The sequence below is a fragment of the Acidovorax sp. Root217 genome (assembly GCF_001428645.1).
Lineage (GTDB): Bacteria > Pseudomonadota > Gammaproteobacteria > Burkholderiales > Burkholderiaceae_C > Acidovorax.
Genome location: NZ_LMIH01000016.1, coordinates 261452 through 317301, shown reverse-complemented (window position 1 = coordinate 317301; position 55850 = coordinate 261452). Strand labels below are relative to the sequence as shown.

53 protein-coding genes, 1 pseudogene and 1 riboswitch (1 of these 55 cut by a window edge) are annotated in these 55850 nt (G+C 68.1%); of the genes and pseudogenes, 30 read left to right on the top strand and 24 right to left on the bottom strand.

Annotated elements, in window-relative coordinates; translation table 11 throughout:
• The 6 genes from ASE31_RS18295 to ASE31_RS18270 form a co-directional block, all read left to right on the top strand.
• Positions 1–524, top strand: partial view of a diguanylate cyclase gene (locus ASE31_RS18295; RefSeq protein WP_057203232.1) — the end only. It extends 544 nt beyond the left edge of the window; the window shows 524 of its 1068 coding nt (coding positions 545–1068); its start codon lies beyond the left edge, outside the window; its stop codon occupies positions 522–524.
• A 237-nt stretch (positions 525–761) separates the two neighbouring features.
• Positions 762–4286 carry a chromosome segregation protein SMC gene (gene smc / locus ASE31_RS18290; protein WP_057203231.1) on the top strand — a complete coding sequence of 1175 codons (3525 nt, stop codon included), beginning with the start codon at positions 762–764 and terminating at the stop codon, positions 4284–4286.
• A 60-nt stretch (positions 4287–4346) separates the two neighbouring features.
• Positions 4347–5459: a hypothetical protein gene (locus tag ASE31_RS18285; protein WP_057203230.1), complete on the top strand. Its 1113-nt coding sequence runs from the start codon at positions 4347–4349 to the stop codon at positions 5457–5459.
• 33 nt (positions 5460–5492) lie between these two features.
• On the top strand, positions 5493–6026 hold the full coding sequence (locus ASE31_RS18280) for a hypothetical protein (protein WP_057203229.1): 534 nt from the start codon (positions 5493–5495) through the stop codon (positions 6024–6026).
• Positions 6019–8118 (top strand): NAD-dependent DNA ligase LigA, encoded by a 2100-nt coding sequence (gene ligA / locus ASE31_RS18275; protein ID WP_057203282.1) that lies wholly within the window; start codon positions 6019–6021, stop codon positions 8116–8118. The genes ASE31_RS18280 and ligA overlap by 8 nt, the downstream gene beginning before the upstream one ends.
• Positions 8118–10520 (top strand): penicillin-binding protein 1A, encoded by a 2403-nt coding sequence (locus tag ASE31_RS18270; protein WP_057203228.1) that lies wholly within the window; start codon positions 8118–8120, stop codon positions 10518–10520. The genes ligA and ASE31_RS18270 overlap by 1 nt, the downstream gene beginning before the upstream one ends.
• Positions 10521–10526: 6 nt before the next feature.
• On the opposite strand, the gene ASE31_RS18265 is transcribed toward ASE31_RS18270, so the two are convergent.
• The 3 genes from ASE31_RS18265 to ASE31_RS18255 all read right to left on the bottom strand — a co-directional run bounded on the left by ASE31_RS18265 (position 10527) and on the right by ASE31_RS18255 (position 12092).
• On the bottom strand, positions 10527–10721 hold the full coding sequence (locus ASE31_RS18265) for a DUF1737 domain-containing protein (RefSeq protein ID WP_057203227.1): 195 nt from the start codon (positions 10719–10721) through the stop codon (positions 10527–10529).
• A gap of 17 nt (positions 10722–10738) precedes the next feature.
• Positions 10739–11290 (bottom strand): NUDIX hydrolase, encoded by a 552-nt coding sequence (locus tag ASE31_RS18260; RefSeq protein ID WP_057203226.1) that lies wholly within the window; start codon positions 11288–11290, stop codon positions 10739–10741.
• Between the two features lie 106 nt (positions 11291–11396).
• Positions 11397–12092 carry a fumarylacetoacetate hydrolase family protein gene (locus ASE31_RS18255; protein WP_057203225.1) on the bottom strand — a complete coding sequence of 232 codons (696 nt, stop codon included), beginning with the start codon at positions 12090–12092 and terminating at the stop codon, positions 11397–11399.
• A gap of 134 nt (positions 12093–12226) precedes the next feature.
• Here ASE31_RS18255 and ASE31_RS18250 point away from each other — a divergent pair, with 134 nt between their 5' ends.
• Positions 12227–12682, top strand: coding sequence for a MarR family winged helix-turn-helix transcriptional regulator (locus tag ASE31_RS18250; protein WP_057203224.1), 456 nt, complete (start codon positions 12227–12229; stop codon positions 12680–12682).
• A gap of 9 nt (positions 12683–12691) precedes the next feature.
• The gene (gene pgeF, locus ASE31_RS18245) at positions 12692–13495 is read left to right on the top strand and encodes a peptidoglycan editing factor PgeF (protein ID WP_057203223.1); all 804 of its coding nucleotides are present in this window, start codon (positions 12692–12694) and stop codon (positions 13493–13495) included.
• On the opposite strand, the gene ASE31_RS18240 is transcribed toward pgeF, so the two are convergent.
• Positions 13415–13741: a hypothetical protein gene (locus ASE31_RS18240; RefSeq protein WP_057203222.1), complete on the bottom strand. Its 327-nt coding sequence runs from the start codon at positions 13739–13741 to the stop codon at positions 13415–13417. The genes pgeF and ASE31_RS18240 overlap by 81 nt on opposite strands.
• 125 nt (positions 13742–13866) lie before the next feature.
• On the opposite strand from ASE31_RS18240, the gene ASE31_RS18235 reads away from it, so the two are divergent.
• Together ASE31_RS18235 and ASE31_RS18230 are read left to right on the top strand one after the other, a co-directional pair.
• Positions 13867–15573, top strand: a complete 1707-nt coding sequence (locus ASE31_RS18235; RefSeq protein ID WP_057203221.1) for an alpha/beta hydrolase — start codon at positions 13867–13869, stop codon at positions 15571–15573.
• Between the two features lie 98 nt (positions 15574–15671).
• On the top strand, positions 15672–16850 hold the full coding sequence (locus tag ASE31_RS18230) for an acetyl-CoA C-acetyltransferase (protein WP_057203220.1): 1179 nt from the start codon (positions 15672–15674) through the stop codon (positions 16848–16850).
• An 82-nt stretch (positions 16851–16932) separates the two neighbouring features.
• Here ASE31_RS18230 and ASE31_RS18225 read toward each other — a convergent pair whose 3' ends face one another.
• Complete coding sequence (locus tag ASE31_RS18225) at positions 16933–17286, bottom strand: DOPA 4,5-dioxygenase family protein (RefSeq protein ID WP_057203219.1); 354 nt, start codon at positions 17284–17286, stop codon at positions 16933–16935.
• A 217-nt stretch (positions 17287–17503) separates the two neighbouring features.
• Here ASE31_RS18225 and ASE31_RS18220 point away from each other — a divergent pair, with 217 nt between their 5' ends.
• A complete protein-coding gene (locus ASE31_RS18220; protein ID WP_057203218.1) occupies positions 17504–17989 on the top strand; it encodes a hypothetical protein in 486 nt (161 codons plus the stop codon).
• Between the two features lie 15 nt (positions 17990–18004).
• Here the strand turns inward: ASE31_RS18220 and ASE31_RS18215 are convergent, their stop codons facing one another.
• The 3 genes from ASE31_RS18215 to ASE31_RS18205 all read right to left on the bottom strand — a co-directional run bounded on the left by ASE31_RS18215 (position 18005) and on the right by ASE31_RS18205 (position 23231).
• Positions 18005–19468, bottom strand: a complete 1464-nt coding sequence (locus ASE31_RS18215; RefSeq protein WP_057203217.1) for a PepSY-associated TM helix domain-containing protein — start codon at positions 19466–19468, stop codon at positions 18005–18007.
• 9 nt (positions 19469–19477) lie between these two features.
• Positions 19478–21634 carry a TonB-dependent siderophore receptor gene (locus ASE31_RS18210; protein ID WP_057203216.1) on the bottom strand — a complete coding sequence of 719 codons (2157 nt, stop codon included), beginning with the start codon at positions 21632–21634 and terminating at the stop codon, positions 19478–19480.
• A 70-nt stretch (positions 21635–21704) separates the two neighbouring features.
• A riboswitch (cobalamin riboswitch) is annotated at positions 21705–21930 on the bottom strand.
• Between the two features lie 38 nt (positions 21931–21968).
• Positions 21969–23231 carry a lytic murein transglycosylase gene (locus ASE31_RS18205; RefSeq protein WP_057203281.1) on the bottom strand — a complete coding sequence of 421 codons (1263 nt, stop codon included), beginning with the start codon at positions 23229–23231 and terminating at the stop codon, positions 21969–21971.
• A 144-nt stretch (positions 23232–23375) separates the two neighbouring features.
• On the opposite strand from ASE31_RS18205, the gene sbcB reads away from it, so the two are divergent.
• From sbcB to ASE31_RS18190, 3 genes are all read left to right on the top strand, one after another.
• Positions 23376–24815: an exodeoxyribonuclease I gene (sbcB, locus tag ASE31_RS18200; protein WP_057203215.1), complete on the top strand. Its 1440-nt coding sequence runs from the start codon at positions 23376–23378 to the stop codon at positions 24813–24815.
• A 43-nt stretch (positions 24816–24858) separates the two neighbouring features.
• The gene (locus tag ASE31_RS18195) at positions 24859–26112 is read left to right on the top strand and encodes a cystathionine gamma-synthase family protein (protein ID WP_057203214.1); all 1254 of its coding nucleotides are present in this window, start codon (positions 24859–24861) and stop codon (positions 26110–26112) included.
• 106 nt (positions 26113–26218) lie between these two features.
• Positions 26219–28117 carry a sigma-54-dependent Fis family transcriptional regulator gene (locus tag ASE31_RS18190; RefSeq protein ID WP_057203213.1) on the top strand — a complete coding sequence of 633 codons (1899 nt, stop codon included), beginning with the start codon at positions 26219–26221 and terminating at the stop codon, positions 28115–28117.
• 36 nt (positions 28118–28153) lie between these two features.
• Here ASE31_RS18190 and ASE31_RS18185 read toward each other — a convergent pair whose 3' ends face one another.
• From ASE31_RS18185 to adh, 3 genes are all read right to left on the bottom strand, one after another.
• Positions 28154–28951 (bottom strand): isocitrate lyase/phosphoenolpyruvate mutase family protein, encoded by a 798-nt coding sequence (locus tag ASE31_RS18185; RefSeq protein ID WP_082604230.1) that lies wholly within the window; start codon positions 28949–28951, stop codon positions 28154–28156.
• Between the two features lie 115 nt (positions 28952–29066).
• Positions 29067–29474: a DUF779 domain-containing protein gene (locus ASE31_RS18180; protein WP_057203280.1), complete on the bottom strand. Its 408-nt coding sequence runs from the start codon at positions 29472–29474 to the stop codon at positions 29067–29069.
• An 11-nt stretch (positions 29475–29485) separates the two neighbouring features.
• Complete coding sequence (gene adh, locus ASE31_RS18175) at positions 29486–31006, bottom strand: aldehyde dehydrogenase (protein ID WP_057203211.1); 1521 nt, start codon at positions 31004–31006, stop codon at positions 29486–29488.
• 355 nt (positions 31007–31361) lie between these two features.
• Here adh and ASE31_RS18170 point away from each other — a divergent pair, with 355 nt between their 5' ends.
• Positions 31362–32705 (top strand): protein kinase, encoded by a 1344-nt coding sequence (locus ASE31_RS18170; protein WP_057203279.1) that lies wholly within the window; start codon positions 31362–31364, stop codon positions 32703–32705.
• 40 nt (positions 32706–32745) lie between these two features.
• On the opposite strand, the gene ASE31_RS18165 is transcribed toward ASE31_RS18170, so the two are convergent.
• Positions 32746–33192 carry a VOC family protein gene (locus tag ASE31_RS18165; RefSeq protein ID WP_057203210.1) on the bottom strand — a complete coding sequence of 149 codons (447 nt, stop codon included), beginning with the start codon at positions 33190–33192 and terminating at the stop codon, positions 32746–32748.
• 92 nt (positions 33193–33284) lie between these two features.
• Here ASE31_RS18165 and ASE31_RS18160 point away from each other — a divergent pair, with 92 nt between their 5' ends.
• Positions 33285–33917 carry a TetR/AcrR family transcriptional regulator gene (locus ASE31_RS18160; RefSeq protein WP_057203209.1) on the top strand — a complete coding sequence of 211 codons (633 nt, stop codon included), beginning with the start codon at positions 33285–33287 and terminating at the stop codon, positions 33915–33917.
• 27 nt (positions 33918–33944) lie between these two features.
• Here ASE31_RS18160 and ASE31_RS18155 read toward each other — a convergent pair whose 3' ends face one another.
• Complete coding sequence (locus tag ASE31_RS18155) at positions 33945–34289, bottom strand: EAL domain-containing protein (RefSeq protein WP_255357688.1); 345 nt, start codon at positions 34287–34289, stop codon at positions 33945–33947.
• Here ASE31_RS18155 and ASE31_RS33145 point away from each other — a divergent pair.
• The 5 genes and pseudogenes from ASE31_RS33145 to ASE31_RS18135 all read left to right on the top strand — a co-directional run.
• Positions 34287–34659 (top strand): annotated as a pseudogene (locus ASE31_RS33145) (DNA adenine methylase); the annotation flags it as partial. The gene ASE31_RS18155 and the pseudogene ASE31_RS33145 overlap by 3 nt on opposite strands.
• A gap of 20 nt (positions 34660–34679) precedes the next feature.
• Positions 34680–35411: a hypothetical protein gene (locus ASE31_RS31740; protein ID WP_157412543.1), complete on the top strand. Its 732-nt coding sequence runs from the start codon at positions 34680–34682 to the stop codon at positions 35409–35411.
• Positions 35412–35596: 185 nt separating this feature from the next.
• Positions 35597–36097, top strand: coding sequence for a hypothetical protein (locus ASE31_RS18145; protein WP_057203206.1), 501 nt, complete (start codon positions 35597–35599; stop codon positions 36095–36097).
• A 37-nt stretch (positions 36098–36134) separates the two neighbouring features.
• Complete coding sequence (locus ASE31_RS18140; protein ID WP_057203205.1) at positions 36135–36758, top strand: superoxide dismutase; 624 nt, start codon at positions 36135–36137, stop codon at positions 36756–36758.
• 54 nt (positions 36759–36812) lie between these two features.
• Positions 36813–37751, top strand: coding sequence for a ZIP family metal transporter (locus ASE31_RS18135; protein WP_235514593.1), 939 nt, complete (start codon positions 36813–36815; stop codon positions 37749–37751).
• 60 nt (positions 37752–37811) lie between these two features.
• Here ASE31_RS18135 and ASE31_RS18130 read toward each other — a convergent pair whose 3' ends face one another.
• Positions 37812–38708, bottom strand: coding sequence for an NmrA family NAD(P)-binding protein (locus ASE31_RS18130; protein ID WP_057203277.1), 897 nt, complete (start codon positions 38706–38708; stop codon positions 37812–37814).
• Positions 38709–38828: 120 nt separating this feature from the next.
• On the opposite strand from ASE31_RS18130, the gene ASE31_RS18125 reads away from it, so the two are divergent.
• Positions 38829–39794, top strand: coding sequence for an AraC family transcriptional regulator (locus ASE31_RS18125; protein WP_057203204.1), 966 nt, complete (start codon positions 38829–38831; stop codon positions 39792–39794).
• Here ASE31_RS18125 and ASE31_RS18120 read toward each other — a convergent pair.
• Positions 39791–41020: a nucleoside recognition domain-containing protein gene (locus tag ASE31_RS18120; RefSeq protein ID WP_057203203.1), complete on the bottom strand. Its 1230-nt coding sequence runs from the start codon at positions 41018–41020 to the stop codon at positions 39791–39793. The genes ASE31_RS18125 and ASE31_RS18120 overlap by 4 nt on opposite strands.
• Before the next feature lie 220 nt (positions 41021–41240).
• On the opposite strand from ASE31_RS18120, the gene ASE31_RS18115 reads away from it, so the two are divergent.
• From ASE31_RS18115 to ASE31_RS18095, 5 genes are all read left to right on the top strand, one after another.
• Positions 41241–41954 (top strand): YebC/PmpR family DNA-binding transcriptional regulator, encoded by a 714-nt coding sequence (locus tag ASE31_RS18115; protein WP_057203202.1) that lies wholly within the window; start codon positions 41241–41243, stop codon positions 41952–41954.
• A 216-nt stretch (positions 41955–42170) separates the two neighbouring features.
• Positions 42171–42455 carry a DnaJ domain-containing protein gene (locus ASE31_RS18110; RefSeq protein ID WP_057203201.1) on the top strand — a complete coding sequence of 95 codons (285 nt, stop codon included), beginning with the start codon at positions 42171–42173 and terminating at the stop codon, positions 42453–42455.
• A complete protein-coding gene (locus tag ASE31_RS18105) occupies positions 42452–43027 on the top strand; it encodes a hypothetical protein (protein ID WP_057203200.1) in 576 nt (191 codons plus the stop codon). The genes ASE31_RS18110 and ASE31_RS18105 overlap by 4 nt, the downstream gene beginning before the upstream one ends.
• Positions 43028–43029: 2 nt before the next feature.
• Complete coding sequence (locus tag ASE31_RS18100; RefSeq protein WP_057203199.1) at positions 43030–43785, top strand: hypothetical protein; 756 nt, start codon at positions 43030–43032, stop codon at positions 43783–43785.
• 6 nt (positions 43786–43791) lie between these two features.
• Complete coding sequence (locus ASE31_RS18095; protein ID WP_057203198.1) at positions 43792–45078, top strand: hypothetical protein; 1287 nt, start codon at positions 43792–43794, stop codon at positions 45076–45078.
• Between the two features lie 27 nt (positions 45079–45105).
• Here the strand turns inward: ASE31_RS18095 and ASE31_RS18090 are convergent, their stop codons facing one another.
• Together ASE31_RS18090 and ASE31_RS31735 are read right to left on the bottom strand one after the other, a co-directional pair.
• A complete protein-coding gene (locus ASE31_RS18090; RefSeq protein WP_057203197.1) occupies positions 45106–45891 on the bottom strand; it encodes a hypothetical protein in 786 nt (261 codons plus the stop codon).
• A gap of 26 nt (positions 45892–45917) precedes the next feature.
• Positions 45918–46094 (bottom strand): hypothetical protein, encoded by a 177-nt coding sequence (locus tag ASE31_RS31735; protein ID WP_157412542.1) that lies wholly within the window; start codon positions 46092–46094, stop codon positions 45918–45920.
• Positions 46095–46615: 521 nt separating this feature from the next.
• Between ASE31_RS31735 and ASE31_RS18085 the strand changes: the two genes are divergently transcribed.
• Positions 46616–47710, top strand: a complete 1095-nt coding sequence (locus ASE31_RS18085) for a GGDEF domain-containing protein (protein ID WP_235514591.1) — start codon at positions 46616–46618, stop codon at positions 47708–47710.
• Between the two features lie 195 nt (positions 47711–47905).
• Positions 47906–48244 carry a multidrug efflux SMR transporter gene (locus ASE31_RS18080; protein WP_057203276.1) on the top strand — a complete coding sequence of 113 codons (339 nt, stop codon included), beginning with the start codon at positions 47906–47908 and terminating at the stop codon, positions 48242–48244.
• On the opposite strand, the gene ASE31_RS18075 is transcribed toward ASE31_RS18080, so the two are convergent.
• Positions 48245–49519, bottom strand: a complete 1275-nt coding sequence (locus ASE31_RS18075; protein ID WP_057203195.1) for an amidohydrolase family protein — start codon at positions 49517–49519, stop codon at positions 48245–48247. It lies immediately after the preceding gene.
• Between the two features lie 169 nt (positions 49520–49688).
• Between ASE31_RS18075 and ASE31_RS18070 the strand changes: the two genes are divergently transcribed.
• Entirely contained in the window at positions 49689–50084 is a 396-nt protein-coding gene (locus ASE31_RS18070; RefSeq protein ID WP_057203194.1) for a VOC family protein, read from the top strand.
• Here ASE31_RS18070 and ASE31_RS18065 read toward each other — a convergent pair whose 3' ends face one another.
• Genes ASE31_RS18065 through ASE31_RS18040 form a run of 6 tightly spaced genes read right to left on the bottom strand, consistent with a single transcriptional unit; the run spans position 50085 to position 55759 of the window.
• Positions 50085–50801, bottom strand: a complete 717-nt coding sequence (locus ASE31_RS18065; protein ID WP_057203193.1) for a helix-turn-helix domain-containing protein — start codon at positions 50799–50801, stop codon at positions 50085–50087.
• Between the two features lies 1 nt (position 50802).
• On the bottom strand, positions 50803–51249 hold the full coding sequence (locus tag ASE31_RS18060; protein ID WP_057203192.1) for a hypothetical protein: 447 nt from the start codon (positions 51247–51249) through the stop codon (positions 50803–50805).
• Positions 51246–52169, bottom strand: a complete 924-nt coding sequence (locus ASE31_RS18055) for an ABC transporter permease (RefSeq protein WP_057203191.1) — start codon at positions 52167–52169, stop codon at positions 51246–51248. The genes ASE31_RS18060 and ASE31_RS18055 overlap by 4 nt, the downstream gene beginning before the upstream one ends.
• Positions 52166–53227, bottom strand: a complete 1062-nt coding sequence (locus tag ASE31_RS18050) for an ABC transporter permease (protein ID WP_057203190.1) — start codon at positions 53225–53227, stop codon at positions 52166–52168. Before ASE31_RS18050 ends, ASE31_RS18055 begins: the two co-directional genes overlap by 4 nt.
• A 16-nt stretch (positions 53228–53243) precedes the next feature.
• On the bottom strand, positions 53244–54794 hold the full coding sequence (locus ASE31_RS18045; RefSeq protein WP_057203275.1) for an ABC transporter ATP-binding protein: 1551 nt from the start codon (positions 54792–54794) through the stop codon (positions 53244–53246).
• 14 nt (positions 54795–54808) lie between these two features.
• A complete protein-coding gene (locus ASE31_RS18040) occupies positions 54809–55759 on the bottom strand; it encodes a 5'-methylthioadenosine/S-adenosylhomocysteine nucleosidase (protein ID WP_082604229.1) in 951 nt (316 codons plus the stop codon).
• Between the last annotated feature and the right edge of the window lie 91 nt (positions 55760–55850).

The window sequence follows — 55850 nt, the reverse complement described above, 5'->3', positions numbered from 1 at the left end:
TGTTCGGCTCGCTCATGACGGTGGCCGCCGAGCGTGTTGAGCTGGAACGCGCGGCCTACCACGATGCGCTCACCGGCCTGCTCAACCGGCACGCCCTGGACCTGATCGACCGGCGGCTGTACCGCACCTCGCTGTTCGAGCCGGCCTCGTCCATCCTGATGCTGGACCTGGACCACTTCAAGAGCATCAACGACCGTTTCGGCCATGATGCGGGCGACGCGGCGCTGCAGGCCGTGGCCCGGGTGCTGCGGGATGCCCTGCGCCGGGGCGACGAGATCATCCGCTGGGGCGGTGAGGAATTCCTGGTCTGCCTGCCCCAGACCCCGCTGGCCGACGCCCTCAAGGTCGCCGAGAAGCTGCGCCGCGGGGTGGAGGGGGTCACCGAGCCTGAGCCACTGAGCGTCTCCATCGGCGCCTGTGAGGTGCTTGCGATGCAGCACCTGGCGCAGGCCATCGCGCGCGCCGACCAGGCACTCTTCGACGCCAAATCGCAGGGGCGCAACCAGGTGCGCGTGGTGCAGTGAAACCCGCCTGGGAAGTGGTTCAAAATTGATAGCTGCCAGCGCTTGGCAGGCAAGCGATGGAGTTGGTATTTGTTAAATATTGCCGATGGATGCAGGGGGATTGCCTTCGAGGGGGCTCCCTGGCGCGGGAGCCGGCAGGCGGCGCGGTATCATCCCGCACTATATTTGCCGGTATTTTTCCGTCTGGCGCCTGTGCGCCCCCTTGCGCCACTCCCATTTTTGCCCGCCCCCTGACACGTGCGTCTCACCTCCATCAAGCTTTCCGGCTTCAAGTCCTTCGCTGAGCCCACCAACTTCATGCTGCCGGGGCAACTCGTGGGCGTGGTGGGCCCCAACGGCTGCGGCAAGTCCAACATCATGGATGCGGTGCGCTGGGTGCTGGGCGAGAGCAAGGCCAGCGAGCTGCGCGGCGAGTCCATGCAGGACGTGATCTTCAGCGGCACCACCACGCGCAAGCAGGCCAGCCGCGCCAGCGTGGAGCTGGTGTTCGACAACTCCGACCACCGCGCCGGTGGCCAGTGGGGCCAGTACGGCGAGGTGGCGGTGCGCCGCGTGCTCACGCGCGACGGCACCAGCAGCTACTACCTGAACAACCAGCCCGTGCGCCGGCGCGACGTGCAGGACGTGTTTCTGGGCACGGGCCTGGGGCCGCGCGCCTACGCCATCATCGGCCAGGGCACCATCAGCCGCATCATCGAGTCGCGCCCCGAAGAGCTGCGCCTGTTCCTCGAAGAGGCTGCCGGCGTCTCCAAGTACAAAGAGCGCCGCCGCGAGACGGAAAACCGCCTCTCGGACACGCGCGAGAACCTCACGCGGGTGGAAGACATCCTGCGCGAGCTCAACGCCAACCTCGAAAAGCTCGAAAAGCAGGCCGAGGTGGCCGCCAAATACAACGCGCTGAACGCCGACGCCACGCTCAAGCAGCACCAGCAGTGGTTCTTGAAGCGCGCCGATGCCGAGGCCGACCAGGCCAAGGTGCGCCTGGATGGCCTGCAGGCCGTGAACGACCTCGAATCGCGCATGGCCGACCTGCGCGCCGTCGAGTCCGACCTCGAGACCATCCGCCAGGCGCACTATGCTGCGGGGGACCACGTCAACCAGGCCCAGGGCAAGCTCTACGAGGCCACGGCCGAAGTCGGTCGCCTGGAGGCCGAGATCCGCTACGTGGTGGAAGGCCGCCTGCGCGTGGAGCAGCGCCTGGTAACCCTGGCCGAGCAGATCGCCCAGTGGTCCGCGCGCAAGGAAGAGGCCGACATCGAGCTCGAAAACCTCGCCGGTGCCGGTGTGGACGCCGAGGAGCGCGCCGAGCTGCTGGCCGCCCAGGTGGAAGAGCAGGCCATGCAGCTGCCCGACCTCGAAGACGCCCTGCGCCAGGCGCAAAGCCGCACCTCCGAGCAGCGCGCCAGCGTGGTCCAGGTGCAGCAGCAGATCGGCGTGCTGGCCGCCGAGCAGCGCAGCATCGACGAGCAAAGCCGCCAGTTCGATGGCCGCTACGAGCGCCTGCGCGCCGACCGCAATGCCCTGGCCGCGCCCGACGAGGCGCGCCTGGCCAACCTGCAGGAGCAACTGGACGAGGCCCAGGAACTGGCCGAGACCACCGAGGCCCGCCTGGCCGAGCTGCAGGAGGCCGTGCCGCAGCTGGACGACGACCGCCGCGCCCGCCAGCAGGCCGTGAACAGCGAAAGCGCGCGCCAGGCCGATCTCTCGGCCCGCATGGAAGCCTTGAAGGCCCTGCAGGAAAAGGTCAAGACCGATGGCAAGCTGCGCCCCTGGCTGGCCAAGCACGGGCTCGATAGCCTGCAAGGCCTGTGGAGCCGCATCCACATCGAACCGGGCTGGGAAAACGCGCTTGAAGCCGCGCTGCGCGAGCGCCTGGCCGCACTCGAAGTCGGGCGCCTGGACATGGTGCGCGGCTTCCTGGGCTCGGGCGGCACCGATGCGCCCCCGGCGCGCCTGGCGTTCTACAGCATGCCTTCCGCCGGCACGCCCGAAGCCGCTTCGCCGCATGCGCGCCTGTCCGACCTGCTGCGCCTGAGCGATGCCGGCCTGCGCGCCGTGCTGGTCGACTGGCTGCAGGGCTGCTATACCGCCCCCACGCTCGATGAAGCGCTGAACCGCCGCAGCACGCTGTTACCGGGCGAGGTGGTGTTCGTGCCCTCGGGCCATGCCGTCAGCGCGCACAGCGTGAGCTTCTATGCGCAGGACTCCGAGCAGTCGGGCATGCTGGCGCGCGCACAGGAGATCGAGCATCTGGAGAAGGAACTGCGCGCCCAGGCACTGATCGCCGAGGAGTCGCGCACCGCGCTGGTCCGCGCCGAGGCCGCCTATGCCGACGCCTCGCAGCGCCTGGTGGGCGCCCGCCGCGAGGCCACCGAGGCCCAGAGCCGGGCCCACGAGCTGCAGGTGGAGACCCTGCGCCTGACCCAACTGGCCGAGCAGACACGTGCGCGCAGCGCACAGATCGGCGCCGACATCGCCGAGATCGAGGCGCAATTGGCTGACCTGCAAGAGCGCCGCGTGGCGGCCGAAGCCCGCTTTGAAGAGCTGGACATGCAGCTGGCCGACAGCCAGGAGCGCGAGGCGCAGCTGGGCGACCGCGTGATCGAGGCCGAGCGCAAGCTGGCCGCCTGCCGCGAGCAGCAGCGCACGCTGGAGCGCCAGGCGCAGGAGGCCACCTTCTCGCAGCGCAGCCTGGAGGCACGCCGCGGCGAACTCAACCGCTCCATCGAGACGGCGAACCAGCAGGCCGCCTCACTCACCGACGAGCAGCAGCGCGCCCGCGACGAACTGGCCCGCCTGTCCGACGCGGCCGCCCAGGGCGGCCTGCAGGCTGCGCTGGACGTGAAGATGGAGCGCGAGAAGGCCCTGTCTGCCCAACGCGGCGAGTACGACGACCTGACCGCCAAGCTGCGCGCCAGCGACGAGCGGCGCATGCAGCTCGAGCGCGCGCTCGATCCGCTGCGCGCGCGCATCACCGAATTCCAGCTCAAGGAGCAGGCCGCGCGCCTGGGCCTGGAGCAGTACACCACCTTGCTCGCCGATGCCCAGGCCGACCTGGAGGCCGTGGCCCAGTCGATCGCCGACGGCAACGTGCGCGTCTCTGGCCTGCAGGGCGAAATCGACCGCCTGCACCGCGAGATCGCGGCCCTGGGCGCGGTGAACCTGGCGGCGCTGGACGAGCTCAAGCTGGCCAGCGAGCGCAAGATCTTCCTGGATGCGCAGACGGCCGACCTGACCGAGGCCATGAACACGCTGGAGGACGCGATCCGCAAGATCGACGGCGAAACGCGCCAGCTGCTCTCGGGCACCTTCGACACCGTCAACGGCCATTTCGGGCGCATGTTCCCCGAGCTGTTCGGTGGCGGCCAGGCCCGGCTCATCATCACCGGCGACGAAATCCTTGACTCCGGCGTGCAGGTGATGGCGCAGCCACCCGGCAAGAAGAACCAGACCATCCACCTGCTGTCGGGTGGCGAGAAGGCGCTCACGGCGATTGCGCTGGTGTTCGCCATCTTCCAGCTCAACCCCGCACCGTTCTGCCTGCTGGACGAGGTGGACGCGCCGCTGGACGACGCCAACACCGAGCGCTATGCCAAGCTGGTCTCCAGCATGAGCAAGAGCACGCAGTTCCTGTTCATCAGCCACAACAAGATCGCCATGGAAATGGCCGAGCAACTGATCGGCGTGACCATGCAGGAGCAGGGCGTCTCGCGCATCGTGGCGGTCGACATGGAGTCGGCACTTTCGATGGCCGATGCATGACATGATGACCAAGACAAGCTTCCGCAGCCTTCCCGCCGGGCACGGACCGGACCGAGATCTATGAGCACATTGCAACTGAGTCTGGCGATCATCGGCGGCCTGGTGCTGGCCCTCATCGTGGCCTACAACGCCTGGACGTCGCACCGCAACGCGCCGCGGCGCGCCTCGCCCGAGGAGCCCGAGGACGGGGCCGACCCGGCGCTGCGCCAGGAGCCCGGTTTCGATGCCGGTGCCACCCAGCTCACGGCGGCGGAACTGGACAGCCTGGACCGCGGACCCGACCCCTCGGTGCACACGGTGGACGTGCTCGATGCGCTGCAGATGCCGGTGCCGCCGATGTCGCTGGAGCGCCGGCCGGGGCTCGACCCGCTGATCGACGTGATCGCCACCTTGCAGCCTGAGCTCATCGTTTCAGGCGATGCCGCGCTGGCCGCCATGCCGCCCACCCGCCGCGCGGGCAGCAAGCCATTTGCCATCGAAGGCTACAACGAAGCCACCCAGCAGTGGGAGACGCCGTCGCCTGGCCAGCGCTACCAGAGCTTCCAGGCTGGCGTGCAGCTGGCCAACCGCATGGGCGCGCTCAACGAGATCGAATACTCCGAATTCGTGGTCAAGGCCCAGGCCTTTGCCGATGCGGTGAACGCCGCCCCCGACTTTCCCGACATGCTGCAGGAAGTGGCCCGTGCCCGCGAGCTCGACCAGTTCGCCAGCGACCACGATGCGCAACTGGCCTTCATGCTGCGCGCACGCCAGGCCGCCTGGAGCCCCGGCTACATCCACCAGAACGCCGCGCGCCTGGGCTTCGTGTCCGCTGCCATGCCAGGCCGCCTGGTGCTGCCCACTGGCAGCCCGGGCCTGCCGCCGCTGCTCACCCTGGGCTACGACACGCAGGCCGCACTGGCCGATGACCCGGACCAGTCCGCCATCCGCGACGTGACCCTGAGCCTGGATGTCTCCCAGGTGCATCGCGGCGAACAGCCGTTCACGCGCCTGCGCGAAGTGGCCGCCGCGCTGTGCGAGGCCATGGACGGCGTGCTCTGCGACCAGAACGGCCACCCGCTGCCCGCCATGGCCATGGACCCGATCGCGGCCGACCTGGAGCTGCTGTACGACCAGCTCGACGGGCGCGAGCTGTCGGCCGGCTCGGTGCTGGCGCGGCGCCTGTTCAGCTGAGTGGCCGGGCATCCCGGGCCGAAAGGAGATCCCATGCGCTGGTGGCACGTGCTGTTTCCGCAGGTGGTGGAAATGCCCCAGGGGCTGTTTCGCCCCTCGAACCGTTTCATCGACTACGGCTTGCCCGTGATCGGCTTTCTGGTCATCGTGGGCATGTTCCTCAGGGCATCCCTGGCAGGCCGGACCAATTATTTCATCCTGGGGTATCTGGGCTTCGTCATTGCACCGGTGGCCTTGGCTTGGCGCGCACGGCGCAAGTTCGGACCCATGGGGCAGCCGCTGGTGCGCATCGATGGCGCAGGGATCTACCTGAGCATGCCCCAGAATGTGCGCCCGGGCCACGTGCAGGTGCCGCTGGCGGACATCCGGGCGCTCGTGGTCAAAGGCACGCCTGGCCTGCGCAGCTATGTGTTCGAGCGCCATGCGGGCGAGCCCATCGAGGTGCGCCCGGGGTTTGGGCGCCTCGACGCCCGAGTCATCGACTTTCTGCTGCGCGCCATGCCTGCCGCCATTCCTGTAACCGTGCAGGAGCCTCCTACTTTCCTGGGTGCCATCCGTGGTGACTGATTCCAATCCCTCCGCAGCCAGTGCGCTGTCCCTGCAACCGGCCGAGGCCGTCGACGCGCTGCGCGACCAGCTCAATCGCTGGGCCCACCAGTACTACGTACTCGACGAGCCCACGGTGCCCGATGCCGAGTACGACCGGGTGTTCCGTGAGCTGCAGGCCCTGGAGGAGGCCAACCCCGACCTCATCACCCCCGATTCGCCCACGCAGCGCGTGATCGGTGGCGTGGCGGATGGCCTGGCCCCGGTGCGCCATGCCGTGCCCATGCTCAGCATCCACACCGAGACCGATACCGAGGCCACGGGCGCCCAGGCCTTCGATGCGCGCGTGCGCCGCGAGCTCGGCCTGGCCGAGTCCGACCCTGCCATCGAGTACGTGGCCGAGCCCAAGTTCGACGGCTTGGCCATGAGCCTGCGCTACCAGGGTGGCCGCCTGGTGCAGGCCGCCACGCGCGGCGACGGCGAGGTGGGCGAGGACGTGACGCACAACATCCGCCGCATCCGCCAGATCCCTTTGATCCTGCCGGCCGGCGTGCCGCCGCTGCTCGAAGTGCGCGGCGAGGTGTACATGCGCCGCGCCGATTTCGACGCCCTGAACGAGCGCCAGCGCGAGCAGGGCGGCAAGACCTTCGTGAACCCGCGCAATGCCGCTGCGGGCGCGGTGCGCCAGCTCGATTCGGGCATCTCCGCGCAGCGGCCGCTGAGCTTCTTTGCCTACGGCCTGGGCGCCACCACGCCCGTGAACGAGGGTGGCCAGGCATTCGCCACGCATTACGAGATGCTGCAGACGCTCAAGTCCTGGGGCTTCCCGGTGGCGGCCCAGGTGCAGATCGCCAAGGGCGCGGCCGAGCTCGTAGCCTTTCACCAGCAGGTGGGCGCTTCGCGCGACCAGTTGCCCTACGACATCGATGGCGTGGTCTACAAGGTCAACCGCCTTGACCTGCAGCGCGACCTGGGCTTCAAGACGCGCGAGCCGCGCTGGGCCGTGGCCCACAAGTACCCCGCGCAGGAGATGGCCACGCGCGTGGAGGGCATCGACATCCAGGTCGGTCGCACCGGCAAGCTGACCCCCGTGGCACGCCTGGCGCCGGTGTTCGTCGGCGGGGTCACGGTGACCAATGCCACGCTGCACAACCTGTTCGAGATCCGCAAGAAGCAGGTGCGCGTGGGCGACACGGTGATCGTGCGCCGCGCGGGCGACGTGATCCCGGAGGTGGTGGGCGTCATGCCTGGCCAGCGCCCGGCCTATGTGCCCAACTTCCGCATGCCGCGCCAGTGCCCCGTGTGCGGCAGCGACGTGGTGCGCGAGCCCGGCGAGGCCAACCACCGCTGCACCGGCGGCCTGTTCTGCGCCGCCCAGCGCAAAGAGGCCATCCTGCACTTTGCCGCACGCCGCGCCATGGACATCGAGGGCCTGGGCGACAAGCTGGTGGACCAACTGGTCGAGGCCAACGTGATCCGCACGCTGCCCGACCTGTACCGCCTGGGGCTCACCTCGCTGGTGGCGCTGGAGCGCATGGCCGAGAAATCGGCGCAGAACGTGCTGGTCGCGCTCGAAAAATCCAAGCAGACCACGCTGCCCCGCTTTCTGTTCGGCCTCGGTATCCGGCACGTGGGCGAATCCACCGCCCGGGACCTGGCCAAGCACTTCGGCACGCTGGACGCCATGATCGGCGCCACGGCCGAGACCGCCGCCACGGTGGAGCAACTGCTCGAAGTGCCCGACGTGGGCCCCATCGTGGCGCAAAGCTTTCACACCTTCTTCCAGCAGGCGCACAACCGCGAAGTGGTGGAGCAACTGATTGCCTGCGGCGTGAAGTGGCCGGAGCAGGCCAGGGGCGAAAAGGTGCCCCAGGTACTGGCCGGCAAGACCATCGTGCTCACCGGCACCTTGCCCACCCTGAGCCGCGATGCCGCCAAGGACATGCTCGAGGCCGCAGGCGCCAAGGTCTCGGGCTCGGTGAGCAAGAAGACCAGCTATGTGGTGGCCGGCGAAGAGGCCGGCAGCAAGCTGGCCAAAGCCGAGGAGCTGGGCGTGCCCGTGCTCGACGAGGCGGGCATGCTGGCGCTGCTGGCCGGCGGGCCCGCAGCGTGATGCCGCCCCTTTTCACCAACCTGGGCGCGCGCCTGGCCGCCGGCCTGCGTCGCGTGGTGGCCTATGCAAAGGGCTCCTCACGCCGCAAGTGGCTGCTGGCCATCCTGGCGCTGCCGTTGGCCCTGGTGCTGTTCACCGTGGCGCTGATCCCGTTCACTCCCTCCATCAGCGACATCACCAAGGCCAAGACCGAGCGGCCCGCGCAACTGATCTCGGCCGACGGCAAGGTGCTGTCTGAATACCGGTGGGCGAACCGCGAGTGGGTGGCGCTCAACCGCATCGCCCCGCACGTGATCAATGCGCTCATCGCCACCGAAGACCACCGCTTCTACGAGCACTGGGGCATGGACTGGCGGCGCACCGCCTCGTCGGTGGTGCACACGCTGCGCGGGGATCCGCAGGGCGGCTCCACCATCACCCAGCAGTTGGCGCGCAACCTGTTCCCCGAGGAGATCGGGCGCTCGCGCACCTTGACGCGCAAGCTCAAGGAGGCCATCACCGCGATCAAGATCGAGATGTCCTACTCCAAGGACGAGATCCTGGAGACCTACCTCAACACCGTGCCGTTTCTGTACAACGCCTACGGCATCGAGATGGCGGCGCGCACCTATTTCGACAAGTCGGCTGACAAGCTCAACCTGCTGGAGAGCGCCACGCTGATCGGCATGCTCAAGGGCACGGCCTACTACAACCCGGTGATGAACCCCGAGCGCGCCCAGGCGCGGCGCAACACCGTGCTGGCGCAGATGGTCAAGCGCGACAAGCTCGACAAGGCCCAGTTCGACACCCTGCAAAAACGCCCCCTGCGCGTCGATTTCGAGCGCCAGAGCGAGGCCACGGGCCTGGCCCCGCACTTTGCCCAGCAGCTGCGCAAGACCCTGATCGCCTGGGCCGATGCCAACGGCTACAGCCTGCATGCCGATGGCCTGCTGGTGCACACCACCATCGACTCGCGCCTGCAGGCCTTCGCCAACCAGGCCGTGGCGCGCCAGGGCAAGCAGCTGCAGGGCATTGCCGACACCGCCTGGGCCCAGCGCAGCGCGTGGAACCCGCAGTCCGACCTGGTGCAGGACTTCGTGCGCGACACGCCCGAGTACCGCACGGCGGTGGAGCAGGGCGCCACTCCTGAGGAGGCGCTCAAGACCCTGGTGGCCGATACCGCCTTCATGCGCACCCTGCGACAGAACAAGACCCGCGTGCAGGCCGGTTTCATGGCCATGGACCCGGTCACCGGCCACGTGCTGGCCTGGGTGGGCAGCCGCGATTTCGGCCAGGACCCGTTCGACCACGTGCAGCAGGCACGGCGCCAGCCGGGCTCCACCTTCAAGCCCTTCGTCTATGGCGCGGCCTTCGAGCAGGGCGCGCTGCCCACCGACACGCTGATGGACGAGGCCGTGGAAATCCCCCTGGGCGGCGGCCAGGTCTGGCGCCCCACCGATGGCGGCCCGCCGAGCGACGAACCCATGACCCTGGCCGACGGCCTGGCCCTGTCCAAGAACACCATCACGGCCCAGCTCATGCACAAGGTCGGCCCCGCCCACGTGGCCGAGCTGGCGCGCGCCATGGGCGTGCGCGAGAGCAAGCTCGAACTCGTGCCCTCGCTGGCGCTCGGTACCAGCCCGGTCACCCTGCGCGAGATGGTTTCGGCCTACGGCACCATCGCCAATGCCGGGCGCTACGTGTCGCCGGTGCTCATCACGCGCATCGAGGACCGCCATGGCAAGGTGCTGCAGACCTTCACCCCGCCCGCGGCCGAGAAGGTGCTGCCCGTGGGCGTGGCGCAGACGCTGCGCGCCACCATGCGCGGCGTGATCGACAAGGGCACGGGCCGCGCCATCCGCACGCGCTATGGCATCCAGGGGGACGTGGCGGGCAAGACCGGCACCACGCAGGACAACACCGATGGCTGGTTCATCCTCATGCACCCGCGCGTGGTGGCCGGCGCCTGGGTGGGCTTCAACGACGGGCGCGTGACCCTGCGCAGTGACTACTGGGGGCAGGGCGCCCACAGCGCGCTGCCCATGGTGGGCGACTTCGTGCAGCAGTCCTTCCGCTCGCAGGTGCTCGACGGCAAGGACCGCTTCATCGACGAGCAAGACCCCAGCGCCGTGGGCAATGCCATGGCCGGTATGCGCAACTGGGTGATGGACCTGTTCGGCCGCGATGCGCCCGGTCAGCCCAGTCAGCCCGGTGGCTACCCGCCACCGCTGCCCCCAGGCACCCTGCCACCGGTGATCCGCGAGCCGGACCTGCAACCCCTGCCCGATGCGTCGCCGCAGCGCGGACCTGCGCCGCCGGCCGAGCAGATGGTGCTGCCACCGCTGTCGCCTGCCATGCCCCCGCCGGTCGGCGTGCCGCCGCCCGCAGGGGGGCAGGTGCCCGGTGCCGAGGTGCCGCCCTGAGCGGGTCTATTGGGGCTTGGTGCCGGGCCAGAGGATGGCTTGCGCCACAATCACGCGCTCGCCATTGAAGGTCGCGGCCGGTGAGCCATACAGCTCATAGCCCAGCGCCAGGGCCTCGCTCACGCGTCGGCAGAAGGCCGCGTCGTCGGGGCCGGTGAGCAGGCGGTACGTGGGCAGATTGTCGGGCGGGGCGCTGTGCATGGCAGACCTCTCACGGGTCACTCGATATCGATGCAGTGCAGCCCAAAAGCGCCCGCCTTGCGGTCGGCGAAATAGCACTCCAGCGTTTCCTTCACCGTGCGGAAGGCGATCTCTTCCCACGGAATTTCGGCCTCGGTGAACAGGCGTGCCTCGATGGTCTCGTGGCCGGGGTCGAACACCTCGCTGAGCAGCGTGGCGCGGTAGAAGAAATGCACCTGGCCGACGCGGCGCACGTTGAGCAGGCTGAACAGCGGGCCCATCTCTATCTGCGCGCCGGCCTCCTCGTCGGTCTCGCGCGCGGCGCCTTGCGAAGTGGTCTCCTCCAGCTCCATGAAGCCCGCAGGCAGCGTCCACTTGCCCCAACGCGGCTCGATGTTGCGCTTGCACAGCAGTACGCGGCCATCGGCCAGCACGGGCACCGTGCCCACCACATTGAGCGGGTTCTCGTAGTGCACCGTGTGGCAGGCCGGGCACACGGCGCGCTGCTTGGTGTCGCCATCGTCGGGCAGGCGGTACACCACGGCGGTGCCACAGGCGCGGCAGTGTCGGATCGGGCTGCGGAAGGTCATGCGGGTAAAAGCGTGGGGCTGCCTGCCGTAACTGGCGCCTGCAGCTATGAAAATGATAGTGTAACGCCCACCAGGACGAGCCTGCGGCGGGCGATGGCGATGGGGATTACACCACCTTGAGCTTGATCCCCGTGAGGCCGTCCACACCGCCTTCGAGCGTGTCGCCGCGCACCACGGCGCCCACGCCTTCGGGCGTGCCCGTGTAGATCAGGTCGCCGGGCTGCAGCTCCCAGGCGGCCGACAGGTGCTCGATGGTCTCGGCGATGTTCCAGATCAGCTGGGCCACCGTGCTGCGCTGCTTGTCGGTGCCGTTGACCTGCAGCCAGATGCCGGCCTTGGCCACGTCGCCGGCCTGGGCCGCAGGCGTGATGGGGCCGATGGGGGCGCTGGCATCGAAGCCCTTGCCGATGCACCAGGGGCGGCCCTGCTTCTTCATGTCGTTCTGCAGGTCGCGGCGCGTCATGTCCAGGCCCGTGGCGTAGCCGTAGATGTGCGAGAACGCGTCGGCGGCCTTGATGTCCTTGCCGCCCTTGCCGATGGCCACCACCAGTTCGATCTCGTGGTGCAGGTTGGCGGTGAGGCTGGGGTAGGGCAACTCGCCGGTCTGGCCGGCATCGACGACGACGATGGCGTCGGCCGGCTTCATGAAGAAGAACGGCGGCTCACGGCCGGTGAAGCCCATTTCCTTCGCATGCTCTTCGTAGTTGCGGCCCACGCAGTAGATGCGGTGCACGGGAAAGCGGTCGCCGCTGCCCACCACGGGGACGCTGGCCACCGGCGCGGGGGAAAACACATAGCTCATGTCTGCCTTTCAAGGGTGTTGGGGAGTCTGCCTATGCACGTGCGCCCGTGGGCGATCGCGTACAAGGCGAGCCTGTTGCCAGTGTGCCACGCCCGCGCCGCAGTTGCTGGGGGTGGGGCGCTACACTCGCGCCCATGGCAAAGAGCTTCGATTTCCAAAACACGCCGGGCCACCTGGTGCGCCGCGCGCACCAGCGGACTGTGGCGCTTTTCATGGAAGAGACGGCCGGGTTCGACGTGACCCCGGTGCAGTTTGCCATCCTGCACGAGCTGCTGGCCCAGCCGGGCGAGGACCAGGTGACGCTGGCCTCGCGCGTGGCCTTCGATGCCGCCACCTCGGGCTCGGTCATCGGCCGGCTCGAAAAGCGCGGCTGGGTGCGCCGCGAGGCCGACACCCGCGACCGGCGCCGCAAGCTGCTGTGGATCACCCCCGAGGGCGAAACCGCCGCACTGCAGATGCGCGATGCTGCCCAGCGTGTGCAGGAGCGCCTGATGGGCCCCCTGAATGCCGAAGAGCGCGCAGTCCTGATGACCCTGCTGACCAAGGTCGTCTACCAACACCAGGACCCTGCAGGCACTTCCGGCGCCTGATTGCTTCCCATGGATGCTTCCCTGCCGGCCGACTGGCTGGTACCCGACTGGCCTGCGCCGTCCGGCGTGCATGCGCTGTGCACCACACGCGCTGGCGGCGTGAGCGCGGCCCCGTATGACCACCTGAACCTGGGCGCCCATGTCGGGGACGATGTGGCCGCTGTGCAGGCCAACCGCCAGGTGCTGCAGTCCGTGCTGCAGGCCCGTACCGCCGGGGCACGCGCCGTCTTCCTGAACCAGGTGCATGGCACCGATGTCGCCGTGATCGACCGTACCACGCCCGATGCGACGGCGGCCGATGCCTGCCTGGCCACGGCGGCCGGTGCCGTGTGCACCATCATGGTGGCAGACTGCCTGCCGGTGCTGTTGGCCCATCGCGCGGGCAGCGTGGTGGCCGCCGCCCACGCCGGCTGGCGCGGCCTGGCCGGGGCTCAAGGGCAGGGGGTGCTCGAATCCACGGTGCAGCATCTGGCGGCCCAGGGCGCGCCTGCTGCCGAGGTCATTGCCTGGCTGGGGCCCTGCATCGGGCCCACGGCTTTCGAGGTGGGGGCCGAGGTGCGCGCGGCGTTCTGCGGCCATGATGCCGCCGCCGATGCCTGTTTCGTGCCCCAGCCCGGGGGCAAGTTCCTCGCCGATCTGGCAGGCCTGGCCCGGCTGCGCCTGGCGGCCCTGGGACTCAACGCGGTTTACGGCAACGATGGCACGGCACCCTGGTGCACGGTGCGCAATGCCTCACGGTTCTTTTCGCACCGGCGCGACACCGCCGTCCTCGGCGGCAGCGGGCGTTTCGCCGCCTGCATCTGGCGCGGCTGAGTCGGCCTGCGCGGCCCGCAGTGCCGCCTGCTCGGCATCCCAGGCGGCCTGCTCTGCCTGCTCGCGCTGTTTGATGGCCCGTTTGCGCGAGGGCGTGCCCATGATGTAGACCACGATCCCCATGGGCAGCAGCCCGTACAGCACGAAGGTGACGATGGCCCCCAGCACCGTGCCGGTGGTGTTGGTGGCTTCCGCCACGGCCATCATGAGGGTGACGTAGAGCCAGGCGATGACGATCAGGTACATTGTGTTGAAAACGTGTTTACGGGTTCTTGGCGCGATCAACGCGGTTGCAGGTTGCCAGCCCTCGCGGGGTGGGCAACAATGAAGGCAAGGTGCCGGTGCAGCCGAACACCATCAGAGGAGACGGGATGAGTTCAGAAGAATCGATCTGGGACCAGAGCGCCCAGCAATTCCAGCAGATTTTCGGTCAAGGCTGGGCGCAGGCCGTCCAATCCTTCCAGAAAATCGACCTGGCAGCACCAGGTGCGGCCACTCCCGCGCCCGTGCAATTGTCGCCTGCCAAGCTGCAGGCCCTGCAGCAGCAATACCTGGAGGAGGCCAAGGCATTGTGGGCCCAGGGCCTGCAGGGCAAACCCGAGGTCAAGGACAAGCGCTTTGCCGGCGAAGGCTGGGCCGCCAACCCGGTGGCGGCCTTCTCTGCCGCCGCCTACCTGCTCAACGCCCGTACCTTGATGGGCCTGGCCGACGCTGTCGAGGCCGACGAGAAGACGCGCGCGCGCATCCGCTTCGGTGTGGAGCAGTGGATGGCGGCCATGGCGCCCAGCAACTTCCTGGCCTTCAACGCCGAGGCGCAGAAAAAAGCCATCGAAACCAAAGGCGAAAGCATTGCCAAGGGCATGCAGAACCTGCTGCACGACCTGAAGCAGGGCCATGTCTCGATGACCGATGAGAGCCTGTTCGAGGTGGGGCGCAACGTGGCCACCACCGAGGGCGCCGTGGTGTTCGAGAACGAGCTGTTCCAGCTGCTCGAGTACAAGCCGCTGACCGCCAAGGTCTACGAGCGCCCCTTCCTGCTGGTGCCGCCGTGCATCAACAAGTTCTACATTCTCGACCTGCAGCCCGAGAACTCGCTGATCCGCTATGCGGTGAGCGAGGGCCACCGCACCTTCGTGGTGAGCTGGCGCAACCCCGACGACGCCCTGGCGAAAAAGACCTGGGACAACTACGTCGAAGACGGCGCCATGGCGGCCATCGACGTGGTGCAGAACATCACCGGCGCCGATCAGATCAACGCCCTGGGCTTCTGCGTGGGCGGCACCATCCTCTCCAACGCGCTGGCCGTGCTGGCCGCGCGCGGCGACGAGCCCGTGGCCAGCGCCACCTTCCTGACCACGCTGATCGACTTCACCGACACCGGCATCCTCGACGTCTTCATCGACGAGGCCTTCGTCAAGTACCGCGAGATGGAGATGGGCAACGGCGGCATGATGAAGGGCCAGGACCTGGCCTCGACCTTCAGCTTTTTGCGCCCCAACGACCTGGTCTGGAACTACGTGGTGGGCAACTACCTCAAGGGCGAAACGCCGCCGCCGTTCGACTTGTTGTACTGGAACAGCGACAGCACCAACCTGCCCGGGCCGTTCTATGCCTGGTACCTGCGCAATTTCTACCTCGAAAACAGCCTGGTGCAACCGGGCAAGCTCACCGTCTGCGGCGAGAAGATGGACCTGGGCCAGCTCACGCTGCCCACCTACATCTACGGCTCGCGCGAAGACCACATCGTGCCCGCCACGGCGGCCTATGCCTCGACCCAGGTGCTGCCGGGCAAGAAGCGCTTCGTGATGGGGGCCTCGGGCCACATCGCCGGCGTGATCAACCCGCCTGCCAAGGGCAAGCGCAGCCACTGGATCCGCGCCGACGGCAAGTTCCCCGCCACGCTCGACCAATGGTTGCAGGGCGCGGCCGAACACCCCGGCAGTTGGTGGACCGACTGGTCCGGCTGGCTCAAGGGCCATGCGGGCAAGCAGATCGCCGCGCCCAAGGGCTATGGCAAGGCCCCCAAGTTCAAGGCCATCGAGCCGGCCCCCGGCCGCTATGTGAAGCAAAAAGCCTGAGCCTGCAGACCTGAGAGAATTCACCGCAAGATCCGAAAGCACAGGGCCCGTTGTTCCGCCGATGGGCCCGTATCCACCCCCAGAAAGAAGGACATTCCATGGAAGACATCGTCATCGTTTCGGCCACCCGCACGGCGGTGGGCAAGTTTGGCGGCGCACTGGCAAAGGTACCCGCCACCGAGCTGGGCTCCATCGTCATCCGCGAAGCCCTCGCGCGCGCGGGCCTGGCTGCCGGCCAGGTGGGTGAAGTCATCATGGGCCAGGTGCTGGCGGCCGGCGTGGGCCAGAACCCTGCGCGCCAGGCCTCCATGAAGGCCGGCGTGGCGCAGGAGACGCCTGCGCTCACCATCAACGCCGTCTGCGGCTCGGGCCTCAAGGCCGTGATGCTGGCCGCCCAGGCCGTGGCCTGGGGCGACAGCGAGATCGTGGTGGCCGGTGGCCAGGAAAGCATGAGCCTGGCACCCCATGTGCTGCCCGGCTCGCGCGACGGCCAGCGCATGGGCGACTGGAAGCTGGTCGATACCATGATCGTTGACGGCCTGTGGGACGTGTACAACCAGTACCACATGGGCATCACGGCCGAGAACGTGGCCAAGCAGTACGGTATCACCCGCGAGCAGCAGGACGCATTGGCCCTGAACAGCCAGCTCAAGGCCGCCGCCGCGCAGGACGCCGGCAAGTTCGCCTACGAGATCGTGGACGTGGCCCTGGCGCAGAAGAAGGGCGACCCGATCTTCTTCAACACCGACGAATACCTCAACCGCAAGACCAATGCCGAGGCCCTGGCCGGCCTGCGCCCCGCCTTCGACAAGGCCGGCAGCGTGACGGCGGGCAATGCCTCGGGCCTGAACGATGGCGCTGCTGCCGTGGTGGTGATGAGCGCCAAGAAGGCTGCCGCCCTGGGCCTCAAGCCCCTGGCGCGCATCGCCTCCTTCGGCACCACCGGCCTGGACCCCGCCACCATGGGCATGGGCCCGGTGTCGGCCACGCGCAAGGCCTTGCAGCGCGCCGGCTGGAACGCCGCCGACGTGGACCTGTTCGAGCTTAACGAAGCCTTCGCCGCCCAGGCCTGCGCCGTGAACAAGGAGCTGGAGATCGACCCCGCCAAGGTCAACGTCAACGGTGGCGCCATTGCCATCGGCCACCCCATCGGTGCGTCGGGCTGCCGCATCCTGGTGACCCTGCTGCACGAGATGCAGCGCCGCGACGCCAAGAAGGGCGTGGCCGCGCTGTGCATCGGTGGTGGCATGGGCGTGTCCCTGGCACTGGAGCGCTAAGCAATCTGAATACGGTACCTCGCCGGTGCCGCAGCCAACGAAGCCCACCGTCCGGTGGGCTTTTTTCATGGCCCTGGCTCGCTCAACCCGTAAAGCCCGCCAGGTTCAGCGTGTGCGAGTGCCCCAGCCAGAGTGCGCAATCGCGGTGGTCGCGCAGGCCGTCACCGGTGTTGGGGTGGGCGAACACGTCCAGCGTGCCGTGGTTGAGCGCCAGCCAGCCGATAACGTGCGAAAAGTCGGCCGTGCCGAAGGCGAGCTGGTAGCTCCACACCGGGTGAGGGCCCACGGGGCGCTCGTGGAAACGGCCGATCTCCACCCGGCCCGCCAGTTCGCGCGCGATGGTCTCGCGCAGTGCCCAGGCCGCGTCGCGGCTCTCGGCATCGAAGTAGACATGGGCGTGCCAGTCGCGGATCAGGGCGGGGTCGAGCAGGGGCATGGGCGGCATGTTACGGCCTGGTCGGCCGCAGTGCCGGGCCGGCCTGCACAAGCCCCCACTGCCCAGGGCGTTGGCATCAGTGTCTGGTTTGCGCATCATCGAGGCGCGGTGCACGGCCGTCGCAGCCCATGGCCCTTGGCGCGCCGTGGAGCGCGCGCTACATTGGGCGATTCGACCGCTCCCGCGCGGCCCCTTCTTTCGCCGAGGCACCGATACCATGGCACTGACCCGATTCACCGCATCGCTGATGCTGCTGCTGGGATCCACCCTGGCATGGGCCGCGCAGGCGAACCCGACCGAATGCACTTCGGGTGTCCGGTTCACCGCCGCACAGGCCGAGATCGATGCCGCGCTCAAGACCGTGGGCGACGGGCCCCTGCGCAACCGGGCGCGCCTCGAATCCCAGCTCAAGGCCAGCGGGGCCACACGCGGCTGGTCGCAGGAGCAGCAGGCCGAGATGCTGCGCAAGGCCTACAGCTCCGCAGGCTACTGGGCACTTGAGAAGGCCAAGCAGCCGCATGTGTCCACGCTCATGCAGGCCGTGACGGCAAGCTCCGGCCCCGACCCTCGGGTCTCCAAATGCACCGCCGCCAGGCAGGTGAAGGCCAGCGCGTGGGCCGTGGCCGACATCCATGGCCGCCAGTACGCCTATGTGGCCCGCGAAGTGGGGCTCATACAGGCCACACAGGCCAAGGCGCGCTGAACACCCGGCGGGCGGTCATTTCGCCAGCCGGCGCCAGCCAATCACCACGCCGGTGACCGACACGACGAGGCCCGCGAGCGACAGCACCCAGATCGCCAGGTACCAGGCTGGCGTCTTGAGGAACAGCGGAAAATCCAGGCTGTGCAGCCCGTTGAAGAGCCAGCGGCGCAGCCGGCTGTCTGAGGTGCTGGTGGACAGCAACTGCCCTGTGGCAGCGTCCACATGCAGCCAGGTGGCCGCGTCGTCGTGCAGCACGATCCGCCACACCGGCAGCACGGGCGGCACGTGGCGCGCATACCAGTAGCGGTCGGGCTCGGTCAGCAGCGCCGGGGTGTCCGCGGCGATGCCTGGGTAGCTTGCCGCGGTGGCCCTCGCCAGGTCCTCGGGCACGACCGCCACAGCCAGTCCGGTGGCGGCATCCACGCTGCGGCGCCCGCCGGCGGCGTCCGACACCACCCACACCGGGCGGCCGCCATACCAGGCGGCCTCAACCGCCTTGGCGGGCGATGGGGCGCTGGCCAGCGTGTGCAGGCCTGGCAGCCCGTGCGTGAACTCCGGCCCGGCCTGTCCGAACTTCGCCGCCGCGTTGCCCGGCGTACTGTGCGAGAGCCAGCGGTTGGGACCCATCGAGAACCAGCCGCTGAACACCCAGGTCAGGATGGCGATGCCGCCGATGAGGCCCAGCACATGGTGCCAGGCCAGAAAGCCCCGGTAGGGCGTGGCCGAATCGCCCCGGTAGCGGCGGCGCAGGCGCACGCGCAGCACGCCCACGATGAGCCCGGTGCCGGCCGACACCATGGCCAGGCCCGAGGTCCACAGCACCAGTTGCCGCCAGAAGTCTGCATGCCGGCGGATGGGGGCGTAGGTGTAGTAGTGCAGCAGCGTGCCGAACAGTGTCCAGCGGCGCTCGAAGGCGCTGGTGTCGCGAACCACCTCGCCCGTCTTCTGCGACACGTAGAGTTCCGTGCCTGCGCCGTCGTCGATGGCGACGCGGTGCAGCGGCCGCGCCTTGTCGAAACTGTTGGCATTGGGCAGGGTCCACTGGTCATCGACGCTGGTCTCCAGGTAGCGCGCCGTCGCCGAGCGGGCGAATCCGCGTGCAATGGCCTCGGCGCGTTCGGGCGTGACCGCGCTTAGCGGCGTGGCCGATGCAGAAGCCACGTGGTGGTTGCCCTTGACGTCGATGACGCGCCATACGGGCGCATCCAGGCTCTGCTCCAGCGCCATCCTGCGGAGTGCCGCCAGCTGGAGCTGCGCCAGCGCCTCGGCCGGTGTGACCGTCACCTGCGCGAGGTCCAGCACCGGCAGGCCATCGATGCGCTCCTGCGGCGTGAGCGCAGGAAAGCGCACATGCAGCATCACCAGCCCCGACACGAACCACAGCACGAACAGGATGCAGCCAGCGATGCCCAGCCAGCGGTGGGTGAAGTACAGCGCCCGCCGCAGCGGGCGCCACAGGGCGTGCAGCGCGGGGCTCACGCTGCGCAATCAGAAGCGCACATGGGCCGACAGCTCCGCCGAGCGCGGGCGGCCGAGGATCCACTGGTTGTTGCCGCTGTACAGCGTCTGCGCGTAGATGCGGTCCGTGAGGTTGTAGACATGCAGCGCCAGCACCGTGCCCGGGCGCACGGCCCAGCGCAGGCTGGCGTCGGCCACGGTGAAAGAGGCCGCGCTGCTGCTGTTGGCGTTGTCCACCTTGCGTGCGCCCACGTAGCGCAGGCCCAGGCCCGCCTCCCACGCGGGCAGGAAGGCCCAGGTCGCCCAGGCATTGGCCGTGCGCTCGGGCACGCCGGGCGGGGTGTTGCCGTTGCGCGAGACCACGCGGCCGCTGACCACTTCGTTGAAGTCATCGAATTTGGCGTCGAGCACGGCGGCGTTGAGGTCCAGCCGCATGGTGGATACCGGCGCATAGGACAGCGAGGCCTCGACGCCGCGCGAGGACTGGGCACCCACCTGCTGGAAGAGGTTGGGGTCCACCGCGTCGCGGATCAGGAGCTTCTTCTTCTCGATCCAGTAGGCGGCCAGCGTGAATTCGCCCTTGCGCTCGTCGAACAGCTGTTTCCAGCCGATTTCGGCCTGCCTGCCCGTGGCCAGGTCGAACTGGCTCTGCTGCGCCGAGGTGTTGACCACGCCGCCCAGCGGGTCGGCCGCGGTGGAGTACTGCGCGTAGACGGACGTGACCGGTGTGACGGCATAGACCGCGCCGATGCGGCCCGACAGGTGGTTGAAGCTTTTGTTCACATCGGGGTCGATGCGCTTCCCGTCCTGCTTGCCGTAAGAGATCGAATCCCAGCGCAGGCCCGTGACCAGCGAGAGCTGCTTGGTCAGCTGCAACTGGTCTTCGACGAACAGCGCGCGCGTGTCGGTCTGCGCCTTGAACAGCTCGCCCACAATCACGCCCGTGGTGGGGAAGTTGCCGGGCACGAACTGGTAGGGGTCGAGCGACTGCGCGGCCGCGCCGTCACCCCGCGTCTTGGCGTATTCGAGCCGGTTCACGTCGAAGCCCACCGTGAGGGTATTGGGCAGGCCGGCGATGGGCTGCTTGAGCGTGGCGTCGAAACGGTTGCCCACCTGGTCCAGCGTGTAGTCGATACCGATGAAGCTCGAACGCGTGATGCGCCGCGTGGCCGGCACGTAGGCATAGCCCTCGGCATTGTTCCAGTGGCGGTCCGAGGCGATGCGGTACAGCGAGTTGCGCAGGGTAAGGGCCGAGGAGGGCGTCCACTCCGTGTCCAGGCGCGTCCACTGGTCGCGGAACTTGAGGTACGCATCGGCCACGTTGAAATTGGCCTTGCGCAGTGCCGGGTCGATGCGGCCGTTGACCAGCGGAATGCCGAAGTAGGGCGCGGGCTCCTGGTTGCCGTAGTCGTGCGACAGCGTCAAGCGCAGGTCGGGCGTGGCATCGAAGCGCAAAGCGCCTGCGGCCACCAGCGACTTGGAGCCGCTGCGCTCCACATCGCCGTCCGAGCGGTTGTGCGACAGGTCCACCCGGTACGACCACTGCTCGTTGATGGCGCCGCCGCTGCCGAATGCCGTGCGCACTGTGTCCTGCGAGCCGTAGGCCAGGCGCACCTCGTTGGAAATGGCGCCGCGCGTGGGCTTCTTGGGCACGGTGTTGATGGCGCCGCCGATGGCACCCTCGCCATACATGATCGAGGCGGGGCCGCGCAGCACCTCCACGCGCTCGGCCTGCCAGGGGTCGAACGGGAAGGTGACGGTGCCGCCCGACACGTACTGGCGTGTGCCGTCGTACAGGCGCATCACCGAGGTATTGCCCGCAAAGCCGCGCGCCACCAGGGCGCCGCCCGCCGCCGAGGCCGTCTGCGTGATGCCGGTGGCGCGCGAGGCGGCGTCGGCAATCGACTGGTCGCCGCGCTGGCGGATGGTCTCGCCCTCCAGCACCTCGATCGAGGCCGGCGTTTCCAGCGCCGTGAGGCCCAGCCGGCTGCCGGTGCTGGTGGGCGTGGTCAGCGTCTGGGGTGTTTCGATGAAGGCACCGGACTGCACGGTGACCGGGGCCAGTGTGGCGGTTTGGGCCTGTGCGCCAGTGGCAGCGGCCAGTGTGAGAACGGCACCGTAGAGGCACGAGAAATGGAAGCGCGCGGGCGCATGCCCGGCCGAGGGGCGGCAAAAGTGGGGATTCATGGGGCAACGGATACAGGGGCGTCCTCCCCGGCATCCCCGCCGGGTCTGGACTGAACGGTATGCAGGCAGGCCTGCAAGCCACTTCGTTGGCCGGTATCCGGGCTGGGTGGAAAAAGCGTCCCTTGCCTTCCCAGACGTTGTACGTCCAGTGGCTTCAAGAGGGATGCCGAGCCGAAAGGCTCTTCCACCGACCGTTGCGGGGGCAGCGCAGGTCAGGCTTGTTGCCAAGCCCTCCTGCTTCCCGTTGAACTGCATTCCAGAAAAGGACTGCGAGCACCAACAGGGCGCGATTGTATGCGGTTGTGTCTGCGGTTGTTGACGGCCGCTGCTTCGGTCAGGGCGTGGCCAGGCGCTGCAGCAGCTCGGCAGTCGGGTAGCCATCGGCCACCGCACCAAGGCTTTGCTGGTACTGGCGCAGCCCGGCGCGCGTGGCCGGGCCCATCACACCGTCGGGCGTGCCGGCGTTGAAGCCGCGCTGGTTGAGCAGGGTCTGCAACTGCTGCACCTGGCTGCGCGACAGCGGCGCGAGGTCGCGCGGCCAGGCGGTGGCCACGCCGCTGCCGCCGTCGATCTGGCGCGCCAGCAGGCCCACGGCCATCGCATAGCTCACCGAGTTGTTGTAGCGCAGGATGGCGCGGAAGTTCGGCCCCACCAGAAAGGCCGGGCCGCGTGCGCCGGCCGGCGTGGCGATGGAGGCGGCCTCCAGCGCGGGCAGCGGTTGCCCATCCACGGACTGCACGCCTTCGGCAGCCCACTGGGCTGCCGTCTGGCGCACGGTCTGCTCGGCGCGCGCGTAGTCGAATCCCTGCGGCAGCCGCACCTCCACGCCCCAGGGCTGGCCGGCCTGCCAGCCCATGCGCGCGAGGAAGTTGGCGGTGGAGGCCGCCACATCGGGGATGCTGCCCCAGATGTCGCGGTGGCCATCGCCATCGGCATCGACCGCATAGGCCAGAAAGACCGAGGGCAGGAACTGCGTGTTGCCCATGGCGCCGGCCCAGGAGCCCACCATGCGCTCGTCGCTGATGTCGCCCTGGTCCAGGATGCGCAGGGCCGCCAGCAGCTCGCTGCGCGCCCAGGCCGCGCGGCGGCCTTCGAAAGCGAGCGTGGCCAGCGCATCGACGGCACGGAACGTGCCGAAGTTGCTGCCGTAGTTGCTCTCCATGCCCCAGATGGCGGTGATGATGGAGGAGGGCACGCCATAGCGCGTGGCTGCGGCGTCGATGGCCGCCTGGTGCTCGGCCCGCTTGGCCTGGCCCTGGGCGATGCGCTGGGCCGACACGGCGCTGTCGAGGTAGGCCCAGGGCGTGCGGTTGAATTCGGGCTGGGCGCGGTCGAGCTCGATCACGCGCGGCTGCAGCGTGGCATGGGCCAGCACCTGCTGCACGGTGGCCGGCCGAATGCCCGCGGCCAGGGCCTCGCGCGAGAAGCCGGCGATCCAGGCGGCAAAGCTGGCCTGCTCGGCGTCCTGGGGGGCGGGGCTGGTGATCGGGGCGGGGGCTGCAACGGGTGCCGCCACGGGGCGCGGCGCCGGTGCTGCGGCAGGCGCGGTGGGGGCGGGTGGTGTAGCGCAGCCCGACAAGGCGAGGGCGCAGGCCATGGCCAAGGCAGTCAGGGCAGGGCGGGGTGCCGCATGCAAAAAGCGGCGGGCAAAATGGGGGGCAAGCGAAATGGGCATTCCCCATTGTCCCGTGCCCGGCATACTTGCGGGTTCCGGTGTTTCTGACCGTAGCAATTTCATTCCATGCATACCTTTCTCTGGCACGACTACGAAACCTTCGGCGCCAACACGCGGCGCGACCGGCCCGCGCAGTTCGCCGCCATCCGCACCGATGCCGACCTCAACGAGATCGGCGAGCCGCTGAACATCTTCTGCCAGCCGGCCAACGACTACCTGCCCGACCCGGTCTCGTGCCTCATCACCGGCATCACGCCCCAGCAGTGCCTGGAGCAGGGCATGCCCGAGCACGCCTTTGCCGCCCGCATCGAGGCCGAACTGGCCCGCCCCGGCACCATCGGCGTGGGCTACAACACCATCCGCTTCGACGACGAGATCACGCGCTTCATGTTCTGGCGCAACCTGATCGACCCCTATGCGCGCGAGTGGCAGAACCAGTGCGGCCGCTGGGACCTGCTGGACGTGGTACGCATGACCTACGCCCTGCGCCCCGACGGCATCACCTGGCCCAAAAAGGAAGACGGCGCGCCGAGCTTCAAGCTCGAGCACCTGTCCAAGGCCAACGGCCTGCTGCACGAGGCCGCGCACGATGCCCTGTCGGACGTGCGCGCCACCATCGCCCTGGCGCGCCTTATCCGCCAGCACAACACCAAGCTGTTCGACTTCGCGCTCAGCCTGCACAAGAAGGACCGCGTGGCCGCCGAGCTGCGCCTGCCGGCCACGGCCATCACGGCCAGGCCTTTCCTGCATGTGTCCGGCATGTTCCCGGTCGAGCGCGGCTGCCTGGCCGTGATGTGGCCGCTGGCCAGCCACCCCACCAACAAGAACGAGCTGATCGCCTGGGACCTGGCGCACGACCCGACGCCGCTGGCCAGCATGGGCGTGGAGGAGATCCGCCTGCGCATGTTCTCGCGCGCGGCCGACCTGCCCGAGGGCGTGACGCGCCTGCCCATCAAGACCATCCACCTCAACAAGTCGCCCATGGTGGTGGGCAACGTGAACACGCTTACGGCCGAGCGCGCCAGGCACTGGAACATGGACCTGCCCCAGGCCGCCCAGCATGCCGAGATCGCGCGCGTGCTGCCCGACATGAGCGGCATCTGGCCGCAGGTGTTCGCCCGGCCCGAGGAGCCCACGCCCGACGTGGACCAGGACCTGTACGGCGGCTTCGTGGGCAATGGCGACCGCCGCCAGCTCAACGACATGCGCGCCATGGGCGGCGAGAAGCTGGCGCGCACCCGCCCCTCGTTCGACGACCCGCGCTTGAAGGAGTTGCTGTGGCGCTACCGTGCACGCAACTTCCCCGCCACCCTCTCGCCCGAGGAGCAGGAGCGCTGGGAGGCGCACCGCGCCGCCTGCCTGTTCGACGGGGCGGGTGGTGCCCGCACGGTGGAGCAGTTGTTCACCGAGATCGACAATCTCTCGGAGACTGCCGACGACGACCGCACCCAGGACATCCTGGGCGCCTTGTACGATTACGCCGAACACATCGCGCCCGAGCGCTGAGAACCTTCCTTTTTTCACGCCTGCAGAGCAGGCCCGAATTCCCATGAGCAGCAGCAGCAACGACAAGCCCACCCGCCAGTTCACCACCGAGATCGTGCATGCCGACCGCTTGGCCGGCACTGAGTACGGTGCGGTGCACCAACCCATCCACACCTCGGTGCAATACGGCTACGAGAAGGTGGAAGACCTGATTGGCGTGTTCCAGGGCACGATCAAGGGCGGTTTCAACTATGCCCGCCAGGGCACGCCCACCACGGCGGCGCTGGAGGCCAAGGTCACGCAGATGGAGCGCGGCCAGGGCTCCATCGTGTTTGCCACCGGCATGGCGGCCGTCTGCGCGGTGTTCCTCACCTTGCTCAAGGCGGGCGACCACCTGCTGGCCAGTAAGTTCGTCTTCGGCAACACCAACAGCGTGTTCGGCACCCTGGCCGACCTGGGCATCGAAGTGACCACGGTGGACGTGACCAACGCCGCCCAGGTGGCCGCCGCCGTGCGCCCCAATACGCGCATGGTGTTCGTGGAGACCATTGCCAACCCTGGCACGCAGATCCCCGACCTCGAAGCCATCGGCACCCTGTGCAAAGAGCGCGGCCTGCTCTACGTGGTGGACAACACCGTGGCGTCGCCCTACCTGTTCCGCCCCGTCACCGTGGGTGCAGGGCTGGTGATCAACTCGCTGACCAAGAGCATCGGCGGCCTGGGCGATGCCCTGGGCGGCGCGGTCACCGACACCGGCCTGTTCGACTGGAGCAGCTACCCCAACATCTTCGCCCCCTACCGCAAGGGCGACGCCAAGGGCTGGGGCCTGCAGCAGGTGCGCAAGAAGGGCCTGCGCGACATGGGCGGCATGCTCTCATCCCAGGCTGCACACCAACTGGCGCTGGGGGCCGAGACCCTGGCCCTGCGCATGGACCGCACCAGCGCCACCGCGCTGCAACTGGCCCAGTGGCTGGAAAAGCACCCCGCCATCGCCCGGGTGCACTACCCGATGCTCGAATCGCACCCGCAGCATGCGATCGCGCGCAAGCACTTCAAGGCCGGCTCGTGGCTGCTGGCCTTCGAGTTGCGCGATGCCGACCAATGCCTGTCTTTTTGCAACCGCTTGCAACTGCCGATCAAGGCCACGGGCCTGGCCGACACGCGCACGCTGATCATCCCCGTGGCGCACACCATCTTCTGGGAGGCGGGCCCCGCCGTGCGCGCCAACATGGGCATTGGCGACGGCATGATCCGCCTGTCCGTGGGTTTGGAGGAGATCGAAGACCTGCTGGCGGACTTCGAACAGGCCCTCGCCTAAATGCCCCCGATGGCAGCCTGCCGGTGCAAGCTGGCGTAAGGCCGGCATGCTAAGGTTTCCTGAAATGCCGGGCAGTGCAAACTGCCACGGCCGCAAGGAGACAACCATGCACCTGGAGCAAGCCGCCATGGCGGCACCGCGCGACCTGATACCCCACGCCCATGCCCGCTCGGCCGCCTACGGGCTGCGCGAGCAGGACGTGATGGACGTTATGCCCCTGGCTGGAGCGGACCTGCGGTGCACGCTGCAGCGCAACCAGTTGCTGGCCGATCATGCGCTGCCGGTGATGGAGACGCTCTACCACCAGATCGCCGGCACCCACAGCATGGTGCTGCTCACCGATCCCGAGGGCGTGATCCTGCATGCCCTGGGCGATGACGATTTCGTGGCCCGCGCCGACCGCGTGGCCCTGCGCCCCGGCGGCGTGTGGACCGAGGAGCGCAAGGGCACCAATGCCATCGGCACCGCGCTGGCCCTGGGCCAGGGCGTGCAGGTGCATGCCGGCCAGCACTACCTGCGGGCCAACCAGTTCCTCACCTGCTCGTGCGTGCCCATCCTCGACCCGCAGGGCAGGGCGCTCGGTGCGCTGGATGTGAGCGGCGACCACCGCAGCCAGAGCAAGCACACCATGGCGCTGGTGCGCATGTCCGCCCAGATGGTGGAAAACCACCTCTGGAACCAGGTCCACGCGGACGCTGTGCGCCTGCACTTCCATGCGCGGCCCGAGTTTTTGGGCACGCTGGTGGAGGGGCTCGCGGCCTTCAGAACCGACGGGCGCTTTCTCTCGGCCAACCGCAGCGGGCAGTTCCAGCTGGGCCTGTCGCACAGTGCGCTGCAGGCCCATACCTTTGCCTCGCTGTTTGGGGTGGACATGGCGAGCGTGCTCGACCATGGCCGCAGGGCACCTGGCGCGCTGCTCACACTGCGCCTGCCCGGTGGCGTGGCGGTGATGGCCCGGCCCGAGGTCCGGCCGCAGGCCGAGCGCCTGTGGTCCGGCGGCGCAGCCGAGCCAGCCCGGGCCCCTATCCAGGTGCGGCCTGCCCGTTCGACAGGGCTCTCGGGCCTGCGCTACCTCAACACCGGCGACCCCGCGCTGGCCCAGGCCATTGACCGTGTCACCAAGTTGCTGGGCCGCGACATCGCCACCTTGATCCTGGGTGAGACCGGCACCGGCAAGGAACTGCTGGCGCGGGCCATCCACCACGACGGGCCGCGCCGACAGGCGCCGTTCGTGGCGGTCAACTGCGCGTCCATCCCCGAGTCACTGATCGAGTCCGAGCTGTTCGGCTACGAGGAGGGCGCCTTCACCGGCGCGCGGCGCAAGGGCAGCCCTGGCAAGATCGTGCAGGCCCATGGTGGCACGCTGTTCCTCGACGAGATCGGAGACATGCCGCTGGCCTTGCAGGCCCGCCTGCTGCGCGTGCTGCAGGAGCGCAGCGTGGCGCCCCTGGGCGGCACGCGCCAGGTCGAGGTGGATATCCAGGTAGTCTGCGCCACCCACCGCAACCTGCGCGCGATGATGGCCGAGGGCAGCTTTCGCCAGGACCTGTACTACCGCTTGAACGGCCTGGTGGTGCGCCTGCCCGCGCTGCGCGAGCGCAGCGACCTGGCAGCCATCGTGCAGCGCGTGCTGCAATCGGGCACCGAGTCCGCTGCGCCGCCGCTGCCCTTGTGCCCCGAGGTCATGGACCTGTTCGCGCGCTGCGCCTGGCCCGGCAACCTGCGCCAGCTGACCAACGTGCTGCGCACGGCGGCGCTGATGGCCGAGGGCGATACCGCCATCCGGCGCGAACACCTGCCCGAGGATTTTCTGGAGGAATGCGAAGAGGTTGCAGCGCTCGCAGCCGCACCCGCAACCGCCGCGCTGCCTCTGCAGGCCATCACTGCGGCCGTCATCGCGCAGGCCCTGGCCGCGCAGGGCGGCAATGTCTCAGCCGTGGCGCGTGCGCTGGGCGTGTCGCGCAATACGGTGTACCGGCACCTGCGCGCCCAGGCGGCGGGCTGAAGCGCGCGGCTTCGCGGCGGCGCGGGCCTTTCGGGGTCAGTTGAACAGGTTCTGCATCTGCCCGTAGGGGATCTGCCCCTGCAGCTTGTCCGACTCACCCCCTTGCAGAAAGTCCGTCGCCAGCTTCGCCGCATGGCCCCACAGCACCTGCGGAATGCCGGAGCCCGCGCTGAGCCGCTTCACCCCCAGGGCCTGCAGTTGCGTGGCGTTGGCCAGGCCGCCCCAGGCCATCAGGTTCAGCGGCAGGTCGACACCGGCCACGACGGCCTGGATCTGCGCGGCATCGGCCAGCCCGGGCACGAACAGGCCATCCACGCCCGCGCTGCGGTACAGGTTGCCGCGCGCGATCGCTTCGTCGACCTGGCTGCCTTCATCCACCAGCCGCGCCAGCACGACATCCGTGCGCGCGTTGACGAACAGGTCCAGCCCGTTTTTGGCCAGCCGCTCCCGGATCGCCTCGGCCTTGCGTGCGAGTAGCTCAGCGGGCTTGCGCCCGTCTTCCAGGTTGATGCCGGCCACGCCCACCTCGGCCAGGCGCGCGGCAAGGTCCGCGACCTGTGCAGGGTCGTCCGAATAGCCGTCTTCCATGTCCACGGACAGCGGCACCTGCAGCACCCGCACCAGGTTCTTGGCATACGCCAGCACCACGTCCACAGGCATGGCGTAGCCGTCAGGGTACCCCTGCGACCAGGCCACGCCCGCGCTGGTCGTGGCGATGGCCGTGGCCCCCAGGCTCTCGAAGAGCCTGGCGCTGGCAGCGTCCCAGGCGTTGGGCAGGCGCAGCAGGGTGCCATTGGCGTGCAGCCCGCGGAACGTGGTGGCATGTGCGGTCACAGGGTCTCCTTCGGTAGGTCTTTGCGCGAGCATACCGCCGGTGGACCTTGAAGGCATGGCCAGGGCACTGAATGAAGCCCGCCTGAGATGCTTTGTGCCCCAGGCGGGCTTCGTGTCAGGCCACCGGGTGGAGTTTCAGCAGCTCCGATTCGGCTTCGCTGAACAGCCGCGAGCGGATCAGAAAGCGCAGGCCCGTGGGCCGCTCCAGCGAGAACATGCCGCCCCCGCCGGGCACCACGTCGATGGTCAGCTGGGTGTGTTCCCACACGGCGAACTGCGGTCGGCTCATGTAGAAGGGCTCGCCAGCCACATACCCGAGCAGCACGTCGGAATCGCCGGTCATGAACTCGCCGCGTGCAAAGCACATGGGCGCGCTGCCATCGCAGCAACCGCCCGACTGGTGGAACATCAGCGGGCCGTGCTGCGCATGCAGCCGTGCGATCAGTTCCAGGGCCGCAGGCGTGGCCGTGACGCGGACCGGTGGGTCCGTGCCATGGCCTTGCCGGGGTGCCTCGTGGGCCATGCTGCGCGGGTTCAAAAAAAGCCCAGGGGCGCCTGCGTGTAGCTCACCAGCAGGTTCTTGGTCTGCTGGTAGTGGTCCAGCATCATCTTGTGGTTCTCGCGGCCGATGCCCGACTGCTTGTAGCCGCCGAAGGCCGCGTGGGCCGGGTACTGGTGGTAGCAGTTGGTCCACACGCGCCCGGCCTGGATGCCCCGGCCCATGCGGAAGGCGCGGCTGCCGTCGCGGCTCCACACCCCGGCGCCCAGGCCATACAGCGTGTCGTTGGCGATCTCCAGCGCCTCTTCCTCGGTCTTGAAGGTGGTGACCGACAGCACGGGGCCGAAGATCTCCTCCTGGAAGATGCGCATCTTGTTGTGGCCCTTGAACACCGTGGGCTTTATGTAGTAGCCGCCGGCCAGGTCGCCTGCGAGGTGGTTGCGCTCGCCGCCGATCAGGCACTGCGCGCCTTCCTGCTTGCCCAGGTCCAGGTAGGAGAGGATCTTTTCGAGCTGCTCCTGCGAGGCCTGCGCGCCGATCATGGTGGTTTTGTCGAGCGGGTGGCCCTGCTTGATGGCGGCCACGCGCTTCAATGCGCGCTCCATGAAGCGCTCGTAGATCGATTCCTGGATCAGTGCGCGGCTCGGGCAGGTGCAGACCTCGCCCTGGTTCAGCGCGAACATCGCAAAGCCTTCGAGCGCTTTGTCGAAGAAGCCGTCGTCGGCGTCCATCACGTCCTCAAAGAACACATTGGGGCTCTTGCCGCCCAGCTCCAGCGTCACGGGGATGATGTTCTGGCTGGCGTACTGCATGATCAGTCGGCCCGTCGTCGTCTCGCCCGTGAAGGCGATCTTGGCGATGCGCGGGCTGCTGGCCAGCGGCTTGCCGGCTTCCAGGCCGAAGCCGTTGACCACGTTGAGCACGCCGGGCGGCAGCAGGTCGCCAACGATCTCCAGCAGCACCAGGATGGAGGCGGGCGTCTGCTCCGCAGGCTTCAGCACCACGCAGTTGCCGGCGGCCAGGGCCGGGGCCAGCTTCCACACCGCCATCAGGATCGGGAAGTTCCAGGGGATGATCTGCCCCACCACGCCCAGCGGCTCGTGGAAGTGGTAGGCCATGGTGTCGTGGTCGATCTCGCTGATGCCGCCTTCCTGCGCACGGATGCAGCCCGCAAAGTAGCGGAAGTGGTCGATGGCCAGCGGAATGTCGGCGGCCATGGTCTCGCGCAGCGGCTTGCCGTTGTCGATGGTCTCGGCCACGGCAATGGTCAGCAGGTTGGCCTCCATGCGGTCGGCGATTTTCAGCAGGATGTTGGCGCGGTCCGTGGTCGAGGTCTTGCCCCAGGCGGTCTTGGCCTTGTGCGCGGCGTCGAGTGCGGCGTTGATGTCCTTGTCGTTCGAGCGCGGGATGGCCGTGAACACCTGGCCGTTGATGGGCGAGCTGTTCTCGAAATACTGCCCGTCGATGGGGGCCACCCACTGGCCGCCGATGTAGTTGCCGTACTGCTTCTTGTAGGGGTTGGCGATGCCGAGGCTCGCGATTTCTGCCATGTTCATGTGCTTGTCTCCTGCGGTGGTTGGGATGTGCCAGGCGCCGTTGCCGGAGCCTGTACCCCTGCAGAGCGCAATGCCCGTGCCAGCGGCACGCGGGGCAGGGTGCGGTGGTCGGCGAAGGCGCACCAACCCAATGCCCATGCGGCTTGCGCCCCCATCGGCGGGCGTGTGCCGGCAGCGGCTGGCGCGCCATGCCGGTGTGCCATGGCACACCCGTTGTTCCACAACGGAACAGTGCAGGTGGCACAGCCCCGCACACATGGCAGTCGCTTGCGTGCGAAATGCCCGCCTTAGAGCCCGGGGCGTGGTTGCGGGCCGCTGGTTTTGCCACAATGAGGCCATCGCCACCCGGATGCCCATGACCGCTACCCCCACCACCATTCCCGCCACCATCGGCAAGTACCGCATCGAGCGCGAGCTCGGGCGCGGTGCCAGCGGCATCGTGTACCTGGGGCTCGACGGGTTCCGCGGCAAGCGCGTGGCCATCAAGCAGATGCATGCCCACCTGCTGGCCCAGCCCGACCAGGCCGAGCGCTACCGCCGCCTGCTGCGCAACGAGGCGGCCATGTCCGGCCGGCTCAAGCATCCCCACATCGTGCGCTTGCTCGACGCCGACGAGGACGCCGCCCAGCCCTACCTGGTGCTCGAATACGTGGACGGCCAGCCCCTGGCGGCCCATGCCCGGGCCGATGCGCTGCTGCCCGTGCCCCAGGTGCTGGACATCGCCTTCAAGTGCTGCAATGCGCTCGAATACGCCTATCGCGAAGGCCTGGTACACCGCGACATCAAGCCCGCCAACCTGATGCTGGCCGCCAACGGCGACGTCAAGCTCACCGACTTCGGCGCCGCGCTGTCGCTGCGCAGCGATGCCACGCAGCTCTCGGGCATGGTGGGCTCGCCGTCCTACATGTCGCCCGAGCAGGTGCGCGAGGAAGACCTCACGCACCACAGCGACATGTTCTCGCTGGCCATCGTGGTGTATGAGTTGCTCACGGGCCGCCGCCCGTTCGACGGCGAGACCGACTTCGCCACGCTGTACAAGATCAGCCACGAAGAACCCACGCCCCCGAGCCTGCTGCGCGCCTCGCTGCCTGGGCATGTGGACGCGGTGCTGCTGCGCGCCATGGCCAAGAAGCCGGCCGACCGCTTTGCCACCTGGGGCGACTTTGCCCAGGCGCTGCTTGACGCCCACCGCGACCTGCCGCGCCAGCGCTCGCAGGACACCGAGGCCGAGCGCTTTGGCCGCCTGCGCGAGCTGCCCTTCTTTGCCGATTTTCACGACGTGGCGCTGTGGGAGCTGATGCGCCTGGGCAACTGGCGCCGGCTGGAGCAGGGCACCGTGCTCATGCGCGAAGGGCAGCCCGGCGACTCGTTCTGCATCCTCATCGAAGGCCAGGTGACCGTGAGCCGCCAGGGCTGGACATTGAGCACCCTGGGTGCGGGCGTGACCCTGGGCGAGATGACCTACCTGCGCCCCGACAACCGCCAGCGCACCGCCACCGCCGTGGCCGAGACCGAGGTGCTGGTGCTCAAGATCCGCAACCCCGCGCTGCGCGAGGCGTCCGAAGACCTGCAGTCGCGCTTCGACAAGGCCTTCATCAAGCTGCTGGTGGGCCGGCTGATCGCCGCCAACGAGCAGATCGCCGAATGGGACATGGTGGCTGGCCAGGTGTTTGCACCCGAAGGGCCTGACGGCAACTGAACGGGTTGCTCGCGGGCGAGACCGCTGGGTGCCCCTGAAGTCACTTCACATAGTCATCCCAGAAGCCAGGCGCAGGCTCGGCCTGCTCCACGATGTCGAGCACCAGGCCCGAGGGGTCGCGCACCTGAAAGCGCACCTGGCCCCAGGGCTCGTGCTGCACGGCGTAGGCGATCTCCACGCCGGCCGCACGCAGGCGGGCTTCTTCGCGTCGGGCATCTTCCACCTGCAGGGTGAGCAGCAGGCCCTGGCCGCTGAAGACCTCGGGGCCCGGCGGGCGCGAAGGGTGGTCGGGCGCCATGAAAGTGATCGAGGTGGTGCCGCCCTCGGTGCTGCCGCGCGACAGCAGCACGAACCACGAGGCCTCGAACACCACTTCGAAGCCCAGATGCTGCACGAAGAAGTCGCGCGAGGCCTGCACGGTGGAGGTGGTGACCAGGGGGTAGGCCGAGGTCAGTTGCGAAAGGGTGGCGGGGGAGGGGGTTGGCATGGGGCTCCTGTGGCGAGGATGGGATGACCGCAGATGTCAATCGGGTACATACTGTCTGTATGTTCAATAAAATATAGATACGTACAGTCTGTATGTCAATAGGAAAATCCAGTTCCAGGCCCGCTGCGGGCAACCGGCGGCTGGAGCAGGGCGCCCAATCACGCACCCGGCTCATCGCAGCGGCGCGCGCGCTGTTCGAGCGGGATGGCTATGCCGCCACCTCCACCGAGGCGCTGCTGGTGGCCACAGGCCTCACGCGCGGCGCGCTGTACCACCACTTTCGCGACAAGAAAGACCTGTTCGTCGCGGTCTGCGAGGCCGTGCATGCCGAGCTCAGTGCCGCCATCGACGGGGCGACCGACGGCCAGGTCGATCCTGCAGACCAACTGATGGCAGGCGCGCTGGCCTGGATCGACGCCGTATCCCACCCCGGCCCGCGCCAGGTGCTGCTGATCGACGGCCCCTCGGTGCTGGGTGCCCAGGCCTGGGCAGAGCTCGATGCTCGCCATGGCTACCAGCAGCTGCATGCCGTGGTCACGGAGATCCTGGCACCCACGGGCCTGTCTGCCCTGGAAGTGGATGCCTGCGCCTCGGCCCTGAATGGCGCCATCAACGAGCTGGCGCGCTGGCTTGCGCGCCACCCGGCCGATGGGCACCCGGGCGCACGCGATGCGACCATCGCTGCGCTGCAGCGGGTGTGCGCCAGCGTGCTGCCGCCAGCATAGAAGAGCGGAAAGGGCGCCTGAGCCGAGCTATCGACCCGCCTGGGCCTTGAGCCCCGCCAGCAGCTCGGCCAGCGGCATGGCCTTGGCAAACAGCCAGCCCTGCGCATGGCGCACGCCGCGCTCGCGCAGGAAGTCGGCCTGGAACTGGGTTTCCACGCCCTCGGCGATCAAGTCCAGCTCCAGCTTCTGCGCCATCTCGATGATGTGCGTGGTGACCGGGCTGATGGCCGCCTGCGCGCCAATGCTGGCGATGAAGATGCGGTCGATCTTGAGCGTGTCGATGTCGATGGATTCGAGCATGGACAGGCTCGAATAGCCGGTGCCGAAGTCGTCCATGGCGATCGATGCGCCGATCTGCCGGCCCGCCTGCAGCGCGAGGGCATCGCCACAACCGGTCCCAGTGTCACCTGCTGCGCATCGAGGAGAACCCTAGCGCCGCCCAACTTCGCCTCGCCAACGGCGTCTACAGCAACTCGACTTGGCCGCCTGCGTCGACGTTGGGCTACGGTGTCCGGCGCCCCAGTGAGCAGTATGAGCTGATCGCGGCCAAGCTCAACACACCAAGGGCAAGGCCGAAATCAACATCACCGACCATCCAGCCATCCGCGAGCGCTTCGCGGCATACGACATGGAGGAGCTGCGCATCGACTACACCTTGGGTGGCGGCGCCAACCGGGTGGAGCGCGGCGAGTTGGTCATATACAGTTGGTACCGCTTGGGCGAGCCTGCGGGCCTGTTCTGACCAACGAGCGAGGAGGAGCGATGAAACAAGGCCTTTGCAAGCTATGCCTCAAAGAGGGCATGCTTCAAAACAGTCATATTTTTCCGAAGGCGGTGGTGAAACCCCTTCGCGGTGAAAAAGGACACTTGCTGCAAGTCCACGGGAAGGGGCGGTATGGCGTGGAACCGCTTCAGGACGGTCTGAAGGAGGAATTGCTGTGCAGTGCATGTGAAACGCTTTGCAATGACAGGTACGAAAAGCCTTTCAGAAATGCTTGGAAACACTTCCGACCAAAGGCGCCCTGGACATCTGGCCGGATGATCCAAGCGAAGGTGGATTACTCAACCTTCAAGCTGATTCATCTACTGAATTTGTTTCGAGCCGGCATAAGTGGCTTGCCAGAGTTAGCAGGCGTAAAGCTGGGACCGCATGAGAATGTCTTGCGGCAAATGATTCTGACTGGAGATCCTGGCGAGCCGCAGCAATACGCCGTCGCCGGTCTCGTCCTCTTTAGCCTGCAAGACGGCACCCTTTTTCAGGCGAACGGTTACCCGAAGCGCGATGTCAGAGGGGGCAGGACGTCCTACAGCATGATCTATCTAAACACCGAATGGATAGTGCTCATCTCGGAGGGAGGCGCTGAAAAGGCGAGGCGCTTGGCCATTCAACGGGATGGCGCCTTGATCCTCACTGGACAACCTTGGCAGTTGCACCCTGTCCACGACGAGATGATGAGCAGGACTTTGGGCAAAGCGCCGTTCCCTTCCCCGTAATTCCCTCTCGTTGGCTTTAATTCACGAGAACACCATTTATCACGCGCGAAGTGTGTGACTCTGCGCGGCGCGCTTCAGCCCCAAAGACCCCTCACTAGACAATACGAATGAGAATGCATATCATTTAATTGCCTGAGTACGCTACGCCCCGTCCACCGCAAAAGGCTCCCACCAGGAGCATTGCCATGGACCCGCGTACCGCATCCATTTCTTCCAACGCAGCCGCTGCCCGGGACGCCCTGGCGCCCGAGCCCGCCACGCTGGCCCATTGGGAGCGCACGCTGCAGCGCGCCAATGCGGCGCTGCGCATGGACCAGCCCGTGATGGCGCTGGCCTACCAGCAGCAGGCGCTGGTCATTGCCCTGCGCATCGCCCAGGTCCCCCCGGCCGGCCGCGAGGACGACTGCATTGCCGCCCTGGTGGTCTCGCACCTGAACCTGGCCGACCTGCAGGTCGAGGCCGGCGCACTGGAGGAATGCACGCAACTGCTGTGCAGCGTGCACGCCACGCTGCTGGGCCTGATGGCCGATGGCAGCCGGGGCACTGCGTTGCAGCAGGCCGCGTGGCGCCACAGCCGTGAAACCCACGCCGCCTTGGTGCGCCATGTGCAGGCGCATGGCGCGCACCCCGACATCACCGCCGTGCTGGCCGCTGCTTCGGGCGTGCTGCAGGGCGCGGCCCACTGAGTTTTTTCTTCTTCTTCCCCACCCCTGAAAGGAACCCATGCCCTATTCGCTGCCCGCCTTGCCCTATGCCTACGATGCGCTGGAACCCCACATCGATGCCCGCACGATGGAGATCCACCACACCAAGCACCACCAGACCTACATCAACAACCTGAACGCAGCGCTGGAAGGCACGCCCCATGCCGGCCTGCCGATCGATGAGCTGGTGGCCGGCCTGGTGCAACTGCCCGAGAACCTGCAGGGACCCGTGCGCAACAACGGCGGCGGCCATGCCAACCACAGCCTGTTCTGGACCGTGATGTCCCCCACAGGCGGCGGCGTGCCGCAGGGCGAGCTGGCGGCGGCCATTGCCACCGAGCTGGGTGGCTTCGACGCGTTCAAGGAGGCCTTCACCAAGGCGGCGCTCACGCGCTTTGGCAGCGGCTGGGCCTGGCTGTCGGTGACCAGCGCCGGCAAGCTGGTGGTGGAGAGCTCGGGCAACCAGGACAGCCCGCTGATGGCCGGCCTGCCGTCGGGCAACACCCCCATCCTGGGCGTGGACGTGTGGGAACACGCCTACTACCTGCAGTACCAAAATCGCCGCCCCGAGTACATCGCGGCGTTCTATAACGTGGTGGACTGGGCCGAGGTGGCCCGCCGCTACGCCTTGGCGCGCGGCTGAGCCGACCGGCACTGCGCCTTGCACCCTGACCAGATGCCTCCCGGAGCCGACACCATGCCCGTTGTTCCCCCGCCATCCCCCGACCACGCCGCGCTGCCGGCCGGCCTGACCCCGGCTGCCCGCCAGCAGCCTTTGCACTGGCGCCAGTGGCTGGGGCTGGCCATCGTGGTGACCGGGGGCGTGGTCGGCACCTGGCAGATCTGGCAGTGGATTGCGGGCCAGCCGGTGGTGCTGTCGGCCCTGCTGGGCGGCAGCGCTGCCGCCCTGGCCACGGCCCTGGGCACCTTGCCGGTGATGCTGTCGCAGCGCATTTCCGAGCGCACGCAGGACACCATGTTCGGCTTTGGCGCCGGGGTGATGCTCGCGGCCTGCTCGTTCTCGCTCATCATCCCGGGCATCAATGCCTCGCGCGCCGCCGGGGCAGGGGCCTGGGAGGCGGGTGGCACCATGGGTGCCGCCATCCTGCTGGGTGCGCTGGTGCTGCTGTTGATGGAGCGCCTGCTGCCGCACGAGCACTTCATCAAGGGCGTGGAGGGCCAGACCTCGCGCACCTTGCGACGTACCTGGCTCTTCGTGTTCGCCATCGCGCTGCACAACCTGCCCGAGGGCCTGGCCATCGGCGTGGGCTATGCGAGTGGCGACGCCATGCGTGCCAGCGCATTGACCACCGGCATCGCCATCCAGGACGTGCCCGAGGGCCTGGTCGTGGCCGTGGCGCTGCTGGCCGCTGGCTACAAGCGCTGGCTGGCGGTGGGGCTGGGCATGGCCTCGGGCCTCGTGGAGCCCATCGGCGCGGTGGCCGGAGCCGCCGTGGTCAGCTACTCGGTGAGCCTGCTGCCCTGGGGCCTGGGCTTTGCTGCCGGCGCCATGCTGTTCGTGATCAGCCACGAGATCATCCCTGAGTCGCACCGCAAGGGGCACGAGGCCTGGGCGACCGGCGGGCTGATGCTGGGCTTTGTGATCATGATGGTGCTGGATACGGCGTTGGGCTAACCCCGGGAAAGACATCTCCATCGACCACGGCAAGGAACATTGCCGTGGCCTTTGTGCTTTTCAGTGCAGGGCCTCGTACACTTCCTTGAGCGCCGGGGCCAGGGATTGCAGCGGGGTGGCGGTGGTGTTGCGCGCGCTGCGCCCTTCCAGCGAGCGCACGCGTCCCTCGTTCAGGCCGCGCGCCATCTCGGTGAGTAATCGGGCCAGGTCCGGCGCAATGCCGGCTGCGGCCATGCCTTGGGCGGCGTCGTCATAGGGCAGTTGCTGGTAGGCCAGCGCCGGCTGGCCGATCACCCCGCCCACGAAGGCTGCAAGCTGGTCGTGGCTCAGGTCCCCGGGCCCCAGCAGCTCGCGCACGCTGTGGCCGGTCCAGTTGCGCTGGTCCAGGGCCCCGGTGGCCGCATGGGCAACGTCGCGCGTGGCGATCATGGGGATAGGCAGGCCGGGCGCGAAGGCATCGGCCAGGCTGCCGCCGTACTTCACGCGGGGAAGCAGGTTGAACAGGCCTTCGAAGAACATGGCCGGGCGCAGCATCAGCACATGGCTTTGCTGCAGCGTGCGCAGGCGCTGCTCCTGCTCGTACAGGCTGGTCAGTACACCGGTGCCAGTGGGCTGGTCTGCGCCCAGGCTGCTGAGCGCCACCACATGGGGCACGCGGGCTGCCTGCAATGCCTCCACCATGGCCCAGCCTTGCGCGCGCTGCAGTTCCATGAAGCCGGGGGCCGTGGGGTCGAAGGGCATCATGGCGTACACGGCGTCGGCGCCTTCGAAGGCGCGGGTCAGGTAGGCCGGGTCGGCGCAGTCGCCCACGATCACCTGCGCACCCTGCTGGCGCAAGGCGTCGAGCCGCTCGGCCGAGCGGCCCATGGCGCGCACGCGGTGGCCCAGCGCGAGGAGGTTGCGGGCGATCACGCTGCCCGTGTGGCCGGTGGCACCCATTACTGCGATGTCTGACATGTGGAACTCCAAGGGGTTGTTGAACAAACAGGCGTCCAGTGTCTTGGGGAGTGGCAGGCATGCCAATGATGAAAGGTCGGTGTTTATTGATCATTCGTCCAGACCGGCTTAGGATGTGGCATGGATATCCAGGTTGAAGCCGCCTCTGCCGCCACCGACCCGCTGGGCCGGGCCCTGCACCTGTTGCGCATGACGGGCGTGATCTATTGCTACTCGTACCTGCACCCGCCGCTGGGCATCGCGCTGCCGCCGATTCCGGGTTGCCTGATGTTCCATGCCATCACGGCCGGTGAATGCTGGCTGCGTGTGCCGGGCACCGAGCCCGTGCTGCTGCGTGCGGGCGATTTCGCGCTGGTGCCGCGCGGCGAAGGGCATGACCTGCTGTCCACCGCCACGTCACGGGCCGATGCCTTCTTCGACCTGCCGCGCGTGCAGCTCGGTGGCCGCTTCGAAATCATGCGCCATGGTGAAGGCACCGTGCCTGTCTCGCTGGTCTGCGGCGCGGTGCGCTTCGACGACGTGCTGGCTCGCCGCCTGGTGCATGCGCTGCCGCGCCAGATCGTGCTGAGCGGCCAGGCGCTCTCGCCATCGAACTGGCTCTCGCCCATCCTGGCCCTGCTGCAGGACGAGGTGCAGCACCTCAAACCCGGCGGCGAGGCCGTGGCCACACGCCTGGCCGACGTGCTGGTGCTGCAGGCCATCCGCACCTGGCTGCAGAACGACCCGGGCGCGCGCACCGGCTGGCTGGGCGCCCTGCAGGATGCTCAGCTTGGCCCGGCCCTGGTGCTCATGCACGAACAGCCTGGGAACCCGTGGACCCTGGCCTCGCTGGCCAGCGCCGTAGCCATGTCGCGCTCTGCCTTTGCCGCGCGCTTCGCGGCATCGGTGGGCATGCCGGTGATGCAGTACCTGACCCTGTGGCGCATGGCGCTGGCCCAGTCGCGCCTGCAGGAGGGCCAGGTGCGACTGGCCGAACTGGCCGACAGCCTGGGCTACCAGTCGGAGGCGGCATTCAGCCGGGCGTACAAGCGCTGGTCGGGGCGGTCGCCGGGGAGTGAAAGGCGGGTGGATGCAGTGGCGCTTTAGCCAAAAAACCAGTAGCAGACAGCAATCGCTGCGATGACCCCGGCCAGCTCCGCCAGCAGCGCACACGCCACCGCATGCCGTGCACGCTGTATGCCCACCGCGCCGAAGTACACCGCCAGCACATAGAAAGTGGTTTCGGTGCTGCCCTGGATGATGGCGGCTGCGCGCGCGGCGAAGCTGTCCACGCCCTGGGTCTGCATGGTCTCGATCAGCATGGCGCGGGCGGCGCTGCCCGAGAAGGGCTTGACCAGGGCCGTGGGCAGGGCGTCCACAAAGCGCGTGTCGGCGCCGACCGCCTCCACGCACCAGCGGATCGCGTCGAGCACATAGCCCAGCGCGCCCGAGGCGCGGAACACGCCCACCGCGCAGAGCATGGCCACCAGGTAGGGCAGCAGGCCCTTGGCCACCTCGAAGCCCTCGCGCGCACCCTCGATGAAAGCCTCGTAAACAGCCACCTTGCGCCAGGCGCCCAGCACCACGAACAGCACCACCAGCGAGAACAGCGTGAGGTTGCCCAGCAGCGACGACAGGCTGGCCAGCGCCGCCGCGCTCAGGGTGGTCAGCAGGGCCATGAAGCCGCCCAGCACCAGCGCCACGGGCAGCAGGTAGGCCAGCACCACGGGGTGCCACAGCGGCAGCCGCTGCACGATGGCGACCGTCACGAGCCCGACCAGGGTGGAGGCGGAGGTGGCCAGCAGGATGGGCAGAAACACCAGCGTCGGGTCTGGCGCGCCCTGCTGCATGCGGTACATGAAGATGGTCACCGGCAGCAAGGTGAGCGAGGATGCGTTGAGCACCAGGAACAGGACCTGCGCGTTGGTGGCGGTATCGGGCCGGGGGTTGAGCTCTTGCAGCGAGCGCATGGCTTTCAGGCCCATGGGCGTGGCCGCGTTGTCCAGCCCCAGGGCGTTGGCGGCAAAGTTCAGCGTGATCAGCCCCAGCGACGGGTGGCCGCGCGGCACCTCGGGCATGAGCTTGGCGAACAGCGGCGCCAGCCAGCGGGCGAGGGCGTCGACGATGCCGGCCTTTTCGGCAATGCGCAAAAAGCCCAGCCACAGCGTGAGCGTGCCGAACAGCAGCACCATCACCTCGACCGACAGCTTGGCCATGGCGAACAGTGCCTCGACCATGGCGCCGAAGATCTGCGCATTGCCGCCCACCAGCCACTGGGCGAAGGCCGCCACGGCAGCAATGATGAAAAAACCCAGCCACAGGGTGTTGAGCATCCGGTCTCCACGAAGATTGCAGGCTCCGAGATTACCCCGGCAGGGGCATGCACAAATACCTGCGGGCCGATGGTGTGACAGTGGTACCCTACAGGGTTCGGCTGGGTTGTGTCCTGCGGCTTTTTTACAACGCCCTGCGGCCCCCGATCCCAGCCCTTGACCTCCATTTGGGCGCCTTGGCGCGCCAACAACCAATACACCACCTAGGAAGAGATCCAACATGGGCGCGCAGTGGAAAGCAAAAGGCAAGGCACAGGTCGCTGATGCCAAGGGCAAGCTGTTTGGCAAGCTGGTCAAGGAAATCATGGTCGCTGCCCGCGGCGGTGCCGACCCGGCCGGCAATGCACGCCTGCGCCTCGTGGTCGAGCAGGCCCGCAAGGTCTCCATGCCCAAGGAAACGCTGGAGCGCGCCATCAAGAAGGGCTCGGGCACGGGCGCCGACGCGGTCAACTACGAACACGTGATCTATGAGGGCTTTGCCCCCCACCAGGTTGCGGTGATGGTCGAGTGCCTGACCGACAACGTCAACCGCACCGCGCCCGAGATGCGCGTGCTGTTCCGCAAGGGCCAACTGGGTACCTCCGGCTCGGTGGCCTGGGACTTCAACCATGTGGGCATGATCGAAGCCGAGCCCGCCAGCGCCGGTGCCGACCCCGAACTGGCCGCCATCGAGGCCGGTGCGCAGGACTTTGAAGCCGGCGACGAAGAAGGCACCACCACCTTCTGGACCGACCCGACCGATCTGGACCTGGTGAGCCGCGCGTTGCCGGCCCAGGGCTTCACGGTGCTGTCGGCCAAGCTGGGCTACAAGCCCAAGAACCCGGTGAACCCCGCCAACCTCACTGCAGAACAGCTGGAAGAGGTGGAAACCTTTCTTGCCGCCATCGACTCCAACGACGACGTGCAGAACGTTTACGTGAGCCTGGGTGGTTAAAAGGCTGGTGGCTGCGAGGCTAGGAGCGTGCGCGGCAGAAGGAGCATCGGCTGCAACGCTCGACAAACCGGTCTCGCCGGGTATCACTTCCTGCGCCCAGGGGTCCACCCTGGGCTTGTCGGTGCTACCCAGCGATCCTCGGTTTTCGAGCGTTTCGCTTCGATGCCTTCTTCCGCTCACGCTCCTAGCGCCTGGCCGCAGCAACCCTTCAAATCCATGACCGCAGACCACTACGCTGCCCTTGGGCTGGCGGCCAACGCCTCGCTCGCCGACATCAAGAAGGCCTACCGCCAGAAGGCGGCCTTCTACCACCCGGACCGCAACCCGGCGCCCGATGCTGCGCAGCGCTTCCAGTTGGTGCAGAAGGCCTACGACGTGCTGTCCGACGACGAAGCCCGCCAGGCCTACGACGACAACCGCCGCCGCAACCTGCTGGACGACCCGCTGCAGACCGCCCAGGAAATCTGGCACACCTATACCCAAGGCATTCTTCCTTCGTGAAACTCTCTCCTTATTTTTATGACCTGCGTTCGGCCTACCAGGCCGAGCTCGATGACCTGACCCAGGATTCCGAAGGCAAGGACGTGCTGCGCAAGCGGCTCACGCAAAAGCGCAGCGAAATCGCCTTTCTCGTGCAGATGATGGAGCTGGCACCCGAGATGGTGGCCGTGGTCTTCCACCAGGGCTTTCGCTTTGCGCGGCCTGCCGCGCTGGAGAGCCTGATCGGCCGGGGCGCTGACGACCTGCCGGCCTGGGGCACCCTGGCCGATGGCGCCGTGCTGCTCGAACCCTGGGCCGCCAGCCTGGCCAAGACGGTGCTGGCCGAACCCGGTGGCGAGCGCTTCATGGCCGTGGCAGCGGGCCTCGAATACCTGCAGGTGCATTCGCGCCTGGCGCCTGCGGCCCAGCATGCCGAAGCCGAGGAAGAGGGCGACGATGAAGATGCCGCCGAGCACGACGACGATTACGACAACCTGAGCGCCGACGACGCCGCCGACCCGCACAACGCCCGCTCCCGCGACGAGGCCAGCGACAACTGGCTGTCCGACGTAGGCTTTGACCGCAAGGACTGACCATGAGCAACAACCACCTGGCCCTGATCACCAAGACCACCAGCCTCATCGCCGCAGGCGACATCGTGGGCGCCGAGTCGGCGCTGGCCGAGCTGGCCGACACCGATGGCGACAACGCCCTGATGGTGGTGCTGGACCAGCTTGCGCCCAAGGACATCCTGGCCGTGATGCGCGAGTACGACGACTCCAAGGCCTCGGTGGTCAACCTGCTGGTCACGCCCGAGCAGTTTGCGCGCGCCATGGTGCTCGAAAAGCAGTACAAGGACCTTACCCACACGCACCTGCGCAACATGGTCAACGCCGTGGTGTTCCGCGACGATGCCGACCCGGTGGCCTTCCTCACCGCCATTGGCGACCTGGAGGGCGGCAGCGAGGCCCTGGCCAACTACTTTGCCGAAAAGTGGAGCCGCATCGAGGCCTTTGCCCGCACCGGCACTTTCGACGCGGTGGAAGACTACGGCCCCACGCTGACCGACGACGAACTGCTGGCCTCGGGCTATGTGCAGCCGCGCATCGACCAGGATGAGGTGGCCGACCGCGACTGGATGCAGATGGCCTGGCTGCTGCGCTACGAGTGCCGCGACCTGTTCATCGAAACCCTGCTGGTGCTGCGCGCCAAGGCCCGTGCCTTCGACCTGGGCCTGGAGGAGGGCGACGAGGCGGCGGAAGAGGACGACGGCAAGTTCGAGACCAGCGAGACCGACCGCGGCAAGGCCACGCCCGCTGCGCGCGCTTCCGACGAGGAATCGGCGATTTAAGCGACCATGACCGCGCACGATACATCTCCTGCCATCGATCCGCCTGCAGCCGCCAACGCGCTGCAACTGCACGATGCGCGCCCGTTCTTTGAAAAGGCCCTGGCCCACGGCGTGGCGCACGGCATCATCGACGCGGCGAAGTTGGCGGCAATGAACACCGACGCCCCCAAGGGCATGGTGCAGATCGCACGCTACTTCGGCAGCGAGTTCCTGCGCCCGGAGCTGGAAAAGGCCCGTGACCGCATGGTCAACCTGATCAGCCTGTTCCTCCTGGACACCACGGATGGCGACCTGCAGAAGGCGGCGGTATCGCTGCGCGACAACTCCTTCCTGTCGCGCTCCAAGGGCGGCTCGGACATGCTCAAGCGCCTGATCGCCATGCCCGAGAGCAGCAACTTCGGCATGGGCGGCTATGCCGACGCCGAAACGCCGCTGCTGGCCGTGTGGTCCCTGCGCAGCCATGCCGACTACCGCGCCGAGCTGGCGCGCCGCAGCCAGATCGCAGCGGCCATCAGCGCCGCCCGGTGGATGGCCGAGCAGTACGACCTGGACGACGATGCGCTCGAAGAGTCGGGCGCCGACGCCGAGGCCGTGGTCCGCGCCGGCCTGCTGCTGCAGGCCCTGGCCCCCAAGGTAGGTGATTGGCCCAACGCCGTGGTGTTCGAAAAAATCGCGACCGCCCACCGCAAGAAGAAGACCACGGCCGACCAGGTCCGGCTGTCGCTGCCGCCCGGCCTGCCTGCCGACCTGCGGGACGTGGTGCAGGCCCAGCACGCCAGCGTGCTGGCCGACCTGCCCAAGCTGCTGGACGCCGCCACGCCGCTGCGCAACCTGCTGCGTGCCACCAGCAGTTTTCGCGCGCGCTACTTTCTGCTCGACGACCCGCTGGCCGAGGTGGACGACTACCACCGCAACCTGGCCGATCTGGACGAGGAGGGCGATGCGCCCCAGCCCGCCAGCAAGACCTGGACGAAGACGGTGCAGGGCAACGAGGACGAGCCCAGCCTGCTCACCCTGTTCCTGTGCCTGGCCACCGCCACGCCCAAGAAGACGGTGTTGACCGAAAAGACCGCCGCCAGCCTGGTGCGCAAGCTGCGCAAGAGCGGCTGGCAGCCCGCGCTGGCCGCGGATTTCATCCGCGCCAATGCGCCTGGTGCACGCCAGGCCGACTATGTGGACCTGTGGAACAGCTTCGTGCAGGAGTCGCAGGCCACGCTGCTGAGCGACATGGACTACCAGATGCACGATGCCCTGGCGCTGCTGCGCCGGGAGTGCAACGTGGTGGCGGGCTGACGGCTGGCGGGCCGCCCGGCCTGTCGCCTATTGCTGAAAGTCCGACAGGACCACCGTTTCGGCGCCCGCCGGGTTCTTGCCCAGATGGAAGGCGGCGCTGCTTCCCGACAGGTTCTTTCCGCTGGTCTGGGTGTAGATGACCCGGTAGCGGCCTGCGTCCAGCCGTTCGGTGCTGTAGCCGTGCCTGGGCTCCAGGTAGATCTGCCTCAGCGGAACGCATGGATCGGCGTCGGCCGCGCACAGGCGTGCCCAGAGGCCTTCATCCCCGGGGTTGCGCAGCAGCAGGATGGCACTGCCGCCATAGGCCAGGTAGGGCTGGTCGGGCAGGGTGTCGCTGGAGCTCGGCCATTCGCCCCGGGCATTGCGAGGCGACTTGCCGTAGGGGTAGGGCAAGGTGTGCTTGACGCGGGGCTTGGCTGGTTGCCTGGTTGCATTGTGCTGGTAGGCCGGGCTTTCACGGCGCTCTGGAGGCGAGCCCCATACCGCGTAGCCGATGAGAACGTAGACCAGCGACGCGACGGCCACGAAGCCCATGGCGCCGTAGGTGGTCGGGTTGAACAGGGATTTGCCCGGGCGGCTGAATCGGTCCATCAGGTCGCCCACCGCATCGCGGCCGGTCACGAAATACGCCACCCAGCACAGCGCAGCGATCCCCCAGATGGTGCCCAGCACCCAGGGCCGTGCCAGCTCCTGGTAGAGGCCCATGAGGATGATCTTGGGTATCGGGAGGATCAGGTCCGTCAGGGCGGCTTCGGCCCTGGTGGCGTCGCTGAAAGTCAACGCGGCAATGAAGGCGGTCGCGTGTCTGCGCATGGCGGCGGTCTCCTTGTGGCAGGCCTTCAGCCCACGCGGCTTTCTTGCCTGAGCACCACGCTCATCCACGGCTCCCAGTTCGCGCTGCCCTGGGCCTGCAGCGACCAGGTGCCCGACATCACGCTGCCATCGCCGCTGAAAGCGCCGCGAAAGCGTGCTCCGTCGCTGTGCAGTGCCGTCGGGATGCTGTGATCGATGGCCAAGGCGGGGTTCTCCCGGTGGGTTGGAGCGCTACTGCGCGAACAATTGGTCCAGCATGCGTTGCGGGTCCATGAGGAAATCAAGGGTCACCGGTAGTGCTCGGTGTCCTGGTAGGCGATCTCCTCGATTCCGTCTTTGCCGCAGTGGAAGGATGGTCGCGTCAGGATGGGCGATGAGGATGGGCGAGTGCGTGGCGATCATGGTGAAGGCGCGTGGCTGCAGGGCGGGGCGTGGTGCGCAGCCATTTCTCTGGATGCGGGCTGGCACAGGTGTTTGTTTTCAGCAAACCTGCAGCAACACAGTCAGACACCGGTCATGGCGCAAGGGTAACATTGGGGCCCCATCGGCATTCCATCACTGATTGTTGCTCGACCAACGCGCGCGCCCGAAAACCGCCAGCCTTTAACCCTCAGTGCACAGTCCCACACTCGTCATCCTCGCTGCCATCCTGTCTGCACTGGTCACCGCCGTGCTGTTTGCGATGTGGCACTTCAACAGGAATATCCCGGGCCTGAGGCTGTGGATGCTGTCTTATTTTTTTGCCTTCGTGTTCGGCGTGGGCTTGCTGGCGCGCGGGCAGTTGCCCGAGGTGGTGTCGGTGGTGCTCTCGCAGGGGTCGGTGTCACTGGCGGCCTACCTGTGCCTGCTGGGCGCCCGTGCCTATATGGGGCGGCGTACGGTGTGGCATGGATATGCGGCAGTGGCCATAGGGGCGCTGGTGCTGCTTGCGGTCTATTTCACCGTGGTGCGACCGCATCTGGGCATGCGCTTCGTCTTTGCGGGCCTGGGGGCCGGGGTGTTCTTCCTGCTGACGGCCCGCACGCTGGCCCATGGGGGCATCGGGCTGGTGCCTGCCCGCTACATGTTCGCGGCGGCTGCCGGGGGGCATGGCCTGTTCCTGCTGCTGCGACCGCTGCTGTTCACCCTGGGAGACGGCCCGATGGACGGGCCGCTGAACGCGACCGTGGTGGCCCAGATCTCGCAGTTCGTGGTGCTGGAGTCCCTGGTGGCGCTGCTGCTGCTTGCCTTTGGCACGCTGATGCTGGCCAATGAATTCATCACCAGCGAACTGCGGCACCTGGCCGAGGTGGACCCGCTGACCAATGTGTTCAACCGCCGGGCCTTTCTGACCCTGCTGGACAAGGCCATGAGCCATGCCCAGCGCACGGCGGGGGGCGGGCCCCCCGTGCTGGTGATCGATCTGGACCACTTCAAGAAGGTCAACGACACCTGGGGCCACCAATGCGGCGACGAGGTGCTGCGCCACTTCGTGCTGCTGGCCAACCGCTGCCTGCGCCGTGAAGACGTGCTGGGCCGACTGGGAGGAGAAGAGTTCGCCATCGTGCTGCCGAACGCCGGCTACGAGGGAGCCTGCATCGTGGCCGAGCGCCTGTGCGCCATGGTCGCCGCACAGCCGATGCCCACAGCCCGGGGGCCGATTGCACTGACGGTGAGCATCGGAGTCACCCTGTGCACTGCGGGTGACACGCCTGATGCAGCACTGCAGCGTGCCGACGAGGCCATGTACCTGGCCAAGAAGCGCGGGCGCAACCGGGTGGAGGTGGTGCAGGCGCCCGAGAGGGCGGTGGCGGCAGCCAATGCCGTGCCCGCTCTCTGAGCATCGGTGGCACTGCGGGGGATGTGCCGGCCACGGCCCCCTCTGTCACAGGCACCTGCGCGAAGCCGTGTAGACTCACCGCCGCTCGTTCTTCTCATTCCTTTCGGGTACCGCTTTCCTGTCGTCTGTCTGTTCGCTCCGCTCGGTACAAGCGGCTGGCGGGCATATGGAGTGCCTATGGCGTTGGCGTATCTGTTGGAAGCAAAACCCCTGGCCTGGCTGTTGCTGGCGGCCAGTGTCACCTCTGAAGTGGCTGGTACCGTGGCGCTCAGGCAATCGGATGGCTTGTCCCGCGTGGCGCCCTCGGTGGCCGCTGGGGCCTGCTACGTGCTGGCGGTGTGGTGGATGTCACTGGCCATGAAGCACATCGGCATGGGCACCACCTATGCGGTGTGGGCAGGCAGCGGACTGGCGTTGACGGCGCTGCTGGGGATGGCGCTGTTTGGTGAGCCGCTCTCGGGCATTCGGTTCGCCGGACTGGTGCTGGTGGTGGCCGGGGTGGTTACGCTCAGCCTGGCTGGCCCAGCGCACTGATCACTCCGCCAGAAACCCCACGCTGTCCGGCCTGCCGGGCAGGGCCAGGCGGGCCACGGGTGCGGGGCTGCTGGCGATCTTCTGGCCACGCCGGTACACCGCCAGGCGGGCAGACCGCAGGCGGATGGCCTCGACGGGGTTGCGCGCGTGCAGCAGCACGAAGTCGGCATGGCAGCCGACGGCAAGGCCGTAGCCTTCCAGGCCCAGCAGTTTTGCGGGATTGGTGGTCACCGCCTCGAAGCACTGGCGCATCGCCGCCTGGCTGGTCATCTGGGCCACGTGCAGGCCCATGTGGGCGGCTTCGAGCATGTCGGCGCTGCCGCCGCCGTACCAGGGGTCCATCACGCAGTCGTGCCCAAAGGCCACGGTGAGGCCGGCGGCCATCAGTTCGGGCACGCGCGTCATGCCGCGGCGCTTGGGGTAGGTGTCGTGCCGGCCCTGCAGGGTGATGTTGATCAGCGGGTTGGCCACCACGCCCAGTTGCGCCTCGGCCATCAGCGGAATGAGCTTGCTCACGTAGTAGTTGTCCATGCTGTGCATCGACGTGAGGTGCGAGCCCGCCACGCGGCCGTGCAGGCCCAGGCGGTGGGTTTCATGCGCCAGGGTTTCCACATGGCGCGAGAGCGGGTCGTCCGACTCGTCGCAGTGCATGTCCACCCGCTTGCCCAGGCTGGCTGCCAGCTCGCACAGAATTCTCACGCTCTCGGCCCCCTGGGCCATGGTGCGCTCGAAATGGGGGATGCCGCCCACCACGTCCACGCCCAGGTCAAGCGCGCGCTTGAGGTTGTCGAGCCCGCCTGCGGAGCGCAGCACGCCGTCCTGCGGAAAGGCCACCAGCTGCAGGTTGAGGTAGGGCGCCACGCGCTGCTTCACGTCGAGCAGCGCGCGCACCGGCAGCAGGCTCGGTTCGCTGGTGTCCACATGCGAGCGGATCGCCAGCAGCCCCTGGGCCACGGCCCAGTCGCAGTACTGCAGCGCGCGCTGCACGATGGCTTCGTGCGTGAGCTGCGGCTTGAGCTCACCCCACAGCGCAATGCCTTCGAGCAGGGTGCCGCTCTGGTTCACGCGCGGCTGGCCGTAGCTCAGCGTGGAATCCATGTGGAAATGTGCGTCCACGAAGGGCGGGCTCAGCAGCAGGCCGCCGGCGTCCAGCGTCTCGTTCGCCGGTGCCTGCAGGCCTTCGGTCACTTCGGTGATGCGCCCGTCCTGCACGGCAACGGACATGTTGCTGCGGCCGTCGGGCAGGGCGGCGTTGTGGATGAGCAGATCGAGCATGGGCGGGTGATGGTGAGTGGGGGCGGTATTTGCCAGTGTAGAGGGTGCTTCAGGTTGCCGTTGGCGGCAGGGCCCATGTGCTGGTGCGGATTTGTCGGGTTTGTTCAAGACCGGGGGCCTGGGCGGCCCTAAGCTTGTCCAAGACCGTTCTTCTTGAAGGAATTCTTCCATGCAATTTGGCTACACCATTCTCTACGTCGAAGACGTGCCCCGCACCATTGCCTTCTACGAGGCCGCCTTTGGGCTCAAGCGCCGCTTCGTGCACGAGGCCGGGGATTTTGGCGAACTAGACACGGGTGCCACGGCGCTGGCCTTCTCGTCGCTGCGCCTGATGACCGAATTGGGCAAGAACCCGCAGCGGGCCTCGGCCGGCGCACCGAGCTTCGAGATCGCATTCACCACAGCGGACGTGGCCGCCGCGGTGGAGCGTGCCGTGGCCGCCGGAGCCCGCCTGGTACAGGCGCCCGAGCAGATGCCCTGGGGCCAGACGGTGGCCTATGTGGCCGACATCAACGATGCGCTGGTGGAACTGTGTACGCCCATGGGGCCGCCGCCTGCGGATTGATTACCCATAGCCCGCCTGCGCGACCGTGGCCAGCAGCGCCGGGGACTGGCGCAGCCGCATGGGTGTGGCGCCCAGCCAGCGCAGGCAGTCGCGGCTGAAATGGGCCTGGTCGGCATAGCCATGGTCTGCTGCAATGGCGACCAGGGGCGCATGGGTGCCCAGTGCCTGGGCCGCGCGGCGAACGCGGGCCAGCGCCCGCCAAAAGCGCGGCGGCTGACCCGTGGCCTGCAGGGCCATGCGCTCCAGGCTGCGTTCCGATACGCCGAGCGACTTGGCCGCCTGGCCCACGGATGGGGCATGGGCCAGGGTGTGCAGGGCCTCCTGGGCACGCAAGTCCAGGTGCACATGGGTGTCGATGGCCTCCAGGACCGCAGTTTCCAGCGCCGTATCGACGCAGGGGGGCGCAGCGCTGGCGCGCGCGTGCTCCTGCGCCTGCTGCCACAGGGCCTGCGCGGCGGACAGCAGTGGCGTGTGCTGGATGCTCACACCTGGCTGCAGGCGGTACCCCAGCCACAGCTCGCCCGCACGGCCGGGCACTTGCAGGGCCGTACTGCCCAACGGGGAGATATGCCAGCCGCATGCGCCCTGGGCATCGATGTGCAGGATGAGGTCGCTGCAGCCATCGGGCAGCACCGTGGTAGGGCTGTCGTCGGTGGTGGTGTGCTGCCAGCGGGCCAGGACGGCAGAGGGCAGGGCCAGTGTGGGGTGTTCGATCACATCACCGCCTGGGGGTGGGCGTGTAGCGGTAGACGCCAGGCCGGTGGCCGGCCGCGATGGTGATGCTGCGCAGCCTGTCTTCGTGCCCCGAGCGGGCCTGCGCGGTAATGCGGATGCCGGTGCGCGTGCTGCGGCAGGCGATGCGGGTCAGGGTGATTTCCGCATGGTCGTTGTTGAGCTCGGCGATGCTCCGGGTGTGTACCGCCTGCAGCGTGCCGTTGTCGTCACGCTGCATCCACTGCAGGTACAGAAACGACTGCGCGTACTGCGAGCCATGCACGATGCGGTAGACCCCCTCGTTCTTGCGCGTGGGCCATTGGCCGCAGACCTGCACCCAGTCCACCGCGTCGGCGGTGGCAAAGCGTTCGTAGGGCACATCCATGCCCAGGGCAAGGGCGGGCGCGCCGCAGACCAGTGCCAGCGCTGCCAGGCATCGCGCCGCGCTCACCGTTCGCCCTTGCGGTAGGGCTTCATCAGCGCCTGCGGGTAGGCCGCCTTGCGGGCCATCAGCACCAGCGCCAGGATGGACAGCAGGTAGGGCAGCATCAGGTAGAACTGGTAGGGCAGCCAGGCATCGCCGGCCTGCTGCAGGCGCAGCTGCAATGCATCGAAAAAGGCGAACAGCAGGGCGCCCAGCAGTGCCTTGCCGGGCCGCCACGAGGCAAACACCACCAGTGCCACGCAGATCCAGCCGCGCCCGTTGACCATGTTGAAGAAGAAGGCGTTGAACGCCGACAGCGTGAGGAAGGAGCCCGCCACCCCCATCAGCGCCGAGCCCGCCACGATGGCGCCCGTGCGCGTGGCCGCGACCGACAGGCCCTGGCCTTCGGCCGCCTGCGGGTTCTCGCCCACCATGCGCACGGCCAGGCCCAGCGGGGTGCGCATGAGCACCCAGGCCAGTATGGGCACCAGGGCCAGCGCCAGCAGCGTGAGCGGCGTCTGCGCCGAGAGAATGGGCACACCCAGCCATTCCATCGGCGCAAACGGCTCGATGGTGGGCGGCGTGTTCACCTTGGGAAAGCTCACCCGGTAGCCGTAGTAGCTGAGCGCCGTGGCCAGCAGCGTGATGCCCAGGCCCGAGACATGCTGCGACAGCGCCAGCCCCACGGTGAGCCAGGCATGCAAGAGCCCGAATACCGCGCCCGTGAGCGCCGCCACCAGCACCCCGGTCCACAGGCCGTAGCCGGCATACACCGCGAGCCAGCCCGTGAAGGCGCCCGCGACCATGATGCCCTCAATGCCCAGGTTGAGCACGCCGGCACGCTCGCACAGCAGCACACCGAGCGTGCCCAGGATGAGCGGCGTGGCCACGCGCAAGGTGGCGATCCAGAAGGCCGGGTTGGCCAGGATGTCGAGCAGCTCGGTCATTTCCACTTCACCCGGTACTGCGTGAGCAGGGTGGCCACCAGCACCGCGATCAGCGAGGTAGCCACGATCACGTCGGCGATGTAGGTGGGCACGCCCACCGCGCGGCTCATGCTGTCGGCCCCCACCAGCACGCCAGCCACGAAGGTGCCCGCCGCGATCACGCCCAAAGGGTGCAGCCCGGCCAGCATGGCGATGACGATGCCGCTGTAGCCATAGCCCGGTGACATGTCGAGCGTGACGTAGCCCGTGCGGCCCGCCACCTCGATGGCGCCGGCCAACCCCGCCAGCCCGCCCGAGAGCAGGGCCACCAGCACGACGGTGCGGGTGATGGGCACGCCCGCGAACGCCGCCGCGCGCGCATTGGCGCCCGCCGCACGGATGTCGAAGCCCGGAACCGTACGCCGCAAAATGGCCCAGAGCATGAGCGCAAGGCCGATGGCCCACAGCAGCCCCGTGTGCAGGCGCGTCTGCGGCACCAGTTTGGACAGCTCCATGTCACCCTGCAGCGCCACGCTCTGCGGCCAGCCCATGGAGAGCGGGTCCTTCATGGGCCCATCGAGCAGGGCCGAAACCAGCAGCAGGGCGATGAAATTGAGCAGCAGCGTGGTCACCACCTCGTCCACCCCCAGGCGCGACTTCATCAGTGCCGGGCCCAGCAGCAGCAAGGCCCCGGCCAGGGCCGCTGCCAGCATCATGAGGGGGAACAGCAGCCAAGTCGACCATTCCAGCCCCGTGCCGCCATGCAGGCCGCCCACAGCCACGGCGGCCAGCGCGCCCGCGTAGAGCTGCCCCTCGGCCCCGATGTTGAACAGCCGCGCACGGAAGGCCACGGCGGCCGCCAGCCCGGTCAGGATCAGCGGCGTGGCGCGCGTCAGCGTCTCGGTCAGGGCAAACACCGAGCCGAAGGCGCCTTGTACCAGCAGCCCGTAGGTGCGGCCTACGGGCGCACCGGCCCACAGCACCAGCAGGCCGCTGATGAGCAGGGTGAACGCCACCGCACCCACCGGCGCCGCCACGTAGGCGGCGGGGGAGATATGGTTGCGCTTTTCGAGTCTCATGGGCAGATGGAAAGGGTCAGGGGGCAGAGCCGGCCATGGCCAGCCCGATGGCCTCGCGTGTCCAGCCCTCGGCGGGCCGCGCTTCGCTCAGGTGCCCCTCGTGCATCACCGCCACGCGGTCACCCAGGGCCAGCACTTCGTCGAGGTCGTCCGAGATCAGCAGCACGGCCGCACCCCCGTCGCGCGCGTTGATGAGCTGCTGCTGCACGAAGGTGACGGCGCCGATGTCCAGGCCCCAGGTGGGCTGGTGCGCCACGATGAGGCGCGGGGCGGGTGCGCTTTGGTGGGCGTCATACGGCGGCAGCAGGGCGCGGCCCAGGATGAGCTTTTGCATGTTGCCGCCCGAGAGCGCGCGGGCCGGGGTGTCGGGCCCGCCGCCGCGCACGTCGAAGGTCTCGGCCACGCGCTGGGCGTGCTGGCGCGCAGCGCCGCGCTTGACCCAGAAGGCCCGGAACCAGGGGTAGGCGAACCAGTGGCTGCGCAGGCGTTCGGACACGGCGTTCTCCCACACCGGCAGGTCACCCACCACGCCCACGGCATGGCGGTCCTCGGGGATGCGGGCCACGCCCTGGTCCACCACCCAGGCGGGCTTGGCCTGCAGCGGTGCACCCAGCAGCGTGACCTGGCCGGTGCTGGCAGCGCGCACGCCACACAGCACATCGGCCAGCGCCACCTGGCCATTGCCCGAGACACCGGCAATGGCGACGATCTCGCCCGCATTCAGGGTGAGCGACACGCGCTGCAGCCGGTCGCGGCCGGTGGCCTCCGTGGAGACGTCGGCCAGCGTGCACACCGGCGCGCCCACGCTTTTGGCGGGCCTGCGTTCGCTGGCCTCGATGGCATGGCCCACCATCCACTGCGCGAGTTGCCCTTGCGTGGTGCCCTGTGCGGGCGCCTCGGCCACGAGCTTGCCCTGGCGCAGCACGGCCACGCGGTGCGATACGCGCAGCACCTCAGCGAGCTTGTGGCTGATGAAGATGATGGACAGGCCCTGGGCCACCATCTGCGACAGGGTGTGGAACAGGGCCTCGCTCTCCTGCGGGGTGAGCACCGCAGTGGGTTCGTCGAGGATCAGGATGCGCGCGCCGCGGTACAGGGCTTTGAGGATCTCCACCCGCTGGCGTTCGCCCACCGAGAGGCTGCCCACCCGCGCGTCGGGCTGCACGGGGAGGCCGAAGCGGGCGGACACGGCCAGCAGCTTCTCGCGTGCGGCGCTGCGGCGCGAGAAGGGCTGCCACAGCGGCTCGCTGCCCAGCAGCACGTTGTCCAGCACGGTGAGGTTGTCGGCCAGCGTGAAATGCTGGTGCACCATGCCGATGCCGGCGGCCAGCGCGGCGCGCGGCTGGCCCGGGGGCAGGGGCTTGCCGAAGACTTCGATGCTGCCCTCGTCCGCCACATAGTGGCCGAACAGAATGGACATCAGCGTGGACTTGCCCGCGCCGTTCTCGCCCAGCAGGGCCAGCACCTCCCCACGCCCCAGCGTGAGGACGATGCCGTCATTGGCCACCAGCTTGCCGAAGCGCTTGGTGATGCCGGTGAGGCGAAGAACGGTTTCAGCAGGCTCCATGGACATGGATCGGGCTACTTCCAGGCGGCCAGGAAGGCCTGCAGAACCTTGGCCGAATTGGCGGCCGCCAGGTGCATGAAGGTGTCCATCTCGTTGGCGCCATCGCCGCCGCCCGCCAGGTCGCTCAGCGAGCGGAAGGCGATGTAGGGCACGCCGTTGCTGTGCGCCACCATGGCGGTGGCGGCGGTCTCCATGTCGAGCACATTCGCCTCGAAGGTCTTGAACGCGTATTCGCGGAAGGCCTTGTTGTCCACGAAGGCCTGGCCCGACACGCCATTGCCGCCCACCACCATGCGCGGGCGCTCCTTCAGGCAGTGGCTGGCGTGGCAGTGGGCGAGGGGCACGGCGGCCAGGCCATTGGCCACGGCCAGCATGCGCGGGTCGGCCTCGAACCAGAATTTCTGCGTGACTTTTGGGTTGGCAGCCGAGCGCACCTCCACCGGGCGCGGGTGCATCATGCCGAAGGCGGGCAGGGTGAGCTCGGCCTGCATCCAGCCCGGGGCCGTGTACTTGCCCGGCTGGTCTTCGCGCGCCATCAGCCACTCCATGTACTGGCCCCAGCGCGCAGGCACGGTCACGTCGCCGATGTGCAGGCCCGGGTTCACGCCGCCGGCAATGCCGGAAAAGACGATGTGGCTGACGTTGAAACGGTCCAGCACCAGCTGCGTGTTCATGGCCGCATTGGTCATGCTGATGCCCGAGAGGAACACCACCACGGGCTTGCCCTGCAGCGTGCCGGTGGTGAACTCCACGCCGTTGACGCTGTGCCTGGCGGGCTGCTGCACCTGGGGCAGCAGCACCGTGATCTCGGGGGCAAAGGCCGAGATGACGGCGATGCGTGGCGTGCTGTCGAGGCGGGCACTTTGCAGGGCCGGGTTGGAGACGCAGCCCGCCAACGCACCAGCCAGTGCCAGCGCTCCTACCAGGTAGGCGATGCGACGGGGGAGCAAAGAGGTGATCGTCATGGGCGACAGCTTACGGTAGGACCCAATGAAAAAAGCCACCGCGGTGAGGTGGTGGCCCGGATGCTGGTGAAGATGCGTGGGCACCGCCACC

Excerpts from the sequence above, each read along its gene's own strand:
- ASE31_RS18205 (WP_057203281.1), bottom strand. The coding sequence starts at position 23,231 with ATGGCCTGCGCCCTCGCCTTGTCGGGCTGCGCTACACCACCCGCCCCC.
- ASE31_RS18145 (WP_057203206.1), top strand. The coding sequence starts at position 35,597 with ATGGACCCGCGTACCGCATCCATTTCTTCCAACGCAGCCGCTGCCCGG.
- ASE31_RS18120 (WP_057203203.1), bottom strand. The coding sequence starts at position 41,020 with ATGCTCAACACCCTGTGGCTGGGTTTTTTCATCATTGCTGCCGTGGCG.
- ASE31_RS18075 (WP_057203195.1), bottom strand. The coding sequence starts at position 49,519 with ATGCTCGATCTGCTCATCCACAACGCCGCCCTGCCCGACGGCCGCAGC.
- ASE31_RS18165 (WP_057203210.1), bottom strand. The coding sequence starts at position 33,192 with ATGCCAACCCCCTCCCCCGCCACCCTTTCGCAACTGACCTCGGCCTAC.
- ASE31_RS18195 (WP_057203214.1), top strand. The coding sequence starts at position 24,859 with ATGAGCAGCAGCAGCAACGACAAGCCCACCCGCCAGTTCACCACCGAG.
- ASE31_RS18085 (WP_235514591.1), top strand. The coding sequence starts at position 46,616 with ATGCTGTCTTATTTTTTTGCCTTCGTGTTCGGCGTGGGCTTGCTGGCG.
- ASE31_RS18260 (WP_057203226.1), bottom strand. The coding sequence starts at position 11,290 with ATGACCTTCCGCAGCCCGATCCGACACTGCCGCGCCTGTGGCACCGCC.
- ASE31_RS18140 (WP_057203205.1), top strand. The coding sequence starts at position 36,135 with ATGCCCTATTCGCTGCCCGCCTTGCCCTATGCCTACGATGCGCTGGAA.
- ASE31_RS18115 (WP_057203202.1), top strand. The coding sequence starts at position 41,241 with ATGGGCGCGCAGTGGAAAGCAAAAGGCAAGGCACAGGTCGCTGATGCC.
- ASE31_RS18255 (WP_057203225.1), bottom strand. The coding sequence starts at position 12,092 with ATGAGCTATGTGTTTTCCCCCGCGCCGGTGGCCAGCGTCCCCGTGGTG.
- ASE31_RS18090 (WP_057203197.1), bottom strand. The coding sequence starts at position 45,891 with ATGCGCAGACACGCGACCGCCTTCATTGCCGCGTTGACTTTCAGCGAC.
- ASE31_RS18280 (WP_057203229.1), top strand. The coding sequence starts at position 5,493 with ATGCGCTGGTGGCACGTGCTGTTTCCGCAGGTGGTGGAAATGCCCCAG.
- ASE31_RS18170 (WP_057203279.1), top strand. The coding sequence starts at position 31,362 with ATGACCGCTACCCCCACCACCATTCCCGCCACCATCGGCAAGTACCGC.
- ASE31_RS18270 (WP_057203228.1), top strand. The coding sequence starts at position 8,118 with ATGCCGCCCCTTTTCACCAACCTGGGCGCGCGCCTGGCCGCCGGCCTG.
- ASE31_RS18285 (WP_057203230.1), top strand. The coding sequence starts at position 4,347 with ATGAGCACATTGCAACTGAGTCTGGCGATCATCGGCGGCCTGGTGCTG.
- ASE31_RS18230 (WP_057203220.1), top strand. The coding sequence starts at position 15,672 with ATGGAAGACATCGTCATCGTTTCGGCCACCCGCACGGCGGTGGGCAAG.
- ASE31_RS18070 (WP_057203194.1), top strand. The coding sequence starts at position 49,689 with ATGCAATTTGGCTACACCATTCTCTACGTCGAAGACGTGCCCCGCACC.
- ASE31_RS18220 (WP_057203218.1), top strand. The coding sequence starts at position 17,504 with ATGGCACTGACCCGATTCACCGCATCGCTGATGCTGCTGCTGGGATCC.
- ASE31_RS18265 (WP_057203227.1), bottom strand. The coding sequence starts at position 10,721 with ATGCACAGCGCCCCGCCCGACAATCTGCCCACGTACCGCCTGCTCACC.
- ASE31_RS18095 (WP_057203198.1), top strand. The coding sequence starts at position 43,792 with ATGACCGCGCACGATACATCTCCTGCCATCGATCCGCCTGCAGCCGCC.
- ASE31_RS18100 (WP_057203199.1), top strand. The coding sequence starts at position 43,030 with ATGAGCAACAACCACCTGGCCCTGATCACCAAGACCACCAGCCTCATC.
- ASE31_RS18210 (WP_057203216.1), bottom strand. The coding sequence starts at position 21,634 with ATGAATCCCCACTTTTGCCGCCCCTCGGCCGGGCATGCGCCCGCGCGC.
- ASE31_RS18250 (WP_057203224.1), top strand. The coding sequence starts at position 12,227 with ATGGCAAAGAGCTTCGATTTCCAAAACACGCCGGGCCACCTGGTGCGC.
- ASE31_RS18190 (WP_057203213.1), top strand. The coding sequence starts at position 26,219 with ATGCACCTGGAGCAAGCCGCCATGGCGGCACCGCGCGACCTGATACCC.
- adh (WP_057203211.1), bottom strand. The coding sequence starts at position 31,006 with ATGAACATGGCAGAAATCGCGAGCCTCGGCATCGCCAACCCCTACAAG.
- ASE31_RS18055 (WP_057203191.1), bottom strand. The coding sequence starts at position 52,169 with ATGACCGAGCTGCTCGACATCCTGGCCAACCCGGCCTTCTGGATCGCC.
- ASE31_RS18110 (WP_057203201.1), top strand. The coding sequence starts at position 42,171 with ATGACCGCAGACCACTACGCTGCCCTTGGGCTGGCGGCCAACGCCTCG.
- ASE31_RS18045 (WP_057203275.1), bottom strand. The coding sequence starts at position 54,794 with ATGGAGCCTGCTGAAACCGTTCTTCGCCTCACCGGCATCACCAAGCGC.
- ASE31_RS18235 (WP_057203221.1), top strand. The coding sequence starts at position 13,867 with ATGAGTTCAGAAGAATCGATCTGGGACCAGAGCGCCCAGCAATTCCAG.
- ASE31_RS18130 (WP_057203277.1), bottom strand. The coding sequence starts at position 38,708 with ATGTCAGACATCGCAGTAATGGGTGCCACCGGCCACACGGGCAGCGTG.
- ASE31_RS18225 (WP_057203219.1), bottom strand. The coding sequence starts at position 17,286 with ATGCCCCTGCTCGACCCCGCCCTGATCCGCGACTGGCACGCCCATGTC.
- ASE31_RS18050 (WP_057203190.1), bottom strand. The coding sequence starts at position 53,227 with ATGAGACTCGAAAAGCGCAACCATATCTCCCCCGCCGCCTACGTGGCG.
- ASE31_RS18180 (WP_057203280.1), bottom strand. The coding sequence starts at position 29,474 with ATGGCCCACGAGGCACCCCGGCAAGGCCATGGCACGGACCCACCGGTC.
- pgeF (WP_057203223.1), top strand. The coding sequence starts at position 12,692 with ATGGATGCTTCCCTGCCGGCCGACTGGCTGGTACCCGACTGGCCTGCG.
- ASE31_RS18160 (WP_057203209.1), top strand. The coding sequence starts at position 33,285 with ATGTCAATAGGAAAATCCAGTTCCAGGCCCGCTGCGGGCAACCGGCGG.
- sbcB (WP_057203215.1), top strand. The coding sequence starts at position 23,376 with ATGCATACCTTTCTCTGGCACGACTACGAAACCTTCGGCGCCAACACG.
- ASE31_RS18240 (WP_057203222.1), bottom strand. The coding sequence starts at position 13,741 with ATGTACCTGATCGTCATCGCCTGGCTCTACGTCACCCTCATGATGGCC.
- ASE31_RS18040 (WP_082604229.1), bottom strand. The coding sequence starts at position 55,759 with ATGACGATCACCTCTTTGCTCCCCCGTCGCATCGCCTACCTGGTAGGA.
- ASE31_RS18135 (WP_235514593.1), top strand. The coding sequence starts at position 36,813 with ATGCCCGTTGTTCCCCCGCCATCCCCCGACCACGCCGCGCTGCCGGCC.
- ASE31_RS18125 (WP_057203204.1), top strand. The coding sequence starts at position 38,829 with ATGGATATCCAGGTTGAAGCCGCCTCTGCCGCCACCGACCCGCTGGGC.
- ASE31_RS31740 (WP_157412543.1), top strand. The coding sequence starts at position 34,680 with ATGAAACAAGGCCTTTGCAAGCTATGCCTCAAAGAGGGCATGCTTCAA.